This is a genomic window from Pseudomonas brassicacearum (genome assembly GCF_918698105.1).
GTDB lineage: Bacteria > Pseudomonadota > Gammaproteobacteria > Pseudomonadales > Pseudomonadaceae > Aquipseudomonas > Aquipseudomonas brassicacearum_F.
The window spans coordinates 1-57,671 of record NZ_CAKKMI010000009.1 but is presented as its reverse complement, the minus strand read 5'-3'; the positions used below and the strand labels follow the sequence as shown (position 1 = coordinate 57,671).

The 57,671-nt window shown below is 60.4% G+C and carries 47 protein-coding genes and 4 pseudogenes (1 of these 51 running past the window's edge); 31 read left to right on the top strand and 20 right to left on the bottom strand.

What is annotated here, in order from left to right:
- Together LQ215_RS29710 and LQ215_RS29705 are read right to left on the bottom strand one after the other, a co-directional pair.
- Positions 1–447, bottom strand: partial view of a methyl-accepting chemotaxis protein gene (locus tag LQ215_RS29710; RefSeq protein WP_436839559.1) — the 5' portion only. The gene continues 258 nt to the left of window position 1, outside the view; only the first 447 of its 705 coding nucleotides appear in the window; it begins with the start codon at positions 445–447; its stop codon lies off the left edge, out of view.
- 201 nt (positions 448–648) lie between these two features.
- A pseudogene (locus tag LQ215_RS29705) lies at positions 649–1,530 on the bottom strand (methyl-accepting chemotaxis protein); the annotation flags it as partial.
- 814 nt (positions 1,531–2,344) lie between these two features.
- Between LQ215_RS29705 and LQ215_RS05870 the strand changes: the two are divergent.
- The 13 genes from LQ215_RS05870 (at position 2,345) to nuoN (ending at position 17,289) form a co-directional block, all read left to right on the top strand.
- Positions 2,345–2,758: an NADH-quinone oxidoreductase subunit A gene (locus tag LQ215_RS05870; protein ID WP_030141323.1), complete on the top strand. Its 414-nt coding sequence runs from the start codon at positions 2,345–2,347 to the stop codon at positions 2,756–2,758.
- 10 nt (positions 2,759–2,768) lie between these two features.
- Complete coding sequence (locus LQ215_RS05865) at positions 2,769–3,443, top strand: NuoB/complex I 20 kDa subunit family protein (protein ID WP_013693708.1); 675 nt, start codon at positions 2,769–2,771, stop codon at positions 3,441–3,443.
- A 72-nt stretch (positions 3,444–3,515) separates the two neighbouring features.
- Positions 3,516–5,300: an NADH-quinone oxidoreductase subunit C/D gene (gene nuoC / locus LQ215_RS05860; protein ID WP_057450016.1), complete on the top strand. Its 1,785-nt coding sequence runs from the start codon at positions 3,516–3,518 to the stop codon at positions 5,298–5,300.
- A gap of 2 nt (positions 5,301–5,302) precedes the next feature.
- Entirely contained in the window at positions 5,303–5,800 is a 498-nt protein-coding gene (gene nuoE / locus LQ215_RS05855; RefSeq protein WP_214912768.1) for an NADH-quinone oxidoreductase subunit NuoE, read from the top strand.
- The gene (gene nuoF / locus LQ215_RS05850; RefSeq protein ID WP_230147884.1) at positions 5,797–7,155 is read left to right on the top strand and encodes an NADH-quinone oxidoreductase subunit NuoF; all 1,359 of its coding nucleotides are present in this window, start codon (positions 5,797–5,799) and stop codon (positions 7,153–7,155) included. The genes nuoE and nuoF overlap by 4 nt, the downstream gene beginning before the upstream one ends.
- A gap of 139 nt (positions 7,156–7,294) precedes the next feature.
- Positions 7,295–10,009 carry an NADH-quinone oxidoreductase subunit NuoG gene (nuoG, locus tag LQ215_RS05845; RefSeq protein ID WP_230147881.1) on the top strand — a complete coding sequence of 905 codons (2,715 nt, stop codon included), beginning with the start codon at positions 7,295–7,297 and terminating at the stop codon, positions 10,007–10,009.
- Complete coding sequence (gene nuoH / locus LQ215_RS05840; protein ID WP_230147880.1) at positions 10,006–11,013, top strand: NADH-quinone oxidoreductase subunit NuoH; 1,008 nt, start codon at positions 10,006–10,008, stop codon at positions 11,011–11,013. Before nuoG ends, nuoH begins: the two co-directional genes overlap by 4 nt.
- Positions 11,014–11,024: 11 nt before the next feature.
- Entirely contained in the window at positions 11,025–11,573 is a 549-nt protein-coding gene (gene nuoI, locus LQ215_RS05835) for an NADH-quinone oxidoreductase subunit NuoI (RefSeq protein ID WP_003180051.1), read from the top strand.
- A 9-nt stretch (positions 11,574–11,582) separates the two neighbouring features.
- Positions 11,583–12,083: an NADH-quinone oxidoreductase subunit J gene (nuoJ, locus tag LQ215_RS05830; protein WP_003203382.1), complete on the top strand. Its 501-nt coding sequence runs from the start codon at positions 11,583–11,585 to the stop codon at positions 12,081–12,083.
- Between the two features lie 4 nt (positions 12,084–12,087).
- Positions 12,088–12,396, top strand: coding sequence for an NADH-quinone oxidoreductase subunit NuoK (gene nuoK / locus LQ215_RS05825; protein ID WP_003180046.1), 309 nt, complete (start codon positions 12,088–12,090; stop codon positions 12,394–12,396).
- Entirely contained in the window at positions 12,393–14,246 is a 1,854-nt protein-coding gene (nuoL, locus tag LQ215_RS05820; RefSeq protein ID WP_230147878.1) for an NADH-quinone oxidoreductase subunit L, read from the top strand. The genes nuoK and nuoL overlap by 4 nt, the downstream gene beginning before the upstream one ends.
- A gap of 39 nt (positions 14,247–14,285) precedes the next feature.
- Positions 14,286–15,818 (top strand): NADH-quinone oxidoreductase subunit M, encoded by a 1,533-nt coding sequence (nuoM, locus tag LQ215_RS05815; protein ID WP_014337671.1) that lies wholly within the window; start codon positions 14,286–14,288, stop codon positions 15,816–15,818.
- Between the two features lie 7 nt (positions 15,819–15,825).
- Positions 15,826–17,289, top strand: a complete 1,464-nt coding sequence (gene nuoN / locus LQ215_RS05810; RefSeq protein WP_003203388.1) for an NADH-quinone oxidoreductase subunit NuoN — start codon at positions 15,826–15,828, stop codon at positions 17,287–17,289.
- Positions 17,290–17,410: 121 nt separating this feature from the next.
- Here the strand turns inward: nuoN and LQ215_RS05805 are convergent, their stop codons facing one another.
- Positions 17,411–17,965, bottom strand: coding sequence for a TetR/AcrR family transcriptional regulator (locus LQ215_RS05805; protein ID WP_230147876.1), 555 nt, complete (start codon positions 17,963–17,965; stop codon positions 17,411–17,413).
- Between the two features lie 126 nt (positions 17,966–18,091).
- Between LQ215_RS05805 and LQ215_RS05800 the strand changes: the two genes are divergently transcribed.
- The 4 genes from LQ215_RS05800 to LQ215_RS05785 all read left to right on the top strand — a co-directional run bounded on the left by LQ215_RS05800 (position 18,092) and on the right by LQ215_RS05785 (position 21,168).
- Complete coding sequence (locus LQ215_RS05800; RefSeq protein ID WP_230147874.1) at positions 18,092–18,736, top strand: DJ-1/PfpI family protein; 645 nt, start codon at positions 18,092–18,094, stop codon at positions 18,734–18,736.
- A gap of 23 nt (positions 18,737–18,759) precedes the next feature.
- On the top strand, positions 18,760–19,290 hold the full coding sequence (locus LQ215_RS05795; protein WP_230147872.1) for a DUF2867 domain-containing protein: 531 nt from the start codon (positions 18,760–18,762) through the stop codon (positions 19,288–19,290).
- A 93-nt stretch (positions 19,291–19,383) separates the two neighbouring features.
- Positions 19,384–20,493: an NAD(P)/FAD-dependent oxidoreductase gene (locus tag LQ215_RS05790; RefSeq protein ID WP_230147870.1), complete on the top strand. Its 1,110-nt coding sequence runs from the start codon at positions 19,384–19,386 to the stop codon at positions 20,491–20,493.
- Positions 20,494–20,691: 198 nt separating this feature from the next.
- Positions 20,692–21,168: a hemerythrin domain-containing protein gene (locus LQ215_RS05785; RefSeq protein WP_230147868.1), complete on the top strand. Its 477-nt coding sequence runs from the start codon at positions 20,692–20,694 to the stop codon at positions 21,166–21,168.
- 56 nt (positions 21,169–21,224) lie between these two features.
- Here LQ215_RS05785 and LQ215_RS05780 read toward each other — a convergent pair whose 3' ends face one another.
- From LQ215_RS05780 to LQ215_RS05750, 7 genes are all read right to left on the bottom strand, one after another.
- Positions 21,225–22,103 (bottom strand): LysR family transcriptional regulator, encoded by an 879-nt coding sequence (locus tag LQ215_RS05780; RefSeq protein WP_230147866.1) that lies wholly within the window; start codon positions 22,101–22,103, stop codon positions 21,225–21,227.
- Between the two features lie 240 nt (positions 22,104–22,343).
- Positions 22,344–22,973, bottom strand: a complete 630-nt coding sequence (gene ycaC / locus LQ215_RS05775) for an isochorismate family cysteine hydrolase YcaC (protein WP_014337664.1) — start codon at positions 22,971–22,973, stop codon at positions 22,344–22,346.
- 147 nt (positions 22,974–23,120) lie between these two features.
- The gene (locus LQ215_RS05770; protein WP_230147864.1) at positions 23,121–24,959 is read right to left on the bottom strand and encodes an amidohydrolase; all 1,839 of its coding nucleotides are present in this window, start codon (positions 24,957–24,959) and stop codon (positions 23,121–23,123) included.
- Between the two features lie 158 nt (positions 24,960–25,117).
- Positions 25,118–25,744 carry an antibiotic biosynthesis monooxygenase gene (locus LQ215_RS05765; protein WP_230147855.1) on the bottom strand — a complete coding sequence of 209 codons (627 nt, stop codon included), beginning with the start codon at positions 25,742–25,744 and terminating at the stop codon, positions 25,118–25,120.
- Positions 25,737–26,150, bottom strand: coding sequence for a DoxX family protein (locus LQ215_RS05760; protein ID WP_230147853.1), 414 nt, complete (start codon positions 26,148–26,150; stop codon positions 25,737–25,739). The genes LQ215_RS05765 and LQ215_RS05760 overlap by 8 nt, the downstream gene beginning before the upstream one ends.
- Positions 26,147–27,094 (bottom strand): LysR family transcriptional regulator, encoded by a 948-nt coding sequence (locus LQ215_RS05755; protein ID WP_230147851.1) that lies wholly within the window; start codon positions 27,092–27,094, stop codon positions 26,147–26,149. Before LQ215_RS05755 ends, LQ215_RS05760 begins: the two co-directional genes overlap by 4 nt.
- A gap of 130 nt (positions 27,095–27,224) precedes the next feature.
- Positions 27,225–28,046 carry an alpha/beta fold hydrolase gene (locus LQ215_RS05750; RefSeq protein WP_003203408.1) on the bottom strand — a complete coding sequence of 274 codons (822 nt, stop codon included), beginning with the start codon at positions 28,044–28,046 and terminating at the stop codon, positions 27,225–27,227.
- Between the two features lie 357 nt (positions 28,047–28,403).
- Here LQ215_RS05750 and LQ215_RS05745 point away from each other — a divergent pair, with 357 nt between their 5' ends.
- The gene (locus LQ215_RS05745) at positions 28,404–31,193 is read left to right on the top strand and encodes an ATP-binding protein (RefSeq protein WP_230147850.1); all 2,790 of its coding nucleotides are present in this window, start codon (positions 28,404–28,406) and stop codon (positions 31,191–31,193) included.
- Here LQ215_RS05745 and LQ215_RS05740 read toward each other — a convergent pair.
- Together LQ215_RS05740 and LQ215_RS05735 are read right to left on the bottom strand one after the other, a co-directional pair.
- On the bottom strand, positions 31,155–32,645 hold the full coding sequence (locus tag LQ215_RS05740; RefSeq protein ID WP_230147849.1) for an ATP-binding protein: 1,491 nt from the start codon (positions 32,643–32,645) through the stop codon (positions 31,155–31,157). The genes LQ215_RS05745 and LQ215_RS05740 overlap by 39 nt on opposite strands.
- A 183-nt stretch (positions 32,646–32,828) precedes the next feature.
- Positions 32,829–33,779: a GlxA family transcriptional regulator gene (locus tag LQ215_RS05735; protein ID WP_230147847.1), complete on the bottom strand. Its 951-nt coding sequence runs from the start codon at positions 33,777–33,779 to the stop codon at positions 32,829–32,831.
- 306 nt (positions 33,780–34,085) lie between these two features.
- On the opposite strand from LQ215_RS05735, the gene LQ215_RS05730 reads away from it, so the two are divergent.
- Both LQ215_RS05730 and LQ215_RS05725 read left to right on the top strand, forming a co-directional pair.
- Positions 34,086–34,808, top strand: a complete 723-nt coding sequence (locus LQ215_RS05730; RefSeq protein WP_230147845.1) for a pirin family protein — start codon at positions 34,086–34,088, stop codon at positions 34,806–34,808.
- A gap of 347 nt (positions 34,809–35,155) precedes the next feature.
- Positions 35,156–35,569, top strand: a complete 414-nt coding sequence (locus tag LQ215_RS05725) for a hypothetical protein (protein ID WP_230147843.1) — start codon at positions 35,156–35,158, stop codon at positions 35,567–35,569.
- A gap of 119 nt (positions 35,570–35,688) precedes the next feature.
- Here LQ215_RS05725 and LQ215_RS05720 read toward each other — a convergent pair whose 3' ends face one another.
- Complete coding sequence (locus LQ215_RS05720; RefSeq protein WP_230147841.1) at positions 35,689–36,732, bottom strand: GlxA family transcriptional regulator; 1,044 nt, start codon at positions 36,730–36,732, stop codon at positions 35,689–35,691.
- A 293-nt stretch (positions 36,733–37,025) separates the two neighbouring features.
- On the opposite strand from LQ215_RS05720, the pseudogene LQ215_RS29700 reads away from it, so the two are divergent.
- A pseudogene (locus LQ215_RS29700) lies at positions 37,026–38,108 on the top strand (HAMP domain-containing protein); the annotation flags it as partial.
- Between the two features lie 351 nt (positions 38,109–38,459).
- Positions 38,460–38,969, top strand: a pseudogene (locus LQ215_RS29695) (methyl-accepting chemotaxis protein); the annotation flags it as partial.
- A gap of 189 nt (positions 38,970–39,158) precedes the next feature.
- Here the strand turns inward: LQ215_RS29695 and LQ215_RS05710 are convergent.
- From LQ215_RS05710 to LQ215_RS05690, 5 genes are all read right to left on the bottom strand, one after another.
- Positions 39,159–40,046, bottom strand: coding sequence for a DMT family transporter (locus LQ215_RS05710; RefSeq protein ID WP_230147838.1), 888 nt, complete (start codon positions 40,044–40,046; stop codon positions 39,159–39,161).
- 42 nt (positions 40,047–40,088) lie between these two features.
- A complete protein-coding gene (locus LQ215_RS05705; protein WP_230147836.1) occupies positions 40,089–41,414 on the bottom strand; it encodes an NAD(P)/FAD-dependent oxidoreductase in 1,326 nt (441 codons plus the stop codon).
- A 20-nt stretch (positions 41,415–41,434) separates the two neighbouring features.
- Positions 41,435–42,328 carry a dihydrodipicolinate synthase family protein gene (locus LQ215_RS05700; protein ID WP_230147834.1) on the bottom strand — a complete coding sequence of 298 codons (894 nt, stop codon included), beginning with the start codon at positions 42,326–42,328 and terminating at the stop codon, positions 41,435–41,437.
- 13 nt (positions 42,329–42,341) lie between these two features.
- On the bottom strand, positions 42,342–43,829 hold the full coding sequence (locus LQ215_RS05695) for an aldehyde dehydrogenase (RefSeq protein ID WP_230147832.1): 1,488 nt from the start codon (positions 43,827–43,829) through the stop codon (positions 42,342–42,344).
- 340 nt (positions 43,830–44,169) lie between these two features.
- A complete protein-coding gene (locus tag LQ215_RS05690) occupies positions 44,170–45,159 on the bottom strand; it encodes a LysR family transcriptional regulator (RefSeq protein ID WP_230147830.1) in 990 nt (329 codons plus the stop codon).
- Between the two features lie 228 nt (positions 45,160–45,387).
- Here LQ215_RS05690 and LQ215_RS05685 point away from each other — a divergent pair, with 228 nt between their 5' ends.
- The 9 genes and pseudogenes from LQ215_RS05685 to LQ215_RS05645 all read left to right on the top strand — a co-directional run.
- Positions 45,388–46,617, top strand: coding sequence for an aromatic ring-hydroxylating oxygenase subunit alpha (locus LQ215_RS05685; protein WP_230147974.1), 1,230 nt, complete (start codon positions 45,388–45,390; stop codon positions 46,615–46,617).
- A gap of 281 nt (positions 46,618–46,898) precedes the next feature.
- The gene (locus tag LQ215_RS05680) at positions 46,899–48,071 is read left to right on the top strand and encodes a quaternary amine ABC transporter ATP-binding protein (protein ID WP_230147828.1); all 1,173 of its coding nucleotides are present in this window, start codon (positions 46,899–46,901) and stop codon (positions 48,069–48,071) included.
- A 30-nt stretch (positions 48,072–48,101) separates the two neighbouring features.
- On the top strand, positions 48,102–49,055 hold the full coding sequence (proW, locus tag LQ215_RS05675) for a glycine betaine/L-proline ABC transporter permease ProW (protein WP_230147826.1): 954 nt from the start codon (positions 48,102–48,104) through the stop codon (positions 49,053–49,055).
- A 54-nt stretch (positions 49,056–49,109) separates the two neighbouring features.
- Positions 49,110–50,135, top strand: coding sequence for a glycine betaine/L-proline ABC transporter substrate-binding protein ProX (proX, locus tag LQ215_RS05670; RefSeq protein ID WP_230147824.1), 1,026 nt, complete (start codon positions 49,110–49,112; stop codon positions 50,133–50,135).
- A gap of 239 nt (positions 50,136–50,374) precedes the next feature.
- On the top strand, positions 50,375–51,736 hold the full coding sequence (dddP, locus tag LQ215_RS05665; protein WP_230147822.1) for a dimethylsulfonioproprionate lyase DddP: 1,362 nt from the start codon (positions 50,375–50,377) through the stop codon (positions 51,734–51,736).
- Complete coding sequence (locus tag LQ215_RS05660; protein WP_230147820.1) at positions 51,733–52,689, top strand: GlxA family transcriptional regulator; 957 nt, start codon at positions 51,733–51,735, stop codon at positions 52,687–52,689. The genes dddP and LQ215_RS05660 overlap by 4 nt, the downstream gene beginning before the upstream one ends.
- A 222-nt stretch (positions 52,690–52,911) precedes the next feature.
- A complete protein-coding gene (gene dapA / locus LQ215_RS05655; protein WP_290369092.1) occupies positions 52,912–53,802 on the top strand; it encodes a 4-hydroxy-tetrahydrodipicolinate synthase in 891 nt (296 codons plus the stop codon).
- Positions 53,803–53,825: 23 nt separating this feature from the next.
- The gene (locus tag LQ215_RS05650) at positions 53,826–55,154 is read left to right on the top strand and encodes an NAD(P)/FAD-dependent oxidoreductase (protein WP_230147815.1); all 1,329 of its coding nucleotides are present in this window, start codon (positions 53,826–53,828) and stop codon (positions 55,152–55,154) included.
- Positions 55,135–56,163 (top strand): annotated as a pseudogene (locus LQ215_RS05645) (GlxA family transcriptional regulator); the annotation flags it as partial. The gene LQ215_RS05650 and the pseudogene LQ215_RS05645, both read left to right, overlap by 20 nt.
- Before the next feature lie 76 nt (positions 56,164–56,239).
- Here LQ215_RS05645 and LQ215_RS05640 read toward each other — a convergent pair.
- Both LQ215_RS05640 and LQ215_RS05635 read right to left on the bottom strand, forming a co-directional pair.
- Positions 56,240–57,229, bottom strand: coding sequence for an isopenicillin N synthase family dioxygenase (locus LQ215_RS05640; protein WP_230147814.1), 990 nt, complete (start codon positions 57,227–57,229; stop codon positions 56,240–56,242).
- A gap of 62 nt (positions 57,230–57,291) precedes the next feature.
- A complete protein-coding gene (locus tag LQ215_RS05635) occupies positions 57,292–57,540 on the bottom strand; it encodes a transcriptional regulator (RefSeq protein WP_230147812.1) in 249 nt (82 codons plus the stop codon).
- Positions 57,541–57,671: the final 131 nt, after the last annotated feature.

Genomic DNA, 57,671 nt, shown 5'->3' with positions numbered 1-57,671 from the left:
CACGCTGCTGTCGGTCAGTTCGCGGCTGTTTCGCATGATGCTCGATACCTGGCGCGTGCCGTTCTGCAAGCCCGCCACCAGGCTTTCAATCTCTTCGGTGGAATGCTGGGTACGCTGGGCCAACCCTCGCACTTCATCGGCGACCACGGCAAAACCACGCCCGGCATCACCCGCGCGAGCGGCCTCGATGGCGGCGTTAAGGGCCAGCAAGTTGGTCTGCTCAGCCACCGCCCTGATCACGTCCATGATTTTGCCGATGCGTCCGCTTTCCTGTTCCAGCTCGTTCATGGCTTCGACTGAGCGCCCGACCTCACCGGCCAAGCGCTCAATCTGAACGATGGCTTGCGCAACCACTTGATCACCCATACGGGCTTGCGCATCGGCCTCTGATGCGGCTGCCCGAGCTTGTTCGGCATTACGCGCGACCTCATGCACGGTGACCGACATTTCGTGCATGGCGGTAGCTACCTGATCGGTCTCGGTCTTCTGGCTATTGACCCCGGCACTGGTCTGCTCGGTGACAGCCGATAGCTCTTCGGCGGCACTGGCGATTTGGGTGACGCCGTCGCGGATGCCACCGATCAGATCGCGCAAGGTGATGCCCATGCGCTGAATGCCCTGTTGCAAGGCACCCAACTCATCACGGCGGGTCACTGTTACGTGTTGCGTAAGGTCGCCCGCTGCAATTCGATCGACCACAGCCAATGTTTCCCGCAACGGCCGTGTAATCTGGCGGGTGATGATCAAGGCGGCAAAAATCCCCAACAACATCGCCAAGGCAGTACAACTCAGTTGCAGGATGCGAGCCTGGGCGCTGTCTTCGTCCCGGGAGACCAACTGGCTGGCATACATTTCGTCAGACAGGCGAGTGATGGTTTCACCCAAATCGACAGTGTCCTGCACGGCCTTGCCAATGGCCTGATTGCTGGCAGTGAAGTCCTGCACCGAACGGCGGTAAGCAATCACCGCAGTTTCCAGTTGCTTGATGGTGTCGGCATAGGTCGGGCCGAAGGCGCTGTTGAGGGCCTCGATGCTCTTGAGCGCATTTTCCAACTGGCGGGCGGCGGCTTGTTCGGTGGCGCTGTTGGGGTTGCCGGTATAGCCGCGCACTTCATAACGCACCAGCGCCAAGTCCTCCTTGGCCTTGAGGATGATCCTATACAGGTCAAAGCGGCGTTCATCCGAGGCGGGCATTGCCTCTACATCACTGATGACCTTGGCAATCAGCGCGGCGCCTTTGACCGCATTGACGCCCATCTCCTTGCGCATCGCTGCGTCGTTGCGATAAGCCTCGCGCATCGTATTCAGCGCCACTTGATACTGCGTGCTGGCCTGCTCGATCAGCGCTAGTTTTTTCTGGTTTTCAGCTTTTCTCAACTCGTTTGCGAGGCTTTTTTGCTGGGCGACAAACTGGTCCAGCGACGCCTGGATCAATGCCCCCTTTTGTTCGTCCCCCCTGTCCAACTGGTATTGCAAACGAGCCCTGCGCAGGTGATCAAGACGGTTGCCGAGCTCAGTAATGCTGGACATGCGATCAGTACGCTCGATCATTTTTCCCAGGCTGAACCAGCCGGTCGCGGCGAGGATGGCGGTCAGCAGCAGCACAACGGCAAAGCCCAAAGCCAGCTTGAGCATAACGCTCATATTCGCGATCCAAGAGTTCATGACATTCCTTATGGTAATCAGCCACGAACAATGAAAACGGACGTAGCTATCTAAGAAGGGGCGCTAGCCTAATCAAATATTGGTATAGATGATTAGATGAATGAACCGCAAAGATAGCCATTTGCCATCATTTCTTCAAGGGAAGTCGACGATGTATAGATTGGGCGGGAGGCTAGCGAGCAAAAATCGGCACGAGACCGCCTGAAGCATCAACGTGGCGTGCCCATGCAGCACCACCCTCACCGAGCCCTCACAAAACTTCGGGGCGCACGGGTAGAAAAATTGATCGAACGCAGTATTGGGCAGTCTGAAAAGGAGTAAAACGTTCGGCGCTGACAATTGCAGTAGCGGCGATGTAAGACAGTCTCTTGGGCACAACACTAAGTGCACCGTAGAAAGGTCGCCACAGATAATAATAATTATCATTTGGAAGCCATTATCATTGTTACATTCCGCACGAAATATTATTGCTGAACAAACGGTCAACGCCCGCCCGGCCTGGGCCGCGGGGTCATGGAGGCGCGCTATGTCCTTATTCCAATAAATAATTTCGCTATAGGAATTTTACTTGCCCGGTGTTTAGCCATAAAATCACCGCGATTGATTGCTGCGACATATCGTCACTGCGTTATTTCTTTTCAAGCTCAGAGACCTTTGCTCTCTGTTAAGGATTTCCAGCATGCCCGAAGCGACAGGACTCATGGCCCACAACTGGGGCTTTGCCATTTTCCTTCTGGGTGTTGTCGGCCTGTGTGCCTTCATGCTCGGGGTATCGAGCCTGCTCGGGTCAAAAGCCTGGGGCCGCAGCAAAAACGAACCGTTCGAGTCCGGCATGCTACCTACCGGTGGCGCCCGCTTGCGGCTCTCAGCCAAATTCTATCTGGTCGCGATGCTCTTCGTGATCTTCGATATCGAAGCCCTCTTTCTCTTTGCATGGTCTGTGTCCGTCCGCGAAAGCGGCTGGACCGGATTCGTCGAAGCTCTCGTTTTCATAGCAATTCTGTTGGCAGGTCTTGTCTACCTTTACCGAGTGGGGGCGCTTGATTGGGCTCCGGAAGCTCGGCGCAAGCGGCAAGCGAAGCTGAAACAATGAGGCTTTGGCAATGCAATACAATCTCACCAGGATCGACCCCGATGCTCCTAACGAGCAGTATCCGATTGGCGAACGGGAAACCGTCGCCGATCCGTTAGAAGATCAAGTCCACAAAAACATCTTCATGGGCAAGCTCGAAGACGTGCTGAACAGCACGGTCAACTGGGGTCGCAAGAACTCCCTGTGGCCGTACAACTTCGGCCTTTCGTGCTGCTACGTGGAAATGACCACCGCCTTCACGGCGCCCCACGACATCGCGCGCTTTGGCGCCGAGGTGATCCGGGCATCGCCACGCCAGGCGGATTTCATGGTTATCGCCGGTACCTGCTTCATCAAGATGGCGCCGATCATCCAGCGTCTCTACGAGCAAATGCTCGAGCCCAAGTGGGTCATCTCCATGGGTTCGTGCGCCAACTCCGGTGGCATGTACGACATCTACTCCGTCGTTCAAGGGGTGGACAAGTTCCTGCCCGTGGACGTCTACGTGCCCGGCTGCCCGCCTCGCCCTGAAGCTTTCCTGCAAGGCCTGATGCTGTTGCAGGAGTCGATTGGCCAGGAGCGTCGCCCACTGTCCTGGGTCGTTGGCGATCAAGGCGTCTATCGCGCCGACATGCCATCGCAAAAGGAACAGCGCCGCGAACAGCGTATCGCAGTCACCAACCTGCGCAGCCCCGACGAAGTCTGATCCAGCTCTGCTCTGCATAAGAAACGAGAACCTGGCTTCATTCTTTACGTTGACCGAAAGCGATAAATAACCATGACTACAGGCAGTGCTCTGTACATCCCGCCTTACAAGGCAGACGACCAGGATGTGGTCGTCGAACTGAACAACCGTTTTGGCCCCGAGGCGTTCACCGCCCAGCCGACCCGCACCGGCATGCCGGTGCTGTGGGTTGCCCGCGCCAAACTCGTCGAAGTCCTGACTTTCCTGCGCAACCTGCCCAAGCCGTACGTCATGCTCTATGACCTGCACGGCGTGGACGAGCGCCTGCGCACCAAGCGTCAAGGGCTGCCCGACGGCGTCGACTTCACCGTGTTCTATCACCTGATGTCGATCGAGCGTAATAGTGACGTAATGATCAAGGTCGCCTTGTCCGAGAGCGACCTTAGCGTGCCGACCGTGACCGGCATCTGGCCGAACGCCAACTGGTACGAGCGTGAAGTGTGGGACATGTACGGGATCGACTTCCCCGGCCACCCGCACCTGACCCGCATCATGATGCCGCCGACCTGGGAAGGTCACCCGCTGCGCAAGGACTTCCCGGCCCGTGCCACCGAGTTCGACCCGTTCAGCCTGTCCCTGGCCAAGCAACAGCTCGAGGAAGAAGCCGCGCGCTTCAAGCCTGAAGACTGGGGCATGAAGCGTTCGGGCGCCAACGAGGACTACATGTTCCTCAACCTCGGCCCGAACCACCCTTCGGCCCACGGTGCATTCCGCATCATCCTGCAGTTGGACGGCGAAGAGATCGTCGACTGCGTGCCTGACATCGGCTACCACCACCGTGGTGCCGAGAAAATGGCCGAGCGCCAGTCCTGGCACAGCTTCATCCCGTACACCGACCGCATCGACTACCTCGGCGGCGTGATGAACAACCTGCCGTACGTGCTTTCGGTCGAGAAACTGGCCGGGATCAAGGTACCGGAGAAGGTCGACGTCATCCGCATCATGATGGCCGAGTTCTTCCGTATCACCAGCCACTTGCTGTTCCTGGGGACCTATATCCAGGACGTGGGGGCCATGACCCCGGTGTTCTTCACCTTCACCGACCGCCAGAAGGCCTACACGGTGATCGAAGCCATCACCGGTTTCCGCCTGCACCCGGCCTGGTACCGCATCGGTGGCGTGGCTCACGACCTGCCGCGCGGCTGGGAAAAGCTGGTCAAGGACTTCGTCGAGTGGATGCCCAAGCGCCTGGACGAATACACCAAGGCCGCCCTGCAGAACAGCATCCTCAAGGGTCGGACCATCGGGGTCGCCGCCTACAACACCAAAGAGGCCCTGGAATGGGGCGTCACCGGTGCCGGCCTGCGTTCCACCGGTTGCGACTTCGACCTGCGCAAGGCGCGTCCCTACTCCGGCTACGAAAACTTCGAATTCGAAGTACCGCTGGCGGCCAATGGCGATGCCTACGACCGCTGCATGGTTCGCGTCGAGGAAATGCGCCAGAGCATCAAGATCATCGACCAATGCATGCGCAACATGCCGGAAGGCCCGTACAAGGCGGATCACCCGCTGACCACGCCGCCGCCCAAAGAGCGCACCCTGCAACACATCGAGACCCTGATCACGCACTTCCTGCAGGTTTCGTGGGGCCCGGTCATGCCGGCCAACGAGTCCTTCCAGATGATCGAAGCGACCAAGGGCATCAACAGTTATTACCTGACGAGCGACGGCGGCACCATGAGCTACCGCACCCGGATTCGCACCCCAAGCTACCCGCACCTGCAGCAGATCCCTTCCGTGATCAAAGGCAGCATGGTCGCGGACTTGATCGCGTACCTGGGTAGTATCGATTTCGTTATGGCCGACGTGGACCGCTAAGCATGAATAGCACGCTTATCCAGACAGACCGTTTCGCCCTGAGCGAAACCGAGCGCTCGGCCATCGAGCACGAGCTGCATCACTACGAAGACCCGCGCGCGGCGTCGATCGAAGCCCTGAAGATCGTCCAGAAGGAACGTGGCTGGGTGCCTGACGGCGCGCTCTACGCCATCGGCGAGATCCTCGGCATCCCGGCCAGCGACGTCGAAGGCGTGGCCACCTTCTATAGCCAGATTTTCCGCCAGCCAGTGGGCCGCCACATCATTCGTGTCTGCGACAGCATGGTCTGCTACATCGGTGGCCACGAATCGGTGGTCGGCGAGCTCCAGAACAAGCTGGGCATCGGCCTGGGCCAGACCACCGCCGACGGTCGCTTCACCCTGCTGCCGGTGTGCTGCCTGGGTAACTGCGACAAGGCGCCAGCGCTGATGATCGACGACGACACCTTCGGTGACGTCCAGCCTGACGGCGTCGCCAAACTGCTGGAGGGCTACGTATGACCCTTACTTCCTTCGGGCCCGCCAACCGCATCCAGCGTTCGGCCGAAACCCATCCCCTGACCTGGCGTCTGCGTGACGACGGCGAAGCGGTATGGCTGGACGAGTACCAGGCCAAGAACGGCTACGCCGCCGCGCGCAAGGCGTTCGCCGACATGGCCGGCGACGACATCGTCCAGACCGTGAAAGACTCCGGCCTCAAGGGCCGCGGCGGCGCGGGTTTCCCCACGGGTGTGAAGTGGGGCCTGATGCCCAAGGACGAATCCATCAACATCCGCTACCTGCTGTGCAACGCGGATGAAATGGAGCCCAACACCTGGAAGGACCGCATGCTGATGGAGCAACTGCCCCATCTGCTGATCGAAGGCATGCTGATCAGCGCCCGCGCGCTGAAAACCTACCGTGGCTATATCTTCCTGCGTGGCGAATACACCACCGCCGCCAAGCACTTGAACCGTGCCGTGGAAGAAGCCAAGGCCGCAGGCCTGCTGGGCAAGAACATCCTGGGCAGCGGCTTCGATTTCGAGCTGTTCGTCCACACCGGTGCCGGGCGCTATATCTGCGGTGAAGAAACCGCGCTGATCAACTCCCTGGAAGGTCGTCGCGCCAACCCACGTTCCAAGCCGCCCTTCCCTGCCGCTGTCGGCGTGTGGGGCAAGCCGACCTGCGTGAACAACGTCGAGACCCTGTGCAACGTGCCGGCGATCATCGCCGACGGCGTGGACTGGTACAAATCCCTAGCCCGCGCCGGCAGCGAAGACATGGGCACCAAGCTCATGGGCTTCTCCGGCAAGGTCAAGAACCCTGGCCTGTGGGAACTGCCGTTCGGCGTCACCGGCCGCGAGCTGTTCGAAGACTATGCCGGCGGCATGCGCGACGGCTACACGCTCAAGTGCTGGCAGCCTGGCGGCGCCGGTACCGGGTTCCTGTTGCCGGAACACCTGGACGCCCAAATGTACGCCGGCGGCATCGCCAAGGTCGGCACCCGCATGGGCACCGGCCTGGCCATGGCGGTGGACGACAGCGTCAACATGGTCTCGCTGCTGCGCAACATGGAAGAGTTCTTCTCCCGTGAGTCGTGCGGTTTCTGCACCCCTTGCCGCGATGGCCTGCCCTGGAGCGTCAAGCTGCTGCGGGCCCTTGAAAACGGCGAAGGCCAGGCCGGCGACATCGAGACCCTGCTGGGTCTGGTGGGTTTCCTCGGCCCAGGCAAGACCTTCTGTGCTCACGCACCGGGTGCCGTGGAGCCGTTGGGCAGCGCGATCAAATACTTCCGCCCTGAGTTCGAGGCCGGCATCGCGCCAACCCGCGCGGGCGACCTCAATCAGGTGGTCACGCCGACCATGGTCGGCGCGTAACGACGCTTTGAAAGGCGCAGGGTCCGTGCCCTGCGCCTTCGTCCGATGACGCCTTTTACCAGGCTGTTTGGATTCGGACGAATAACAAGATTCCATTAGCCACGCCCGCTGACACCGGGCCAACGAAGAACTTTGAACCATGGCCACTATCCACGTAGACGGCAAAGAGCTCGAAGTCGATGGCGCAGACAACCTGTTACAGGCATGTCTGTCGCTGGGCCTCGACATTCCTTATTTCTGCTGGCACCCCGCCCTTGGCAGCGTTGGCGCTTGTCGCCAGTGCGCGGTCAAGCAGTACACCGACGAAAACGACAAGCGTGGTCGGATCGTCATGTCCTGCATGACCCCTGCCACCGACGGCAGCTGGATCTCCATCGACGACGAAGAAGCGAAAGTGTTTCGCGCCAGCGTCGTCGAATGGCTGATGACCAACCACCCTCACGACTGCCCGGTCTGTGAGGAAGGCGGCCACTGCCACCTGCAAGACATGACGGTGATGACCGGCCACAACGAGCGCCGCTATCGCTTCACCAAGCGCACCCACCAGAACCAGGACCTCGGCCCGTTCATTTCCCACGAGATGAACCGCTGCATCGCCTGCTACCGCTGCGTGCGCTTCTACAAGGACTACGCCGGCGGCACCGACCTGGGCGTATTCGGTGCCCACGACAACGTTTACTTCGGTCGCGTTGAAGACGGCACCCTGGAAAGCGAGTTCTCCGGCAACCTCACCGAGGTCTGCCCGACCGGTGTGTTCACCGACAAGACTCACTCCGAGCGTTACAACCGCAAATGGGACATGCAGTTCTCGCCGAGCATCTGCCATGGCTGCTCCAGCGGTTGCAACATCTCCCCGGGCGAGCGCTACGGTGAACTGCGTCGCATCGAAAACCGCTTCAACGGTTCGGTGAACCAGTACTTCCTGTGTGACCGTGGCCGTTTCGGCTATGGCTACGTCAACCGCACGGATCGCCCACGCCAGCCGCTGCTGGCAAACGGTGCCAAGCTGAGCCTGGACCAAGCCCTGGACAAGGCCGCCGAGCTGCTGCGCGGTCGCAACATCGTCGGCATCGGTTCGCCACGGGCCAGCCTGGAAAGCAACTACGCGCTGCGTGAACTGGTCGGCGCCGAGCACTTCTACAGTGGCATCGAGGCCGGTGAGCTGGAACGTATCCGCCTGGTGCTGCAAGTGCTCAAGGACAGCCCGCTGCCCGTGCCGAACATGCGCGACATCGAAGACCACGACGCAGTGTTCGTCCTCGGTGAAGACCTGACCCAGACTGCCGCCCGCATGGCCCTGGCCCTGCGCCAGTCGGTCAAGGGCAAGGCCGAGGACATGGCCGACGCCATGCGCGTCCAGCCATGGCTCGACGCCGCCGTGAAGAACATCGGCCAGCACGCGCTGAACCCACTGTTCATCGCCAGCCTTGCTGAAACCAAGCTCGACGACGTGGCCGAGGAATGCGTCCACGCCGCCCCGGACGACCTGGCCCGCATCGGTTTCGCCGTGGCCCACGCCCTGGACGCCAGCGCCCCGGCCGTAGAAGGCCTGGACAGCGAAGCGGCCGCCCTGGCCCAACGCATCGCCGACGCCCTGCTGGCGGCCAAGCGTCCACTGATCATCGCCGGCACCTCGTTGGGTTCCAAGGCGCTGATCGAAGCCGCGGCCAACATCGCCAAGGCCTTGAAGCTGCGCGAGAAGAACGGTTCCATCAGCCTGATCGTGCCGGAAGCCAACAGCCTTGGCCTGGCCATGCTCGGTGGCGAATCGGTGGATGCGGCCCTGCAAGCGGTGATCGACGGCAGCGCCGACGCCATCGTGGTGCTGGAAAACGACCTCTACACCCGCACCGACAAGGCCAAGGTCGATGCCGCGCTGAACGCCGCGAAAGTGCTGATCGTCGCCGACCATCAGAAAACCGCCACCACCGACCGCGCCCACCTGGTGCTGCCGGCGGCGAGCTTCGCCGAAGGCGACGGTACGCTGGTCAGCCAGGAAGGTCGCGCCCAGCGCTTCTTCCAGGTCTTCGACCCGCAATACCTGGACGCCAGCATCCTGGTTCATGAAGGCTGGCGCTGGCTGCATGCCCTGCGCTCGACCCTGCTGGACCAGCCGATCGACTGGACGCAACTGGACCACGTTACCGCCGCTGTCGCTTCGAGCAGCCCGCAACTGGCCCGCATCGTCGACGCCGCACCGTCCGCCTCGTTCCGCATCAAAGGCCTGAAGCTGGCGCGCGAACCGCTGCGCTACTCCGGTCGCACCGCCATGCGCGCCGACATCAGCGTCCACGAACCGCGCACCTCCCAGGACAACGACACCGCGTTCTCGTTCTCCATGGAAGGCTACTCGGGCTCGACCGAACCACGTTCCCAGGTGCCATTCGCCTGGTCGCCGGGCTGGAACTCGCCGCAAGCCTGGAACAAGTTCCAGGACGAAGTCGGTGGTCACCTGCGTGCCGGTGACCCGGGCACCCGCCTGATCGAAAGCCAGGGCGATCGCCTGAGCTGGTTCGCCAGCGTGCCGCGCGCCTTCAACCCGGCACCGGGCACCTGGCAGGTCGTGCCGTTCCATCACCTGTTCGGCAGCGAAGAGAACTCTTCCAAGGCCGCACCGGTGCAGGAACGCATCCCGGCCGCCTACGTGTCGCTGGCCAAGTCCGAAGCCGACCGCCTGGGCGTTAACGACGGTGCCCTGCTGAGCCTGAACGTGGCCGGCCAGACCTTGCGTCTGCCACTGCGCATCAATGAAGAACTGGGCGCCGGCCTGGTGGCCCTGCCGGCCGGCCTGGCAGGCATCCCGCCAGCGATTTTCGGCAAAACCGTCGACGGTCTGCAGGAGGCAGCGCAATGAGCTGGTTCACCCCTGAAGTGATCGCTGTGATCCTGACGGTCCTCAAGGCCATCGTGATCCTGCTGGCCGTGGTGGTCGCAGGCGCACTGTTGAGCTTCGTCGAACGTCGCCTGCTGGGCTGGTGGCAGGACCGCTACGGTCCGAACCGCGTCGGCCCATTCGGCATGTTCCAGATCGCCGCTGACATGATCAAGATGTTCTTCAAGGAAGACTGGACGCCGCCGTTTGCCGACAAGGTGATCTTCACCCTGGCACCGGTGGTGGCCATGAGCGCCTTGCTGATCGCCTTCGCGATCATCCCGATCACCCCGACCTGGGGCGTGGCGGACCTGAACATCGGCCTGCTGTTCTTCTTCGCCATGGCTGGCCTGTCGGTGTATGCGGTGCTGTTCGCCGGCTGGTCGAGCAACAACAAGTTCGCCCTGCTGGGCAGCCTGCGGGCCTCGGCCCAGACCGTGTCCTACGAAGTGTTCATGGGCCTGTCGCTCATGGGCATCGTGATCCAGGCCGGCTCGTTCAACATGCGCGACATCGTCGAGTACCAGGCACAGAACCTGTGGTTCATCATTCCGCAGTTCTTCGGTTTCTGTACCTTCTTCATCGCGGGCGTAGCCGTGACTCACCGTCACCCCTTCGACCAGCCGGAAGCGGAGCAGGAACTGGCCGACGGTTACCACATTGAATATGCCGGCATGAAATGGGGCATGTTCTTCGTCGGTGAATACATCGGCATCATCCTGATCTCGGCGCTGCTGGTAACGCTGTTCTTCGGTGGCTGGCACGGTCCGTTCGGCATCCTGCCGCAACTGTCCTTCGTCTGGTTCGCCCTGAAGACCGCGTTCTTCATCATGCTGTTCGTCCTGCTGCGCGCCTCGATCCCGCGCCCACGCTACGACCAGGTGATGGACTTCAGCTGGAAATTCTGCCTGCCGCTGACCCTGATCAACATGCTGGTGACCGCTGCGATCGTTTTGATGAACGCGCCTGCGGCCGCGGTTCAGTGAGGATTTGACCCATGTTCAAATATATTGGCGACATCGTTAAGGGTACCGGTACCCAACTGCGAAGCCTGGTCATGATCTTCGGCCATGGCTTTCGCAAGCGTGACACCCTGCAATACCCGGAAGAGCCGGTCTACCTGGCTCCACGCTATCGTGGCCGCATCGTCCTGACCCGCGACCCCGACGGCGAAGAGCGCTGCGTGGCCTGCAACCTGTGCGCCGTGGCGTGCCCGGTGGGTTGCATCTCGTTGCAGAAAGCTGAAACCGAAGACGGTCGCTGGTACCCGGACTTCTTCCGTATCAACTTCTCGCGCTGCATTTTCTGCGGCCTCTGCGAGGAAGCCTGCCCGACCACCGCGATCCAGCTCACGCCGGATTTCGAAATGGCCGAGTTCAAACGTCAGGACCTGGTGTACGAGAAAGAAGATCTGCTGATTTCCGGTCCCGGTAAAAACCCTGATTACAACTTCTATCGTGTTGCAGGTATGGCCATTGCCGGTAAGCCAAAAGGCGCCGCGCAGAACGAAGCCGAACCGATCAACGTGAAGAGCTTGCTGCCTTAAGGAAGAAAGATGGAATTCGCTTTCTATTTCGCATCGGGTATCGCGGTGGTGTCCACGCTTCGTGTGGTCACCAACACCAACCCCGTGCACGCCCTGCTCTACCTGATCATTTCGCTGATCGCCGTGGCCATGACTTTCTTTGCCCTCGGCGCGCCGTTCGCCGGTGCCCTGGAAGTGATCGCCTACGCCGGCGCCATCATGGTGCTGTTCGTGTTCGTGGTAATGATGCTCAACCTCGGCCCGGCCGCGGTCCAGCAGGAGCGCTCCTGGCTCAAGCCCGGCATCTGGGCGGGACCGGTGATCCTGTCCGCCCTGCTGCTGGGTGAACTGCTGTATGTGCTGTTCGCTCACCAGAGCGGCCAGGCCATCGGCCACACCACCGTAGACGCCAAGGCCGTGGGCATCAGCCTGTTCGGTCCGTACCTGCTGGTGGTCGAACTCGCCTCGATGCTGCTGCTTGCCGCAGCCGTCACGGCGTTCCATTTGGGCCGTAACGAGGCGAAGGAGTAATCACATGCCTGCTATCCCTCTCGAGCATGGTCTGGCGGTTGCCGGCATCCTGTTCTGCCTCGGTCTGGTTGGCCTGATGGTCCGCCGCAACATTCTGTTCGTGCTGATGAGCCTGGAGGTCATGATGAATGCCTCCGCCCTGGCTTTCATCGTCGCGGGCGCTCGCTGGGCGCAGCCGGATGGACAGATCATGTTCATCCTGGTGATCAGCCTGGCAGCCGCCGAGGCCAGTATCGGCCTGGCGATCCTGTTGCAGCTGTATCGCCGCTTCCACACCCTCGACATTGACGCTGCCAGCGAGATGCGCGGATGAACCTTCTCTTCCTGACTTTCGTATTCCCCCTCATCGGTTTCCTGCTGCTGTCGTTCTCCCGTGGACGCTGGTCGGAAAACCTGTCGGCGCTGGTTGGCGTGGGTTCCATCGGCCTGTCTGCCATCGTCACGGCCTACGTGATCTGGCAATTCAACGTCGCCCCACCGGAAGGTGGCAGGTACGTGCAGGTGCTGTGGCAGTGGATGGCCGTTGAAGGCTTCACGCCGAACTTCGCCCTCTACCTGGACGGCCTGTCGGTGACCATGCTCGGCGTGGTGGTCGGCGTGGGTTTCCTGATCCACTTGTTCGCCTCCTGGTACATGCGCGGTGAAGCCGGTTACTCGCGCTTCTTCGCCTACACCAACCTGTTCATCGCCAGCATGCTGTTCCTGGTGCTCGGCGATAACCTGTTGTTCCTGTACTTCGGCTGGGAAGGCGTGGGCCTGTGCTCGTACCTGTTGATCGGTTTCTACTACAGCAACCGCAACAACGGGAATGCTGCACTCAAGGCGTTCATCGTCACCCGGATCGGCGACGTGTTCATGGCCATCGGCCTGTTCATCCTGTTCCAGCAACTGGGCACGCTGAATATCCAGGAACTGCTGGTCAAGGCACCCGAGCACTTCAAGGTCGGTGACTTCTGGATCGTCCTGGCGACCCTGATGCTGCTGGGCGGCGCCGTCGGTAAATCCGCGCAACTGCCGCTGCAGACCTGGTTGGCGGACGCGATGGCCGGCCCTACCCCGGTCTCGGCACTGATCCACGCCGCGACCATGGTGACCGCCGGTGTCTACCTGATCGCCCGCACCCACGGCCTGTTCGCCCTGGCGCCGGACATCCTGCACCTGGTCGGCATCGTCGGCGGCGTGACCCTGGTACTGGCCGGTTTTGCCGCTCTGGTACAGACCGACATCAAGCGCATCCTCGCCTACTCGACCATGAGCCAGATCGGCTACATGTTCCTGGCCCTGGGCGTTGGTGCCTGGGAAGGCGCGATCTTCCACCTGATGACCCACGCCTTCTTCAAGGCGCTGCTGTTCCTTGCTTCCGGTGCGGTGATCGTTGCCTGCCACCACGAGCAGAACATCTTCAAGATGGGCGGCCTGTGGAAGAAACTGCCGTTGGCCTATGCCAGCTTCATCGTTGGCGGCGCGGCCCTCGCGGCCCTGCCCCTGGTCACCGCCGGCTTCTACTCCAAGGACGAGATCCTCTGGGAAGCGTTCGCCAGCGGTAACCAGGCACTGCTTTATGCCGGCCTGGTGGGTGCGTTCATGACCTCGCTGTACACCTTCCGCCTGATCTTCATCGCCTTCCACGGTGAAGCCAAGACCCAAGCCCATGCCGGCCATGGCATTGCCCACTGGCTGCCACTGTCGGTGCTGATCGTGCTGTCGACCTTCGTCGGCGCCATGATCACCCCACCGCTGGCCGATGTGCTGCCGCAAAGCGTCGGCCATGCCGGCGGCGAAGCCAAGCACAGCCTGGAAATCGCCTCGGGTGCCATCGCCCTGGCGGGTATCCTGCTGGCCGCCCTGCTGTTCCTGGGCAAGCGTCGTTTCGTCACGGCGATCGCCAACAGCGGCATCGGGCGATTCCTTTCGGCCTGGTGGTTCGCCGCCTGGGGCTTCGACTGGATCTACGACAAACTGTTCGTCAAGCCATACCTTGCGATCAGCCACATTCTGCGCAAAGACCCGCTCGACCAGACCATTGGCCTGATCCCGCGCATGGCCAAGGGCGGCCACACTGCCCTGAGCCGTACCGAGACCGGTCAACTGCGTTGGTATGCGGCTTCCATGGCGGCTGGCGCCGTGCTGGTTATCGGCGCCATCGTGCTGGTAGCGGTCTGATATGAACCTTGCGAACTTGCGAAAGGAAACGAGCCCGTCATGATTCTGCCCTGGCTAATCCTGATCCCCTTCATCGGCGGCCTGCTGTGCTGGATCGCGGAGCGCTCCAGCTCCACGCTCCCGCGCTGGATTGCGCTGCTGACCATGTCCCTGGAACTCGCGCTCGGCCTCTGGCTGTGGGCGACCGGCGACTATTCATTTGCTCCGGCACCTGGCGCCGATCCAACCTGGGCGCTTGAATTCAAGCACGTCTGGATCGCGCGCTTCGGCATCAGCGTGCACCTGGCCCTCGACGGCCTGTCGCTGCTGATGATCCTGCTGACCGGCCTGCTGGGTATCCTCTCGGTACTCTGCTCCTGGAAAGAGATCCAGCGTCACGTGGGCTTCTTCCACTTGAACCTGATGTGGATCCTGGGCGGCGTCATCGGCGTGTTCCTGGCGCTGGACCTGTTCATGTTCTTCTTCTTCTGGGAAATGATGCTGGTGCCGATGTACTTCCTCATCGCGCTCTGGGGTCACAGTTCTTCGGACGGCAAGAAAACCCGGATCTACGCGGCGACCAAGTTCTTCATCTTCACCCAGGCTTCCGGCCTGATCATGTTGGTGGCGATCCTTGGCCTGGTGCTGGTCAACTTCAACAACACCGGCGTGATTACCTTCAACTACGCCGACCTGTTGAAAGTGCAGATGTCCAAGACCACCGAGTACGTGCTGATGCTCGGCTTCTTCATCGCCTTCGCGGTGAAGCTGCCGGTGGTGCCGTTCCACTCCTGGCTGCCGGATGCGCACGCCCAGGCGCCGACCGCAGGTTCCGTGGACCTGGCCGGTATCTTGCTCAAGACCGCGGCCTACGGCCTGCTGCGCTTTGCCCTGCCGCTGTTCCCCAATGCGTCGGCCGAGTTCGCGCCGATCGCCATGACCCTGGGCCTGATCGGGATTTTCTACGGTGCGTTCCTGGCGTTCGCCCAGACCGACATCAAGCGCCTGATCGCGTTCTCCAGCGTTTCGCACATGGGCTTCGTGCTGATCGGGATCTACTCCGGCAGCCAGCTCGCCCTGCAAGGCGCGGTGATCCAGATGTTGGCTCACGGCCTGTCGGCGGCGGCGCTGTTTATCCTCAGCGGCCAGTTGTACGAGCGCCTGCACACCCGGGACATGCGTGAGATGGGCGGCATCTGGTCGCGCATTGCCTACCTGCCGGCCATCAGCCTGTTCTTCGCAGCCGCTTCCCTGGGCCTGCCAGGCACTGGCAACTTCGTCGGCGAGTTCCTGATCCTGATCGGCACGTTCGCCAGCGCTCCGTGGATCACCGCCATCGCCACTTCCGGCCTGGTGTTCGGTTCGGTCTACTCGCTGATCATGATCCACCGTGCCTACTTCGGCCCGACCAAGTCGGACGAAGTGCTGCGTGGCATGGACGGTCGCGAACTGATCATGGTGCTCGGCCTTGCGGTGCTGCTGGTTTACCTCGGCGTTTTCCCGCAACCGTTCCTCGACACCTCTGCCGCCACGATGCATGGCGTGCAGCAGTGGCTCGGCACCGCCTTCTCTCAACTCGCTTCGGCCCGGTAAGAGCGCTATGGAATTCACGATTCAACACTTTATCGCGCTTGCGCCGCTGTTGATCACCAGCGCCACGATCATCGTGGTGATGCTGGCGATCGCCTGGCGGCGCAATCACTCACAGACCTTCCTGCTGTCGGTGGCGGGGCTGAACCTGGCCCTGCTGTCGATCTTGCCGGCCCTGAAAGTCGCGCCACTGGCGGTCACCCCGCTGATCCAGATCGACAGCTTCGCCTGCCTGTACATGGCGCTGATCCTGGTCGCCACCCTGGCCTGCGTCACCCTCGCCCACGCCTACCTCGGCGATGGCGGTTCGGGTTACCCGGGCAACCGCGAAGAACTGTACCTGCTGATCCTGATGGCCGCCGCCGGTGGCCTGGTCCTGGTCAGCGCGCAGCACCTGGCCAGCCTGTTCATCGGCCTGGAACTGCTGTCGGTACCGGTCTACGGCCTGGTGGCCTACGCCTTCTTCAACAAGCGCTCCCTGGAAGCCGGCATCAAGTACATGGTGCTGTCGGCGGCCGGTTCCGCGTTCCTGTTGTTCGGTATGGCCCTGCTCTACGCCGAAGCCGGCACCCTGAGCTTCGTCGGCATCGGCCAGGCCCTGGCGGCCACCGGCCTGCCTAGCCCGATCGCGCAACTGGGCCTGGGGATGATGCTGATCGGCCTGGCGTTCAAGCTGTCGCTGGTACCGTTCCACCTCTGGACCCCGGACGTCTACGAAGGCGCCCCGGCGCCAGTGGCGGCGTTCCTGGCCACCGCGTCGAAAGTGGCGGTGTTCGCGGTCATGGTGCGCCTGTTCCAGATATCGCCAGTGGCCAGCAGCGGTGTGCTGAGCAACGTACTGACCATCATCGCCATCGCGTCGATCCTGTTCGGTAACCTGCTGGCGCTGACCCAGAGCAACCTCAAGCGTCTGCTGGGTTACTCATCCATCGCCCACTTCGGCTACCTGCTGATCGCCCTGATCGCCAGCAAAGGCCTGGCCGTGGAAGCCATCGGCGTGTACCTGGTCACCTACGTGATCACCAGCCTCGGCGCCTTCGGTGTGATCACCCTGATGTCCTCGCCGTACAACGGCCGCGACGCCGACGCCCTGTACGAATACCGCGGCCTGTTCTGGCGCCGTCCGTACCTGACCGCCGTGCTGACCGTGATGATGCTGTCCCTGGCCGGCATCCCGCTGACCGCCGGCTTCATCGGCAAGTTCTACATCATCGCCACCGGCGTCGAGGCTCACCAATGGTGGCTGGTCGGCTCCCTGGTGCTGGGCAGTGCCATCGGCGTGTTCTACTACCTGCGCGTCATGGTCACCTTGTACCTGATGGAACCGAACCTGCGTCGCCACGACGCCGAGTTGCACTGGGAACAGAAGGCAGGCGGTGTGATGCTGCTGGCCATCGCCGTACTGGCGTTCTTCCTCGGTGTATACCCGCAGCCGTTGCTGACCCTGGTTCAGCAGGCTGGCTTGACGGGCTGATCGTGTAGCGGTAGATCGTAGAAAACAGAAACGGCACCTTTGGGTGCCGTTTTTTTTGGCCAGTGCCATGGACGGTAGCCCTGGAACACTATTTATTCAGTTACCCGATTTAGCTTATGACTCAGCTCCGCCACGGTGGCAGCGCCCCTTCGAAAAGTGAAAAGGCTCGATGCAGGAAACGGTTGAAGCGAACGGCATCACGCCGCAACCCTGCCTGCTGACCACCAATCAGGCACAGATGGGCCATTTGACCCATCACTTCTGCTTGCCCTGGCATATGGGCCACGCGGCGGCAGGTCCGTATCGCGAAGTCCAGTCGTCTTGTGTCGACACGCTGTTGAAACTCGCCTACCAACGGATCGTGCAGCGACCAGGCTCGGATGGAAACTTCCCGCCCAGGTTGTTTCTCAGCGGCAATACTCAAATAGCGTTTCAGGATTTCGCCCGCGCTACTGCCCTGCCCCGCATAAGCGAGCATGCGCTCGGTGTAGTCTTCTTCCCAAGCGGCCAGCAAAGTGCGGACAAAATCTTCGCGATTGCGGAAATGGTGATAGAACGATCCGCGGGTCACATTCAATCGGCGCGATAGACTCTCGGCCGAAACGCCGGTATGCCCTGTTTGGTCGAGGGCCTCAAAACCCGCCGCGATCCAATGGTTACGCGTTAATTTTTTCACCGGTCATTTCGCTCCCTATTTGGCGCCATACAGACTGTGTATGGTGCGTAACCGATCGGTACGCTGCGAACACCAGCAAAGATGGCCGTTGCGTTTTGCACGCCAGCACTTTTCATGGAGTTCGCCTTGAAGAAAATCGTTCTGGTTGCTTTCGACCAATTCACTGATATCGACCTGTTCCTGATGTGGGACATCTTAGGCCGCAACACTGAGGACTGGCACGTCCGAATATTGGGTTCCAGCGCTATCGTGCGATCGGCGCACGGCCTGCCTGTTTCGGTACACGGTCCGCTTTGCGAGGCCAACAGTGCCGATGCGGTATTGTTCGTCAGCGGCAAGGAAGGGATACCCGCTGCACTGGCCGCCCCGGATTTCCTGCCGTCGTTCGAACTTGACGCCCGGCGCCAGCGAATCGGCTCCATATGCGCCGGAGCTTTCATTCTCGAACGGCTTGGGCTGCTCAGCGGCCGAGCCACCACCCACCCGGATGCACGATCGAGCTTGCAAGCGCTGGGACTTGAGTCCATGGACCAACCTCTTGTATGCCAGGGAAACGTTGCAACCGCTGGCGGATGCCTTTCGGCGCTCTATCTGGTGGGGTGGTTGGTTGAATCCTGGTTCGATGCCGACAAGCGCCGTGCGACGTTGCTCCCTGTTCTACCGGCTGGGCAGCAAGCGCTCTATGATGCCTTGATCGGGCTCAGTATCCGACAAGGAGAAGTGGGCGCCGCCCAACAAGAAACGCGACATGGCATGTCGTCTAATTGGTAGTTAGGACTCAGGAGAGCCCCCCGATGCCCCGCGAATTTGAGATTATTATGGCCGTGCCAGTCCCCTCGAGGTCCGGCATCACCCACCTTTACCAGTCGATGAACCTGGCGGACGCTTTTGCGATTCGGCTTCCTGCGGGCACATCCAGCAATCCAGATTTGCTGGCTCGATTCATCTTTTCCCACCAGCCATCCTGGATCGGATGGCTCCTGAAAGTCCGAGACACTGTCGTTGCCTGTTTTGGTCTCAAGACCGCCAAGCATTTGGCAACCCTGGCTAATCGGGTAGGTGTCTTCAAGGTCTACAACACGAACCCGACTGAAATCGTGTTGGGAGAGGACGACAAGCACCTCGACTTCCGGATATCGATCCTGTGTTCTGGAGAGGCAGAGCCAGAAGGCAATCGCCAACTGGTTCTTTCAACCGTGGTCCACTGCCACAACCGTCTAGGCCGGGCCTACATCTTCGTTATTGCCCCATTCCACCGCTTGGTTGTCAAAGCCAGCCTCCTGCGTGCAGCACGCGTCGGTTGGCCTCTGGCTACCAGCCCCTGAGGCTGAGAGCGCTGTATGGCCCACGCTACATCCACTTCCCAAGCAGGGCTATCCTCAACCCGTCAACCTGCAAGCCCTGAAGGAGGAACAACGTTGAGCGTCGATATCGAATGCGTCGTCGTGGGCGCGGGGGTCGTCGGCCTTGCCGTGGCACGGGAAATGGCTCAGGCCGGTCATGAAGTGCTGGTGATCGAAGCCGCCGAAGCCATCGGCATGGGCATCAGCTCGCGCAACTCCGAAGTCATCCATGCGGGCATCTATTATCCGCCAGGCAGTCTCAAGGCGCAGTTGTGCGTCGAAGGTCGACACCGGTTGTACACCTTTTGTGAAAGCCACGGCGTCGCCACCCGCCGGCTCGGCAAGTTGATCGTTGCCACGGATCAAGCGCAGGTGGCCGGACTCGAAACATTGCTTGAGCGGGGCTTGATGAACGGCGTGGATGACCTGCGCCTGCTCGATCAACAACAGGCGTTGGCATTGGAACCGGCCCTGGCCTGTGTCGCCGCGCTGTATTCACCTTCCACCGGTATCGTCGATTCCCACGCTCTGATGCTGGCCTTGCTCGGTGACGCCGAAGCGGCCGGGGCGAACATTGCCTTCCACACGCCTTTGCTGGGCGCTCGCGTCATCACTGGGGGGTTCATGCTGGAATTGGGCGGCACGGCGCAGATGACCTTGTCCTGTCGCCTGCTGATCAACGCCGCCGGCCTCCAGGCACCGGCCCTCGCCCGCCGCATCGAAGGCCTGGAGATGCAATCGGTGCCCGAGGACTTTTTGTGCAAGGGCAACTACTTCAGCCTTGCCGGGCGAGCACCGTTCCGGCACTTGGTCTACCCCGCCCCGGAAGCCGCCGGCCTGGGCATCCACATGACGCTGGACCTGGCCGGCCAGGCGCGTTTCGGCCCGGACACCGAATGGGTCGAGTGCGAGGACTACCGAGTCGACCCGGCCCGGGCCGAAGCGTTTTACCCGGCGATCCGCAATTATTGGCCGGGCCTGCCGGACCAGAGCCTGCAACCGGCCTACAGCGGCATCCGCCCGAAGATCTCCGCCCCCGGCAAAGCGGCCCGCGACTTTGTCATCAGCGGCGATGCCGAACACCAGGTGCCAGGGTTGATCAACCTGCTCGGGATCGAGTCGCCCGGGCTGACGTCCTGCCTGGCAATCGCCAGCCGGGTCCGGCAACGGATCGAAAACGCCTAGCCACCAGCGCAAAGTGCAACGCGTTTTGCCCCCCGCTCATGCAGCTTGCACGACGCCGGAAATTATTAGCGTTTCAACTCATTGTTTTTAAAGTGTTTTAAATCGATCGTCGACTGGCACAACTGATGCAATTGAGCTCTTACGCGGCGCAGGCGTTTCCAAGCCCGTCCGCATCCGTGTATTGCCGAGGAGCTACCCATGAATGCCATCGATCTGTTGAAAGCCGACCACGAACGCGTCAAAGCCATCCTGACTCAACTGAGCGAGTCGACCGAACGCGCCGTGAAAAAACGCACCGACCTGTTGGCGAAACTGGAAATGGAAATTTCCATCCACACCCGCCTGGAAGAAGAAATTCTTTATCCGGCTTTCAAGCAGGCCGGTGGCAAGGACGAGGCCGAAATGTATTACGAGGCCAAGGAAGAACACCGTACCGTCGACTCGCTGGTGCTGCCAGACCTGAAAACCACTGATCCGACCCAGCCGGAATTCGCTGGCCGGGTGAAAGTGGTCAAGGAACTGCTTGAGCACCACATCGAGGAAGAAGAAAAGGAAATGTTCCCCCAGGCGAAAAAACTGCTGGGCAAGGCAAAGCTCGATGCCTTGGGTGCAGACATGGAAACCATGAAAGCGCAGTATAAAAAAGAACTGAGCAGCGCTAATCTCGCCGCCTGATCAAAGCGCCGTGGATGCTTCAGCCGTCATGTGACGGCTGAATGCGTTGCGGCGCTTTATTGCATTTGTTCACGCAAGAATTCCACCAACGCCTGCACCGGGCGCGCACTTTGCCGATGCTGGGGATACACCGCCGACAGCGCCAGCGGTTCGGTTTCGAAGCCTTCCAGGACCTTGATCAGCCGCCCATCCTTCAAGGCATCGCCGAGGATGAAAGCGGGCAGATAGGTGATGCCCATGCCGGCGATGGCTGCGTCCCTGAGCAAATCGCCGTTATTGGCGCGCATGCGTCCCGTGACCTCCAGGGTCAACGGTTTGCCGGCGCCCACGAAACGCCACTGCACTTGACGACTGTGACCATAGGGCAAGCAGTCGTGATTGCGCAGGTCTTCGGGCCGCGCGGGCGTGCCTTTTTGCGCCAGGTAGGCGGGGCTGGCGCAGTACACCCGCTCGATGGTCGCGATGCGCCGGGCAATCAGCGTCGAATCCTCCAGCACGCCGATGCGCAGCGCCAGGTCATAGCCCTCCCCCAACAGATCCACCGAGCGGTCGCTCAGGTCCACCTCGACGCTGACGCCCGGATAGCGCTGCAGAAACAGCGGCAGCAGGCTGCCCAGGTGCGCCACGGCGAAGGACAGCGGTGCGCTGAGGCGAATGGTGCCGCGGGGCTCGCTGGTCTGGCCGCTGATGCCCTGCTCCACCTGTTCGACTTCATTGAGCAGGCGCAGCGCCGCTTCGTAATAGCGCTGGCCCAGGGGCGTGACGTCCAGCCGCCGGGTCGAGCGATTGAGCAGGCGCACGCCCAGGCGTTGTTCCAGTTCCATCAGCTTGCGGCTGACGAACTGCTTGGACAGCCCCAGTTTTTCCGCTGCTGCGGTGAAACTGCCCGACTCCATGACCTGGGCAAAGATGCGCATTTCTTCGAAGGGGTTCATTGTCATTCCTGGGGTGGACAGTCATGGGGATTGGCTGGGCATTGTGGTCTTGGTAAGTCAGATTGACTAGCTGTTGAATGTGCCACCGTCATCGCGAGCAAGCTTTGCTCCCACAGTGGATCTGTGGGAAAACCTGTGGGAGCAAAGCTTGCTCGCGATAGCGGTGGCACTGCTTGAGAGGTGTTAACGCCAGACACAAAAACACCCGCACAAGGCGGGCGTCGTTCAGCATGACCCCGCTTACTTGGCCGTCAGCGCCGAGTAGCTGTTCATCAGGTTGCGGTAGTTTGGAATGCGCTGGGACAGCAGGTTGCCCAGGCCTTCGATGTCGTTGCGCCAGTCGCGGTGCAGCTCACAGGCCACCGAGAACCAGTTCATCATCTGCGCGCCGGCAGCGGTCATGCGTACCCAGGCGGCCTGTTGCACGGTTTCGTTGAACGTCCCCGAGGCGTCGGTCACCACGAACACGTCAAAACCTTCAGCCAGCGCCGACAAGGTCGGGAACGCCACGCAGACATCGGTGACCACGCCAGCGATGATCAATTGCTTGCGGCCCGTGGCCTTGATCGCCTTGACGAAATCTTCGTTGTCCCAGGCATTGATCTGGCCTGGACGCGGGATGTACGGCGCATCCGGGAACATTTCCTTGAGCTCCGGCACGATCGGGCCGTTGGGGCCTTGTTCGAAGCTGGTGGTCAGGATGGTCGGCAATTCGAAGAACTTCGCCAAGTCGGCCAAGGCCAGCACGTTGTTCTTGAACTCGTTGGGCGAGAAATCCTGGACCAGGGAAATCAGGCCGGTCTGGTGATCGACCAGCAGGACGACCGCGTCGTCTTTGTTCAGACGGTTGTAGGCGGGAACGTTGCTCATGGGATGACTCCTTTGGGATGGGTGTTACAAAACCTTGTGGGAGCGAGCTTGCTCGCGATAGCGGGGTGTCAGCTTGCGGCGATGTCGGGTGTGCCGACGTCTTTGCGAGCAAGCTCGCTCCCACAGGGGATAGATGTTTGTACTCAGTTAGAAGGCAAAGCAGGAACAGCCAAACGCGCCCCAGAAGCCTTGGAAATCGCTGACCGGGACGTTCGACAACCGCGCCCGTTCATGGCTGTGGGAATGCACCGTGCACGGACCGCTGCATTGGTGGACCTGGGCCTGCAATGGCGACGTCGGGCGCCAGTGCCCTGGGACCTTGACCACCGGCGACCAGTCGGGCAGCACCGGGACGCTGGCCGGCCCGAGTTTTTCGAAGTCGCCGGCGGCGTACACCACCTTGCCGTCGACCACGGTCAGCACCGACTCGATCCACTTGATGGCTTCTTCCTCGACGCTGAAGAAGTCCGCGCTGAGGGCCGCCAGGTCCGCCAGTTGGCCAACCTTGATCTGGCCTTTCTTGCCCTGCTCCGATGAGAACCAAGCGCTACCGTGGGTGAACAGCTCCAACGCGGTCAGGCGCGGCAGGCCCTCTTCGTGCAACGAAAGGCCACCGACCGTGCGCCCGCTGACCATCCAGTACAACGAGGTCCACGGGTTGTAGCTGGAGACGCGGGTGGCGTCGGTGCCGGCGCCCACCGGCACGCCTTCGGCGAGCATGCGCTTGATCGGCGGCGTGGCTTCGGCGGCCTTGGCGCCGTAGCGGTCGACGAAGTATTCACCCTGGAAGGCCATGCGATCCTGGATCGCGATGCCACCGCCCAGCGCTCGCACACGCTCGATGTTCTTCGGCGTGATGGTCTCGGCGTGGTCGAAGAACCAGGGCAGGCCGTTGAACGGAATGTCGCGGTTCACTTTTTCGAACACATCGAGCATGCGGCTGATGGATTCGTCATAGGTGGCGTGCAGGCGGAACGGCCAGCGCTGCTCCACCAAGTGCCGGACCACCGGCTCCAGGTCTTGCTCCATGCCCGGCGGCAGGTCCGGGCGCGGCTCGAGGAAGTCCTCGAAATCCGCCGCCGAGAACACCAGCATTTCCCCGGCGCCGTTGTGCCGCAGGAAGTCATCGCCCTGGTGCAACGTGACGCTGCTGGTCCAGTTCTTGAAGTCGCTGAGTTCTTCCTTGGGCTTCTGGGTGAACAGGTTGTAGGCGATGCGCACCGTCAACTGCTGCTCGCGGGCCAACTGCTCGATCACCGCGTAGTCGTCCGGGTAGTTCTGGAAACCACCACCGGCGTCGATGGCGCTGGTCAGGCCCAGGCGATTGAGTTCACGCATGAACTGGCGCGTGGAGTTGACCTGGTACTCCAACGGCAGCTTCGGCCCCTTGGCCAAGGTCGAGTAAAGGATCATCGCGTTGGGCCGCGCCACCAGCATGCCGGTGGGTTCACCCTTGCTGTCACGCACGATCTCGCCACCCGGCGGGTTCGGCGTGTCGCGGGTGTAGCCGGCCACCCGCAGCGCAGCGCGGTTGAGCAAGGCGCGGTCATACAGGTGCAACACGAACACTGGCGTGTCGGGAGCGGCCTGATTGAGTTCTTCCAGGGTCGGCATGCGCTTTTCGGCGAACTGGAATTCGTTCCAGCCGCCCACCACGCGTACCCATTGCGGTGTCGGCGTGCGGTCGGCCTGGTCCTTGAGCATGCGCAAGGCGTCGGCCAGGGACGGTACGCCCTCCCAGCGCAGCTCCAGGTTGTAGTTCAGGCCGCCGCGGATCAGGTGCAAGTGTGAGTCGTTGAGCCCGGGAATGACGGTGCGGCCCTTGAGGTCGATGACTTGGGTAGCGCTGCCGCGCAGGGCCATGGCCTCGGCGTCGGTGCCGACCGCGACGAAGCGCCCCTGGCTGATGGCAACCGCGCTGGCGCGGGGTTTTTCACGGTCGACGGTATGGAACTGGCCATTGAACAGAATCAGATCGGCGTTCATCGGTTTTTCCTTCAACAATGGATGTGCGGACAAATCCGTGGCGAGGGAGCTTGCTCCCGCTGGGCTGCGAAGCGGCCCCAAAAAGAGCGGACGCTACGCGTCCAGCGGGAGCAAGCTCCCTCGCCACAACAGTGCTAGTCACAAAAGTTCGGCGCTGCCTAGGGCTCCAGGTGCTCGTGAGCTTTCGAGTCCTCAAGCCACGGCGCGAACAGACGGGTCGCCAGCGGCATGCACACGTACACCACCGAGAGCACGATGGTCAGGGTGATCAGGAACGTGGCCACCACGTAGTTGGAAAGAAAGCTATTGAGTTGCAGTAAAGGCCCCCAGATCAGCGGCACCAGCAAGGTGTGCGGCAGGATCACCAGCAGCGTCACCACGGCCTGCTTCCAGCGCGGCGGCGGTGTGGCCGCATCGGCCAGCGGGGTGAACCAGAACTCCTTGTGCGCCCCGACTTCGGTCTGGTCACCGTCGGCCAGCAACGGCATGGCCTCCTCCACCAGTTCGCGGCGCTCGGGCGAGTCCAGCCAGCGTTGCATGGCTTCGGTGGAACAGAAACGCAGCACACAAGTGAACAGCGCCAGCCCGTCCTGCTTGCCCCTTACCACATCCACCCCCAGGTGCCCTGGCCATTGACCGGCCACGCGCACGATGCGGCGCAACCAGGCCTCATACGCCGCGTCCTGGCCGGCCTTGATCCGGTGCTTGACCACCAGGGTCACGATTTCATCGAAGCCGGGTTTGGCCGGGCTCGCGGTGGATTCCACGGTTTGAGACTCAGACATGGCGAAGCACTCCAACAAAACGCGTATTGATTGCCAGGCGTCCCGGCCCGGCGATCAACACACTGGTAAATACGATCAGCAGCAGCCAGCCGAACTGGCCTTCTTCCAGGCTCCACTGCGGGTGCACCACCAACAGCGCCACGGCCAGCAGAAACAGGATCGGCAAGCACGCCAGGCGCACCAGCACACCGGCCATGATCAGCAACGGACACAGCACCTCGGCGAAAATCGCCAGGATCAGCGTCGGCGCCGCGCCAAGGTGAAACGGGTCCTCGATGCGGGTCAGCTCGACGCTGTAGTGCAACAGCTTCGGCAGCCCATGGACCCACAGCAAAAACAGTCCGCCGCTCAGGCGCAGGAACAACAAGCCCAGATCCTGCAGCGGGCGTTCATCAGTCATGTTCATCGGTGGGCTCCATCCGCGGCGACCGAGGCCGCCGCTGGCAGCGGTTGGGACATGTGGCTGGCAATGCGTGAACGCAGCCAGCGCTCGGCCGGGTCGTTGTCATGCACGCCGCTCCAGACCATCGACAGTTCAGCGGCATTGATCTCGAACGGCGGGTCCTCGGCGCGCAGCGCGCAGCCTTCCACCAGCGCGCAGGCGGCATAGTCGGGCACGGTGGCGATCAGCTCGGTGCCGGCCAGCAAGGCCCGCAGACCGCTGAACTGCGGCACCGCCAGCACCACTTTGCGGCGGCGGCCGATGCGGGCCAGGTCCAGGTCGATGTTGCCGCTCAGGTCGCCCGAAAACGAGACCATGGCGTGGGGCCGCGAGCAGTACTCGTCCAGGGTCAAGGGCCCCGGGCGCTTGTCGCCACGCAAGACCTTGCAAGGGATGTCCCGCAGTTTCTTGCGCTTGGCATTGGCCGGCAGATCGGTGGTGTAGCTGACACCGACGCTGATTTCACCGCTGGCCAGCAGCGACGACATCAGCAGGAAATTGGCCCGGCGCACCACCACGATGATCCCCGGCGCTTCTTCGCGCAGTTGGCTCAGCAACGGTGGAAACAGGCCGAATTCGGCATCGTCGGACAGACCGATGCGAAACACGTCGCAACTGGTGGACGGATCGAACGCCTTGGCGCGGCTGACCGCGCCAGAAATGGTGTCCATGGCCGGTTGCAGCTCTTGCAGGATCGCCAGGGCCCGCGGCGTCGGCTCCATGCCGCGACCGTGGCGGATCAGCAACGGATCATCGAACAGATCCCGCAGCCGCCCCAGCGCCGCGCTCACCGCTGGCTGACCCATGAACAGCTTTTCGGCAACGCGGGTCAGGTTTTTCTCGAACATCAGCGCCTCGAAGATCACCAGCAGGTTCATGTCGAGACGGCGTAGATCGTTGCGGTTCATTGAAGTGAGGTCCTGTTTTAACTGTGGGAGCGAGTCTGCTCGCGAAAGCGTTGGGCCAGCAGGCACTTATGTCGAATGAGCCACCGCCTTCGCGAGCAGGCTCGCTCCCACAGGTCTTAGCGTGCTTGCGTCAACCCTGGATGAACGCCAGCAGGTCCGCGTTCAGGCGGTCCTTGTGAGTGTCGGTCAGGCCGTGGGGCGCGCCGGGGTAGATCAGCAGCTGCGAGTTCTTGAGCAACTTGGCGGCGGCGATGCCGGCCGTTTCGATGGGGACCACCTGATCGTCATCGCCATGGACCACCAGGGTCGGCACGTCGATGTTGCGCAGGTCTTCGGAAAGATCGGTCTCCGAGAACGCCTTGATGCAGTCATAGGTGTTCTTGTGGCCGGCGAGCATGCCCTGCATCCAGAACCAGTCGATCATGCCTTGGGAGACTTTGGCGCCCGGACGGTTGGCACCGAAAAACGCGCTGGCCACATCTTTGTATAGCTGAGAACGGTCGGCCAGCGAGGCCTGGCGGAAACCGTCGAACACTTCCACAGGCAGGCCGCCGGGGTTGGCCGGGGTCTTGAGCATCAGCGGCGTCACCGCCGAGATCAGGCCAAGCTTGGCGACACGGGCGGCGCCATGACGGCCGATGTAGCGCGCAACTTCGCCACCGCCGGTGGAGAAGCCGAGCAACACCGCGTCCTTCAAATCCAGGCGCTCGATCAGTTCGGCCAGGTCATCGGCGTAGGTGTCCATGTCGTTGCCGTCCCAAGGCTGGCTGGAGCGCCCGTGCCCACGGCGGTCATGGGCGATCACCCGGTAGCCATTGGACGCCAGGAACATCATCTGCGCCTCCCAACTGTCCGAGTTCAACGGCCAGCCGTGGCTGAAGACCACCGGTTGACCACTGCCCCAATCCTTGTAGTAAATCTCGGTGCCGTCGCGGGTGATGAAGGTGCTCATGACATGACTCCTTGAGGTGGGTGGATCGCTTTATGGTCCGGCCATGGAGGGCACCTGCGTGAGTTAAACGTTGTTAATTTTTTCGGGACCGGCGTGTTAAAAGCCCGCTTCCGTGGCGAGGGAGCTTGCTCCCGCTGGGCTGCGCAGCAGCCCCAGGACTGTCACCTCGGTGTGCCAGAGTGATTAGGAATGGGGCCTTTGGGGCCGCTGCGCGGCCCAGCGGGAGCAAGCTCCCTCGCCACAGGGTCCGGCGGCTGGAAGGCAGGGAGTAGAGCCTGCGCCGTTGCGCTTGAAGCCAAACCTGAGGAATATGCTCGGGTAAAGCCCAGGCACCGGGACCAGAACATTGAGAGCAACATGAGCCAATACCTCAGCCTGCCCGTCGAACAGACGGTGCATTTCGGCCCTTACCGGGTCCATCCTCGCCAACGCCTGGTGCTCGAGGGTGGGCAACCGTTGCGCCTGGGACGGCGGGCCGTGGAGATTCTGCTGGTGCTGCTCGAGCACGCTGGCGAGGTGGTGAGCAAGCAGCAACTGATCGCCCGGGTCTGGCCCAGGAGCGTGGTGGAAGACACCAACCTGCGCGTGCACGTCGCGGCGCTGCGCAAGGCCCTCGGCGATGGCCAGGCCGGGCAGCGCTACATCGTCACCGTGGCGCAGCGCGGCTACAGTTTTGTCGCGCCGCTGTCATTCGAGCCGTTCGACCAATGGGCGCATATTCCTCATCCATCTTTGACGCGCAACCTGCCGCTGCAACGCACGCGCCTGATCGGACGCCAGGCCCTGGTGGAAAACCTGGTGGCCCAGCTACCGCGAAAACGCTTCATTACCCTGGTCGGGACCGGCGGCATCGGCAAGACCACCGTTGCCCTGCGGGTCGCCGAACGGCTGATCGGCCAGTACCGTGACGGCACGCATCTGCTGGACCTGGCATCGCTCAACGACGCGGCCATGATCGCTCCCAACCTGTGCGCGTTGCTCGACCTGCCATCGCAGGACGGTGATCCGCTGGACGCCATCGCCCGGCAGCTCAGGGAGCGGCATCTGCTGCTGGTGATCGACAACTGCGAGCACCTGATCGACGCCATCGCCCAGCTCAGCGAAACCCTGCTGCGCGGCGCCCCCCACCTGCACATCCTGGCCACCAGCCGCGAAGGCCTGCGCGCCGAAGGTGAACACGTGCAGCGCCTGGACGCCCTGGCATTCCCGCCCCGGGAAATGCCCATCGAGGGCTACCCCGCGCTGGAATACCCGGCGCTGCAACTGTTTGCCGAACGCGCGCTGGCCAGCCGTGACGACTTCGAACTGACCGACCGCGAGGTGCCGTTGGTGGTCGACATCTGCCAGCGGCTGGACGGCATTCCCCTGGCCATCGAGCTGGCTGCCGCGCAAATCGGCCGATTCACCCTGGAGGCGCTTCACCGACAACTGCAAGACAGCGTCGCCCTGCTTCACAACGACACCGACGCCGCACCACGCCAGCAGACCCTGCGCGCCACGCTGGACTGGAGCTTCAAGTTACTCACGGCCTGCGAGCAGACCTGCCTGCGGCGGCTGGCGGTGTTCATGGGCAGTTTCAACCTGGCCTCGGCCGCCGCGGTGATCGTCGGCCAGCACGTCGCGCCCGAGCAGGTGCTGGTGTCGGTCAGCCAGTTGGTCGCCAAATCGTTGCTCAATGTCGAGATCGGCGATGAGGAGGTGCGCTATCGCCTGCTGGACACCACCCGCCGCTATGCCTTGGAAAAACTGGCCGAAGCCGGGGAATTGGCGGCCAGCCAGGAACGCCACGCCGAGCGCTGCCTGGCGCTCATGGGGCAAGCGGAAAACGATTGGGAAAACACCCCTACCCGACTGTGGATCGCCCGCTACGCCGACTATCGCGACGACATCCGCGCGGCACTCGACCGCGGCTTGGGCCCACAGGGTTCACACGCCGTCGCGATCCGCCTGACCGCCCGTACCCTGCCCCTCTGGCAGGAGTTGTCGCTGCTCAAGGAACACGGTCTCTACGTCAACAAAGCGCTGCAATTGTTGCGAGCCAGCCCCGCGCCCTGTCCTCGCCTGACCCTGGCCCTGGAACTGGCCCACGCCAGTTTCAGCTACCACACCGAGGGTGGCACGCCGGCCACCGTCCGCGCCTTTGCCACGGCCCGGCAACTGGCCCGGCAATGCCAGGACCTGGCCGGCGAGCTGCGGGCCGTGTCGGGGCAAATGACCGTCGACCTCAGTTGCGGCAACTACCACCAGGCCCTGGCACACAGCCTGGATTTCGACCGGTTGGGCTTGCAGGGTGATCCGATCCTGTCCTTGAGCGCTCAACGCCTGCGGGTGCTGGCGCTGCATTTCACCGGCGACCAGGGCGCGGCGCGGCGCGAAGCCGAGCAGGTGATCCAGCGCCTGGCCCAGAGTGGTCACCGCAGCCGTTTCACCCACGGCTTCGGCGTGCAATACGATCAAAGCGTAGCCGCGCTGACGATTCTGGCGCGCATCCTCTGGCTGCAAGGTTTCGCCGAGAAAGCTCGGCGCACCGCCGACCTGGCGTTGCAGATCGCCGTGCAGATCAACCACGGTATTTCGATCTGCTATACCCTGGCGCTGGCCGGTTGCGTGATCGCCCACTACAACGGCGATTATCCGAGCGCCCGGGAAAGGCTCGAGTTGCTGAAGCAGCAGGCCAAGAAACATTCGATGATGCTGTTCCATGACTGGGCGTGCCATTACGAGCGCGCATTCGATGACCAGCCCCTGACAACGCGCCCGCCAGACGGGTTGATCCAGGACATCGCCGTCACCCTGCGCAGCGACTTCGTCAGCCCGGCGCAAATCGAACGGGCCCGCAGTGGTGCCGCGCACTGGTGTTCGGCGCAGATCCTGCGGGCCGCTGCCGAGACCTTGCTGGCCCGGAACGACCCCTCCCTAGAGGAAGCCGCCGAAGCGCAACTGCTGGCTGCCCTGGGCATCGCCCGTCGTCACCAGGCCCTGGCCTGGGAACTGCGCAGCGCCACGTCCCTGGCTCGTCTGTGGCAGCGCCAAGGGCAAGTGCATGCCGCGCAGGCTCTGCTCGGGCCTGTCTATCGACGCTTTACCGAGGGTTTCGAGACCCCCGACCTATTGGAAGCCGGCGCGCTGCTCCAGGCGCTGGCTTGACGGTTGGGGCCTTGAACGCCGGGCGCCCCAAGCACCTTGCAGCACGTAACGCCGATGAAACACAGGCCACTGACCACTGCGCCGCAGTTTGTCCATGGCATAGGCGCGAGTGGTATGGAGCAGATGGAAGCGCCCCCCTTCGGCAAGCGGCTCGACCATCAGCAGTGACACGCTCACCAGCCGCGACAGCAGCCAAGGTAATTGCCCGATACTCAGTTCAGCGCAACTGATTACGGCCAGCGCCGCCTTGAGCGTAAACGGCCCCTCGAACACCGCCAGGCGCTGGAATGCGGTTTGTTCGTCGGCGCTCAGACGCTCGAAACTCGAGTCCAGCACCGCGTCCAGGCTGCGGTGCCGGGCCACCGCCGTACGCCGCCCGTGGCTCAAGAGTGATAAACCGTGATCCAGTTGTTCCAGGACCCCAGCCACTCCCAAGGCATCGACCTGGGCCGCCGCCAGTTCCAACGCCAGCGGCAATCCGTCCAGACGCTGGCAGATCCGGGCAAGCGTCGGCCAGTCGCGACCGCCCGGTGTGAAGCCCTGCTGCCGGGCGCCAACCCGCTCGATCAGCAACTGCACCGCCGGGCATGCCTCGATCTGGTGCGCAGGTTCCAGGGGCGACGCCACAGCCAGGCCCGGCAGTGACACAATCCTTTCATCCGGCAAGTCCAAGGGCTCACGACTGCTGAGCAGCAGCGACACCCCGGGCGCCGCCGCAGCCACTGCCTGGACCAGTTCCCGACAGGCCTCAAGCAGGTGCTCGCAACCGTCGAGCACCAGCAACATCCGAGAGTGTTCGAGGCGGCGGGCCAAAGCGCCCTGCTCCACGCCCAGCACGCCGGCCACATGCGCCGCCACTTGTGAGGCATCGCTGACGGTCGCCAGGTCAACGAACCAGGCACCGTGTTCAAAGTGTTCGAGCAGCAGCTCCGCCACCCGCAACAACACGGTGGTCTTGCCGACCCCACCGGGGCCGGTCACGGTGGTCACGGCTTGACGGGGCACTTGCGCCAGCAACCGCCCCAGGACTTTGTCGCGACCCACCACCGGGCTCAAGCGTGCGGGCAGATTGTGCCGCTCGGCTTGGGGACTGACAGGCGACTCAACGCGCTCTTGCACCATCAGCGGCACTGCAAGGCAATAACCTTGCCGAGGATGATTGAGGATGTAGCGAGCGCCGCCCCGCCCATCACCGAAGGCCCGCCGCAGCGCCGCGATGTGCACCCGCAGGTTGATGGCCTCCACGATGCTGTCAGGCCAGACGTGGGCGATGAGTGTTTGCGTGCTGACGTAGTGGCCGGCGTGCTCCACCAGCACCTGCAGGACGTCCAGGGCACGGCCGCCCAGCGCGAGGGGCTGGCCATCACGGGTGACCAGCCGCTGCTGCCGGTAGAAGGCGAACGGACCGAAGCCCACCGCCGGCTCGCTATCGGGTTTGACGAAACTGTTCATGGGCGATCCAGCGCCGGATAACCGGTGCGGGCGTCAGTGTGCGGATCACCGAACACGTCTGCCCTGGCTCCTGCGCATCCTTTCCAAAGGGTTCGCCGTTATCTTGGCAGGCGCGGGCCTCAGGACAATGCTGGCACAGGGAGCGCCACGGACATCACAGTGCCCTGGACGGACACCGATGGCTCAACTGAACTGCTGGCGATACTGCACCGGGGTCAGGCCGAGCTTTTCACCGAACAAAAAGCGCATGTGCCGCACACTGCCGAAGCCACTGCGAAATGCCACGGTCTTGAGCGGCAGGTCGGTGGTTTCCAGCAGATGACGCGCCCGGTCGATGCGCGCGCCTTGCAGGAACTCCATGGGCGTCATCTTCACTTCACGGGCGAAGACCCGAGCGAAATGCCGCGCGCTCATGGCGGCCAACGCGGCCATGCGCTCGATGGTAAAGGGTTCCTCCAGACGTTCCATCACATGATTCTGCACTCGGGTGATGGCCGATTCCTGCGTCGACACCGCCGCCACCGAGGGGCTGAACTGCGCCTGTCCACCCTGGCGTTTCATCACCACCAGCAACACCTTGGCCACGTCCAACGCAACTTTGCGGCCGTGGTCCTGGGCCACGATGGACAGGGCCAGGTCGATCCCGGCGGTGACGCCGCCGGAAGTGATCAAGCGCCGGTCCTGCAGGAAGATCTTGTCGGTTTCCACCAGCGCCTTGGGAAAACGCTGGATCAGGCGTTCGGTGTAATGCCAGTGGGTGGTGACCCGGTAACCGTCGAGCAAGCCCGCCTCACCGAGCACAAAGGCGCCGGTGCAGATGGAACCGTAGCGCGTAGCCCGTTGCGCCGCGGCCCGCAGCCAGGTATGCAGCCCCGGATGCTGGTCGTTATAGGCCCCCGGCCCGCCCGGCACCAACAACACGTCATAGGCCGCCCAGGCCTGGTCGATATGGATATCGGCCTGCACCGTCACGCCGTTGGACGCCCGCAATGGCCCGCGCTCGGTGCCCAGGGTCAGCAACTGATAACGCAGGTCCCCTGCGAGGTAACGATTGGCGATGGAAAACACCTCCAGGGGCCCGGCCATGTCGAGCAGCAAAAAATCCGGGAACAGCACCATTGCAATGGTTTTCATCGGGAAGACGCCAAAAATCCAGAAACTGTGAGACCTCTTGTGGGAGCGAGCTTGCTCGCGATAGCGGCGGAGCAGTTGGAATTGATGTGACTGACACACCGCTATCGCGAGCAAGCTCGCTCCCACAGGGTTTATCGTCAGCATTATGTCGAAGCGAAGCATTGGCCGGTAGGGTTCTGTATTGTCCACCCAAAGCGGACAGTCTTTCGTTTTTCAACTGCTTATTGAACATATGGATAACCATTAACCTTCTTCTGTACCCGGCGAACGGCCCAGCCGCCGCCCATAGACATCAGGAGAATCATCATGCTGACCCTTCGCAAAGCTTCGGATCGCGGCATTGCCCGCCACGGCTGGCTGACCTCGTTCCACACCTTCTCGTTCGCCAACTACCGCGACCTCAACCAACAGGGCTTCTCCGACCTGCTGGTCATCAACGATGACCGGGTCGCCGCCGCCAAGGGTTTCGGCCAACATCCCCACCGGGACATGGAGATCTTTTCCTATGTGCTCGAAGGGGCGCTGGAACACAAGGACACCCTGGGCACAGGCTCGGTCATTCGCCCGGGTGACGTGCAGTTGATGAGCGCCGGCAGCGGCGTGGCCCACAGCGAGTTCAACCATAGCGCGGACGAGCCGGTGCACTTCCTGCAGATCTGGATCGTGCCTAACGTCAGTGGTGCCAAACCACGCTACCAACAGGAGCATTTCAGCAGCGAGCAGAAACGCGGCCGCCTGCAATTGATCATCTCTCCCGACGGTGCCGACGGCTCGCTCCACGTGCGCCAGGATGCGCGGGTCTACGCCGGGTTGTTCGATGGCCAGCAAAGCGCCACCTTGACCTTGGCGCCGGATCGCTATGCCTACGTACACGTGGCACGAGGCGCTGCCGAGCTCAACGGCATACCGTTACAGGAAGGTGATGGCGTGCGGGTGCGCGAGGAGCAAGTCCTGACCTTCAGTAACGGCCAGGATGCCGAAGTGCTGGTGTTCGATCTGCGGGCGCAGGAACTGCCACAGATGCCGTGACACAACCGTGAACCCTTGTGGGAGCGAGCCTGCTCCCACATTGCTTATCTCCCCGCAATGAGTGAAAAACACTCGAAAGTCCTGAAACCATGATCAATGACGAATTTCAGGCGAAAAACATCTAAAAAAAGTCAGGCAACCTGACAAATCCAGGCTTTGATAAATGGAGAGCGGCGCACTGGGAACGATTCACTGGCCGCCGCAATACGCTCGTCTGTTGCCACGTGCCGGGTCGACCTATAAAGTTCTCGAAACAACCTCGTTTCTGAGCAATGGTCGTTGGGTGCTACCGAAGGCAAAATGAATTGCCACTGACTCTCCTGACTCGTTTATTCACGGAAGAAAGCATGAAAAACGTTATATCCCTCACGTTACTTTCTCTTGCGTGCAATGCAGCCGCGGACGATCTGAACATCAATTATTTCTACGATGATTCGGACGCCGTGTACTCCATCGTCTCGTTTATCGACAGCGGTTCAGCCATCCAGGCCACCATACAAAGATCGGGCAGTTACTTCACCAACTACACAAAGATTGAACTCGACTGCGCCAACCGCAATGTTCGGCACATGGGGATGTACAGCAGTCTTTCAGGAGTGGAAGAAGCCCAATTCGACCCGATGGAAGGGCGAATCGTCGACGGTTCGATAGCCGACGAAGTTGGAAAACTGCTGTGCAAGGACACCACCTTGACCGCTTTGAAAACCGCGCCAAAAACAGAAGACCTGCCCACCGAAACACAAACAGACGATAACACCTGATTTATGTCCGTAGCGCGGGGAGCTGTGGGGGGACAAGGCTTACTCTCACACAGCTCGCGCTACGGCGCGGCAGCGCCCTCTCCTCACTCTGAAAACTCATCTCTGATCTGCCAGCATCTTCATCGCATGGTTTGTTTGCGCTCCGATTTCGAGCGATAGCTACCCGGCGGCACACCAAAAAAATCCCGGAAACGACGCTGGAAGTGCGGGGAGCTGACGAAGCCCGTCGCCACGGCGATTTCGGTCACGGATCGATTGGTTTGCTGGATGAGCTGGCGGGCACGCGTCAAGCGCAGTTCCAGGTAATAGCGTGTGGGAGTCGCACCGAGAAAACTGCAGAACCGCCGCTCCAACTGCCGCTTGGAAATCTTGACGCACGCCGCCAGCTCATCGATGGTCAACGGCTCTTCTACGTTTTGCCACATCAGTTCCAGAGCAAGCTTGAGGCTTTCCGGCAGTGTCGGGTCGGTTTCGACGAAAACCGGCGGCAAGTCCGTCGCATCATCGCCGGACTCATCACAGCGAAGAATTTCCTCGATGGCGCCCACCAGCGCCGCCCCGCCCGTCTGGCGAATCAATTGGAGCATCATGCGCAGCGAACTGTTGGCGCCCGCGCAGCTGACCCGCTCCCGATCAACCACATAGGCCCGGCTGGACACCTTCACATGGGGAAATACCTCCGCCATCATGGCGCGGCTTTCCGGGTGGACAGCGCATTCGAAACCATCCAGCAGATTGGCATCGGCCACGAAGAAGGCACCGTTCCACAGCCCGCCCAGTATCGCCCCGCACGCCCCATGGGCGCGCAGCTTGCGCCGCAGCAAGGCATGGCCTTGCAACTTCACGCGAAAGCCCCCGGCGACAATCAGCACGTCCTGGTTTTCTGGCATCTGCGCCAGTTCCATGTCGGTCGAGATGACGATGCCCAGGTCGCTCGTCACTTGCCCACCTGAAACCCCCACCGTCAGCACTTCATAGAGGGGCATGTCGCTCATCAGATTGGCGGTCACCAGCGCGTCCACCGCGCCGGTGAAGGACATCATCGAGAAGTTGTCCATCAATACGAACGCGACGCGGATCGGCGCCTGGCTGGCTGGCGCTGATCCGAGCGGTCGATAAGCCATGTTCTTGTTTTTGAGTACGCTCTCGAATGCGCTTGGCATAGGGCCTCGTTAATACATTAAAGACGATGAGGATTTGCTGCACGAGCGTGCCTTGAACCCCAGGGCGAAGGCGCAGGGCAAACCACGTTATCTTCCAGGCTAGTGAAGCCGGCTGCAATCGCGCCTGCGCCGTCTACCGATCATCCCGCGCCAAAATGGCAAGCCTCAAGTGCCTACGACTTTGGTCGATACACTGGCAGTAGGCATGGGTGCTTTTCCCTTCAAGAGACTCGCAACGCCAACCACAGCTGTTTCCGCCATTCCAACACTTAAAACATTTCGCGGGAGAAGTCATGAATATCAAACAGAAGCTGACATGGGCGTTCGCGACCATCGCCTGCCTTCCGGTTATCCTGGTGGCGGTGCTTGTCGTGCTGAACCTGCGCGATGCCGCAAAGGCCAATTTCCTGGACAGCAGCGGCCGAGAAATCCGTCAGATCGACAACGGCATGAAGCAGTTCTTCGATGGCATCATGCAAAACGTCGAATTCTTCGCCAAAGATCCGCGGATCGTCGCAGCCAAGGACCTGAAAAACTATTCCGGTGCCGACGCCGCACAAATTCCTCTCCCCGAAAACAACAAACAGCTTTTGGATATCTTTGACAGATTCGCCAAGAGCCACCCGACCACAGCCTATCTTTCCCTGGGCCTGGAGGACGGTGGCTACGCCAGTTGGCCGGATGATCCGAAGATTTCCAACTACGATCCACGCGTGCGCCCCTGGTACAAGGCGGCCGTCGCCAATCCTGGCACCACCGTGAAGACCGATGCCTATTACTGGGCACCGGATGATGTGTCATTGATCGGCATCGTACATACGGTTTCAGACGCCGCTGGCAAGGTGGTGGGCGTGGTCGGCCTCGACGTATCGCTCAAGCAACTGACCGAACTGGTCAAGAACATCAAGCTGGGCGAGAGCGGCTACCTGATGCTGGTCGAAGCCAACGGCAACGTCCTGGTGGACCCTGCCGATGCCAAGCACAACTTCAAGCCCCTGGCCGACTTGGGCCCCAACTATGCCGAGCTGGCCAAAAGCAGCGATGGTGTGACCCAGATTGAAATCGACGGCATGCCCTACATGGCCAACGTAGTCACTTCCAAAGGCTTGGGCTGGCGCTTCATCGGCCTGATCAAACGCGATGAAGTGATGGCCGAGGCCTCGAGCCTGACTTGGTTGATCGCCGCCATCGCCGCAGCGCTGGCCGTGGTCTTCGCCGTGGTGGGCGCCAGTTTCGCCAGCGTCATCGTGCGGCCGATCCGCGGTGTTGCCAACGGCCTGCAGGAAATCGCCGAAGGTGAAGGCGACCTCACCCGCAAGCTCTCGGTACAGGGCAAGGACGAAACGGCCACCCTGGCGGGCTGGTTCAACCAGTTCCTGGGCATGATCGCGCAACTGATGCAACGCATCGGCAGCGCCTCTTCCGACCTGCAAACCGCCGCAGCCGATACCAGCCAGGTGGCCCAGAACATGAACGACGCTGCCGGGCGCCAGCGCCAGGCCGTGGAGCTGGTGAGCACCGCGTTCAACGAAATGGTCGCCACCGCCAACGAAGTGGCCCGTTCGTGCAGCCAGGCGGCCTCCAGTGCGGACGAAGGCTATCGCGATGTTCACGATGGCCAGCACCACATCGGCGAAGCCACCGGCAGCGTGCTGAAACTGAGCGACGACCTGCAAAAGTCGACCCAGACCATGCAGGCGCTGGAACAGGACAGCAAGAACATCAACACCATCCTCGACACCATTCGCTCCATCGCCGAACAGACCAACCTGTTGGCCCTGAACGCCGCCATCGAAGCTGCACGGGCCGGCGATCAAGGTCGCGGGTTCGCCGTGGTGGCCGACGAAGTCCGGGCGCTGGCACGGCGTACCGCCGACTCCACCGGCGAGATCGACAGCCTGCTGGGCAACCTCGCACGGCGCACCCAGGAAGTGACCCAACAGATGCAAAGCAGCCTGCAGGTGTCGCAAACCAGCGTGGAACGCATCCAGCAGGCCCGCGACAGCTTCGACAAGATCCGTCACTCGGTGGACTCGATTCGCGACCAGAATACGCAGATCGCCACGGCGGCAGAGGAGCAGCACCAGGTGGCCGAAGACATCAACCGGCACATTGCGCAGATCCATGCCGATGCCCAGTTGGTCGAGGAATTCGCCCACTCGGCGCAAACCGGCTCGGGGCGTCTGACCGATATTTCCGGGCAGCTCAAGGGACTGGTTGGGCGCTTCAAGTTCTAAACTGAGGCCAGCGCAAGTTCACATGTGGGAGCGAGCTTGCTCGCGATGGCGGTCTCACAGTCGACAGGTAGGTTGACTGTGCCGGCCTCTTCGCGAGCAAGCTCGCTCCCACATGAATATGCGTTCGATGGGAAACAGGCCGCGTTGGGCAGGAACCAGTAGCCAGTTCGCTGGGTATCCGCCAGACCGCTACCCTTTCGCCTTGATCGCATACATGCCACCGGCAATCACCAGACACGCCCCCACCACCGTCCAGGTGTCTGGCAGCTCACCGAATACCAGCAGGCCAATCAGCGTGGCAAACACCAGCAGCGTGTAGTTGAACGGCTGGAGTGTGGCCGCCGTTGCATACTTCAGCGCCTGGAGAAATAACAGCTGGGCCACCACGCCTGTCGTGGAAAGCACCGCAATCAGGCCCCATTGCATCGGGCTCGGCGCCATCCATCCGGGAAGGCCCAACAAGGTGCTGGTGATCGCGCCGAAGAAGCCCATGTAAAGCATGTTCGTGGCGAACGAATCATGTTGGCTGATCCGACGGGTCAGCACGCTGAAGACAGCGAACCCCAAGGCAGACAAAAGCGGGATCAGTGCTACAAGCTCGAAAACACCGGTGCCAGGCCGAAGGATGACCAGCGTCCCCGTGAAGCCTATGGCCGCGGCAACCCATCGACGCACACCGATGAACTCCCCCAGAAATACCCCGGCCAACGCCAGTGTCATCAACGGGAACACCGCATACAGTGCATGCATTTGCGCCAACCCCAGATAGCGCAACCCCAATCCAAACAAGACAATTTCGCCCACCCCAATCAGGGCACGGATGACCTGCTGATAAGGGTGGCGGCTTCGACAGGCCGTGCGCAGGCTTCCCTGGTAGACGCTATAGCCGACAGCAAAAGCCAGGAATACCCAATATCGCACCATCACCAACTGCGCGATTGGGAGGTCTTTGACCAGCACCTTGGTGATCCCATCCTGGCTTGCAAACACCAGCATTGAGAGGAGACACAAGAGAATGCCGAACTGGGGCCTGGGAACATTGTAAGCACGTACCACGGTGTCCAATTGATCGCTCATGGCTCATTCCATTTCGATGGGACTTGCGGCTTCGTGACAACGTCATTCGCGCCCGGCACGCCATTCGCGTAATCGTAAGTCAGCTTTCGCGCCGATGCTCAGGAACGGCTGCGGGGGAAGATTTTTCGGCGATTCATAGTTCGAGAACACTTCAACCAGAGGCGATTTCAGCCCCACTACTGCCTCAGCGGCTGCAATCCCGGCCGCCGTGGATTTCGATGCGCCCAAGCCATTGCAAGCACAGGCAGCAAACAGCCCTGGTTCGATCTCTCCGAAAATCGGTACGCTGTTCCAGGTCAGCGCCATCGGACCACCCCATCGATACTGCATCTTCACGCCGGTGAGGTTGGGGAATCGATCAGCGAATTTTCCATCGTGAACGCGCCCTGCACTTCGCACGTGCCCCTCATTGATTTCCAGCCCGGCGTGATAGGAATAACGCGAACGGATCAGGATGCGATCACCATCAGCGCCACTGACCCGGCGCACGGTGGTGCCCATGGGCAGCGCCGGCGTGGCAGCCCAGTCGCGTTTACCGTTCAGGCGTCGTGGGTCGAAAGGCTCCGACATCGACGCATAGGTGAAGACATGCAGCAGTTGCCCAGGAAACAGGCCAAAGCTCTGTGCATGACCGTTGTTGGCCAAAATGATGCGTTTGGCCGTTACGGTGCCCTTGGATGTTTTAACTGACCAGCCTCCTGGCTGCCTGTCGAAAGACCGGACCGCAGAGTTTTCATACAGCGTTACCGGATTGCGCAGACTGTCTGCAACCGCTCGTATGTAGGCCGCTGGCTGCACCATCACCGTACCGGGCATGTAGAGTCCGGAGGTATAGAGTTGGCTGCCCGTCACCTCATGAATGCCTTTGGCATCCAGGATTTCATGGGACTCATTGAGCCCCTGCAGTTGTCGGGCATAAGCCTTGATGTGAGCATCGCCCTTCTCGCTGATAGCCACACTGTAGCGACCGCATGGGTCAATGATATCGCGCCCCCAGCCGTACTCCTGCGCCATGTCCGTGGCCAAGCCGATCGCCGTCCGGTAGAGCGTGATATCCCGTCGAGCTCGGTCGGTTGACGAGCCGCCGAAATCTTCCGAGCTGACCTCATGGGGCAAATCAATGATGAAGCCTGAATTGCGCCCGGTGGCCCCCTCTGCGACAGCACCGGCTTCCAGTATTGCAACCCGCAATGTTGGATCGAGCTGGGATAACCGCCGTGCGGCAGAGAGGCCGGCAAAGCCCGCGCCGATGATCGCCACGTCAGCGGTCACTGCGCCCTCCAGCGGTGCGCTTGGCATACGCGCTGCAAGCATGGCGACCCAAGCGCAAACACTGCTGTTTTTTGGAAACTTGTTGGCCACGTACATGACTGTTGCTCCCAATGTCGTCAGGCAAGGTCAGACTCGAGAGCGATCAACGGCTCAAGGGCAACCTTGAGCACATCGGTTTTATCGGCGGACAAACGCGCCAGTGGCCGACGCGGATTCCCCGCCCCATAACCGCTGATCTCAGCGCCGGCATAGACCGACTGCACATAGTCACCCTGCCAGATCAACGACATCGCCGGCTCGATCGACCGCCAGATCTCCCGGACACGTGTCCAGTCCTGTTTCATGGCGGCATCCACCACGGCAACGCACGATCGCGGCGCCATGTTCGCCCCGCCCCAGATCAGGCCCGCGGCACCGGCAAAGAGCGCGTAGGGCACCAGCGGGTCGGCGCCATTCATCGTAGGCAGCCCAGTGCGAATCAACGAGGCGTGGGCGGCAAGGTCGCCACTGCTGTCCTTGACCGACACGAAGTTCGGAATCTCGCTCAACTGGCGAAACAGCGACGGGGTCACTTCTACGCCCACGGCCTGAGGCACGTTGTAGCCAATGATTGGCAGCCCGGCTTCCGATACCGTGGAGTAGAAGTCAACGATGCCCTGGTCGTCGGTTGGGCCTTCGAAAAACGGTGGGAGCACCATGACGCCATCGGCTCCACATTCGGCAGCATGGCGGGTGCGCTCCACCACCTCGTCGGCCAATAACGCAGAGGTCTGCACGATGACGCGAGCACGCCCATTGATGACTTTGGCGCCGAAGGCAACCAATTGCCTGGATTCCTCCTTGCTCAGGTACACATGCATGCCGGTCCCGGAACTCAGGACAAAACCCTGTACGCCGGCAGCCAGGTAGCGCTCAAGCAATGTCTCGAAACGCGGATAGTCGATCTTGCCTTGGGCATCGAAAGGCGTCGTAACGGCCAGGTTGATACCGGAAAAAGCGAATGCGGACATTGAATCTTGCCCCTTATTCCTCGCTGGACAGGTCCAGCCAGATGGTTTTCAACTGGGTGTACTGATCGTGGGCATGCAGCGAGTTGTCGCGGCCACCGAAACCTGATTGTTTGTAACCGCCAAAGGGTGTGGTGATATCACCTTCTCCAAACGAGTTGACGGTCACTGTCCCGGCCTTGAGGGCGCGGGCGACACGCATGGCTCGCTTGCCGTTGTCCGTGAACACCGAGGCGGCGAGTCCGTAGTCCGTGTCGTTGGCCACAGTCACCGCTTCTTGCAGGCTGCTGACGGTGATGACCGTGAGGATCGGGCCGAAGATTTCTTCGCGCGCAGGTCTCGCGTCATTGCTTGAGGCCTCGATGATGGTCGGGTGTACATACCGCCCCTGGCTGGTCTGCCCGCCGAAGAGCACCGGCTCACCCTGGCCCAGGTAGGAGCTGACCTTGCTGAAATGTTCGGTGGACACCAACGGGCCAACGCGGTTGGCCGGATCGAGTGGATCACCCACATGCCAGTCGTTGGCGAAGTGCTTGATGCGCTCGACCAGGGCATGCTTGATGTCCTCATGCACGATCAATCGAGAGATGGCGGAACAGTTCTCCCCCATGTTCCAGAACGCACCATTGACGATGTGCGAGGCAACACTGTCCAGATCAGTGACATCGTCCAGGACGATGCAAGGGTTCTTTCCACCCATCTCCAGCACCACTTCCTTGAGATTGGTCTCGGCGGAATATTTCAGGAAGCGACGCCCGGTATCGGTCGAGCCCGTGAAAGAGATGACATCGATATCAGGGTGACGGCCAATGGGCTCACCGACCTCAGCCCCGCCGCCGGTCACGACGTTGAACACCCCGGCGGGGATGCCGGCGTCCAAGGCCAACTGGGCAACGCGCAGGGTCGTCAACGAGGTTTCTTCCGCCGGCTTGACCACCAAGGAGCAACCCGCGGCCAGCGACGGGCCGATTTTCCAGGCCAGCATCAACAGCGGGAAGTTCCAAGGCAAGACCAGGCCAACCACGCCGATAGCCTCACGCACCACCAACGCGAGATGACCGTCGCAAGCTGGTGACACCTGGTCATAGATCTTGTCGATGGCTTCGGCGTGCCAGCGCAGGCAGTTAATGGTTTCCGGCACATCGACGGTCTGGCAGTCGAAAATGGTCTTGCCGCTGTCCAGGCTTTCCATCACCGCGAGTTCCAGCGCATTTTCTTCGATCAACGCAGCCAGGCGCAGGATCGCCTGCTTACGCGCACTGGGATGAAGCTTTGACCAACGACCATCATTGAACGCGGCCCGCGCGGCGGTGACGGCCACGTCCACATCGGCTGACGAACAAGCGGCCACATCGGCGAGGTGCTCGCCATTGGCGGGATTGACGGTACTGAAGGTTGCGCCGGAAAGTGCCGAGCGTATTTCACCATCGATCACAGCCTTACTTGGCAAGGACAGTTGCCGAGCAATCGACTGGTATTCTTCTGTTGTTTTCAACTGAGTCATTATGGTCTTCCCCGCATTCTTTTTTTGAGCGACAGATACCGACAACGTGACCGCTACAACGGTTACCGGATCGGCACTGATGGGCAACTGATTACTTATTCGAATGCTGGTGATATTCGACGCTGAATAATCAACGCCAGCGGAAACTGAATTTCCGGGAAGGCGAATACGACACGAACCGCGCCGATATCAACCAGCACTCGTATTTGTTCGTTCAGGAAAGAGTGGTCATTCCTTCACCTTGAGACACGCGTTGGTTCTTGGCTCTCAAGGTGAAAGAATAAAGACAGGCGGGAACAGCACACAGCGACTTTTATGTGGAGCAACTGATGATCTGCGGTTATGCAAGGGCTACGTCCGGCTCCTCCAACCCCTCCGTATCGAACTGCGCCAAGAGCCAGTCGCGCAGCTTGCAGCAGCTTGCATCGCGCGCTTTGTCTTCATTGAAATTCAAATAGTGAAGGGTTTCCTTGTGCACCAGCTTTTCCTCGACCGGACGCACCAGCAGCCCCTTCTCAATCAGCGGCGCTACCAGATGATGCCAGCCCAACGCGACCCCCTGACTGCCCAGCACGAGCTGGATCAAGAGGCTGTAGTCGTTGGCGTTGAAAAAGTGAGACGCCGTGCTGGATCGCGCCTTGAGGTCGATATCGTAGTGAGCGAGCCATCCATACCAGTCCAGATGCTCGGCCACTTGCGAGCGCCCGAAGGGGCTGAGGTTCAGTAACGCGCTGTCGCGAAGGCCATGTATGGATTGCAGCTCCGGATGCTGCTCCAGATAGAGCGGTGTGCACACGGGGTAGATGACGTCGCACATCAGAGGCTCGCTGTGATAGCCGTCGTGACTCTTCATCATCTTGCAGATGATGATATCCGGATGCACCCCCGTATCCATGGACAGGAAGTTCTGGGTCACCACCAGGTTGAGATCAATCTCAGGGTAGGCTTCGAAAAAAGCCGGCAGTCGCGGCCCGAGCCAAAAGTTGGTAAAGGCCGGCGAACAGCACAGCGTGACCACATGCTTGGAGACAGCGTTATTGCGCATGCGCTCAGCGGCCTGAGCGATGCTGCTGAATGACAACTGCACCACATCATAGAAGTTGGAGCCGGCGTTGGTCAGCTTGACGGCACGCCCTGCCCGATCGAAAAGCTCGGTCCCGAGATGCTCTTCCAAATCCCGTATATGGCGACTGATGGCGGCCTGCGTCACGCAGAGCGCTTCAGCGGCCCGGGTAAAATTCTGATACCTGGCCGCAGCCAGGAAGGCCTTGACCGCGCGCAGCGAGGGCATCTTGATCAGTGCCTGATCGGGTTCGGTCTGCTTAACCATGACAGTAGATCATCATTACCCCATAAAAAATGTCGATTCTTCAGGCCTATGGCCTCGTCCTAGACTGTTTGCAAGCAGTAGCGACCGCAATCCGGCGCATCCATGCCGTAAGGCTAGCTCAATTGGACACAGCGTTGAAACAAGTTCGCAGCGTTGCCAAGTCAGCGATTTATCTGGGCGACCAGAAACGCTGCACTAAGCCCCGATAATAAGGAGTGCATGAAAGAAATGCCTAAGTACACCGATGTATTAGACCTGATCAAGCAGCGTAAACCGCAGCATGGTCTTCCTGGCGCCGCTTATTCTGATGCCGATCTGTATCGCCAGGATCTGGAGCAGATTTGGCATCGGGAGTGGATTTTTGCGGGGCACACGTTTGAACTGGAGAAGCCAGGCCAGTACCTGACCTTGCAGATCGGTGATTACCCGGTAGTCGTAGTACGAGGAAAAGACGGTGACGTCCGCGCGTTCCACAACGCTTGTCGCCATCGTGGCTCGAAAGTCTGTACCGAGGAAAAAGGCAAGGTGGCGAAACTGGTCTGCCCCTACCACAAGTGGACGTTCGAACTCGATGGCAAGCTTCTCTACGCCGGCAACATGGGCCCGGACTTCAACGCGGCCGACCATGGGCTTATACCGGCGCATTGTGAAGTGGTGCACAGCTACATTTATGTCTGCGTCGCCAAGGCGGCACCGGATTTCGAGAAGTTCCGCAGCGCTGTTTCGCCGTTCATTGGCCCTCACCATCTGGAAGACTGCAAAGTTGCCTTCGAAGCGCACCTGGTCGAGAAAGGTAACTGGAAACTCGTCTTCGAGAATAATCGCGAGTGCTATCACTGTGACGGGACCCACCCAGAACTGCTGAAGTCGTTTGTAGAAAACGTATCCGTCCAGGGCATCGGCGGTGACGAAGATCCCGAGCTTGCCGCCCACTGGAGCACTTGCGAGGCAGCAGGGTTGGCCAGCCGGATCAACATGGATCCCGAAGGTCAATATCGGATGACCCGGATTCCCCTCAGTGATGGTGCCAGCAGCTACACCATGGACGGCAAGCCTGCCGTCACCGGACGCCTGGATCGCAGTGGCGTCGATAATATCGGTGCGCTGCTGTACTTCAACTATCCATCGACCTGGAATCACTTTCTTGGCGACCACGCACTGAGCTTCCGAGTGTTGCCTCGTGGCCCGGGCGAGACCGTCGTCACCACCCGCTGGTTAGTGCACAAGGATGCGCAGGAAGGGGTGGACTACGATATCGAGCGCCTGACCAAGGTCTGGATGGCGACCAATGACCAGGATCGACGCCTGGTAGAAGGCGCCCAGGTCGGCGTCACGTCACCCGCTTATCAACCGGGCCCGTACTCACCGCTGGTAGAGAACGGCGTAAACCAGTTCGTTGACTGGTACTGCGAGGTCATGACCCGGCGCCTGACGGAAGCGGCTTCAAGCGTTCTATAAGCAGCGCAAACCGAGACGGGCCGGACATAAATCGTCCATTTGATTTAACAGTTTCCATACATAAATAAGAACATGGCATTGGACGCCTCATGAAGGTGACTAACGCCATAACGGGTGCGCATGAGCCACGGGATGACTCAACAGTTCAAGGCAGAACTATGGCGCACCGCAATGACTCACGTTCGGTATTCGAACGGACTGCCAATATGCGCTTGCCCTCCAGCTGTAATAGCGACTGAGACAAGTTAAATATTTGGTCATAAAGATAAGAAGAGGGTCGTATGAGCCATGACGATGAAATTCTTTCGGTAAAAAACATTTTTAAGGTCTTTGGTTCTAATCCAGACATCGCCATGAAAATGCTGCGCAATGGCGCCGACAAGAACGAGATTTTTGATAAAACCGGCCACGTGGTCGGTGTATTTGATGCAAGTTTCTCGGTCAAGCGAGGCGAAATTTTCGTGATCATGGGACTGTCAGGTTCTGGCAAATCAACCATGGTGCGCCTGTTCAATCGCTTGATCGAACCCACCTCGGGAAGCATTCACCTCAACGGCCGCGAAATTACCGGGCTTTCGGATAAAGCCTTGCTCGACGTGCGGCGCAAGGAAATGGGCATGGTGTTTCAGTCCTTCGCCCTGATGCCCCACATGAGTGTGCTGGAGAACACCGCTTTTGGCCTGGAAATCGCCGGCGAGCCGGAGAAAGAACGCCATCTGCGCGCTCGGGAAGCCTTGAGCCAGGTTGGCCTGGCGGGCCAGGAGCACAGCTACCCTCATCAACTGTCGGGCGGCATGCAACAACGTGTGGGACTGGCCAGGGCATTGGCCAACGATCCGACGATCCTGCTGATGGACGAGGCATTTTCGGCCCTCGACCCACTGATCCGCAGCGAGATGCAGGGCGAGCTGATCCGCCTGCAGGCTGAACAACAGCGCACCATCATCTTCATCTCCCACGACATCGAAGAAGCCATTCGTATCGGCCACCGCATCGCGATCATGGAGGGTGGCCGGGTCGTCCAGATCGGTACTCCGCAGGAACTGATCAACCAGCCGGCGACGGACTATGTGCGCAACTTCTTCAAGGGGTTCGACAGTTCGAGAGTGCTGACTGCCGGAGATGTGGCTCAACTGGATCCGCAAATGATCTGCCGGGTGAATGGTAAAGCCCCCAGTTTCAAGGCAGGCACCCCCTATGGCTATCTGATCGACGAGCAAGATCAATTGCTGGGTGTCGTTGATACCGATGGCAACGGTGGCGTAGCGCCGGACGTGGCGGGTCAACGCTACAGCCTGCACGAACAACGCCCCGTCTACCTCGATACACCGCTGCATGACGTGCTGGATATCGCCGCGACGCTTCCTTATCCAGTGCCGGTGCTTGACCGCGCAGGCGCCCTCAAGGGGACGCTTTCCAAGAGTCAGCTACTTCAAACCCTGAGTCGCCATTAAGCGTCGGTGAAAACAAAAGAGGTAGCCACCATGTCAGATTTCAGCTTTTTAGACCCCTTCCAGTCGGCGATCATCCCGTTGGGTGAATGGGTGCAAAACGCCCTCAACTATCTCGTCCACAACTTCCGGGACGTGTTCAGGGCGGTCCGCTGGCCGATCGACCAAGTTCTCAACAGCGTTGAGTACGTCCTGCAAAGTATCCCCCCGACTATCGGGATCCTGCTGTCGTCGCTGTTGGGTTGGCAACTGGCTGGCAAGCGCATGGCGCTGCTGTGCCTGGTGACCTTGACCTTGCTCGGTTCGATCGGCGTGTGGTCCGAATCCATGACCACGCTGTCCCTCGTCCTGACCTCAGTGTTCTTCTGTGCGTTGTTCGGGGTACCCCTGGGAATTATCAGCGCCCGGAACGACCACCTGGAACGGGCCATAAGACCCGCGCTGGATGCCATGCAGACGCTGCCGGCCTTCGTCTATCTGGTACCGGTGGTGATGTTATTCGGCATCGGTAACGTCCCCGGCGTTCTGGTGACCATCGTCTTTGCCCTTCCGCCACTGGTGCGCCTGACCAATTTAGGTATCCGCCAAGTGCCGGAGGACAAGATCGAGGCTGCCCGCGCTTTCGGCTGCACGCCGCGGCAGATGCTCATGCGCGTGCAATTGCCATTGGCCACGTCAACCATCATGGCGGGCCTCAACCAAACCCTGATGCTCTCCCTGTCGATGGTGGTCATCGCTTCGATGATCTCTGTCGGTGGGCTGGGGCAGATGGTCCTGCGTGGTATCGGCCGCTTGGACATGGGCTTGGCCACCGTAGGGGGAGTCGGGCTGGTGTTACTCGCAATCTTCCTTGATCGCCTCACACAGGCCATGGGGGAACGCAGCAAAGCCGACCCAAGTTTACGCTGGTACCACACCGGTCCGGTCGGGCTTGTCATGCGCCTCTTTGGCTCACGCCAGCCTCCAGCGCAGCGCAAGACTGCTTGAAACTTCGATTAGAACTGCCGCACTTCAATAAAAAAACAGCGAAAGGTATGTGAAATGTGCGAATTGAAAGTCTCCCGCAACATCCGGCGGTGCATCTCGGCTGTCGCCCTGACCGTCTTGTCATTCCATGCTATCGCCTCGGCGGATAAGCCAGGCGATGGTGTATCGGTAACGCCGATCTTTCCTTCCATCGCCGAAGAGCGCTTTCGTGGTGAGATCGCCATGGAGGGTCTGCGTGAGCTGGGGTACAAGGTCAAGGAGCCGAAGGAAACCGAGTACTCCGTCATGCTGGTGGCCTTGGGCAGCGGCGACGCGGATTTCACTGTGCACGTGTGGGACAAGCTCCACGACTCCTTCTACCAGAAAGCGGGCGGTGACGAGGACATGGTCAAGGCAGGCGATGTCATGCCTGGGGTACTGCAGGGCTATCTGATCGATAAAAAGACGGCTGACGCCTACAACATCAAGTACCTGACTGACCTCAAGAAGCCAGAGATCGCGAAGCTGTTCGACGTCGACGGCGATGGTAAAGCGGACCTGACCGGCTGCAACCCAGGTTGGGGCTGTGAGCTCACCATTGACCATCACCTCAAGGCCTATGGTCTTGAGAAAACGGTCAACCACAATCGCGGCTCCTATTTCGCGTTGATGGCAGATACCATCACCCGCTACAAACAGGGCCAGCCGATCCTCTATTACACCTGGGTACCTCAGTGGATCGCCGGCGTGTTGGTCGAAGGTAAAGACGTGGTGTGGCTCGAAGTGCCGTACACCGACCTGCCAGGCGGCAACAACAAAGTCGACACCTCGTACAAAGGCAAGAATCTCGGTTTCGCCGTAGACAAGGTAGAGGCGGTACTCAACAGGGACTTCGCCAACAAGAATCCAGCAGCCCTGAAGTTTCTTTCGCAAATGCAGATCAGTACTGACGACGAAAGTGCGCAGAACCTGAGAATGCAAAAGGGTGAGAACAAGCCAGCAGATATCACCCGGCATGCCAAGGAGTGGATCGCTGCTCACCGTCAGCAATTCGACGCCTGGCTCCAAGCTTCCCGGGCGGCGACCCAAGCCAGCAAGTAACGGCCCTCCCCCTTCGCCAGGCGCACTTGTCGCCTGGCCACCCAGCCTGGCCTTGAATGACTGACGTGCTGTGTCCGATGGTTATCCAGTCATCGGCACAGTTGTCCTCAAGGCTGGGTGAAGTGGCGATGTATCCCGGTACGTTGATTGCGGTATTCATGCTGGTTTTTTCTTTGCGCCGCTGCTCGACTATCACTCGCTTGAGCAGCCCCTTCTGTAATGAAATCAGGATGGGATTCATGACGACTTCACCTTTTTCAGTTCCGGCCGGCGCTCGCCGTATCGACCCAGCCAGGCAGCGCGCAGCTGCGCTGAAAGCCGACGGCTCCATCGACGACAACAATCGCGTCGAGATAGGACCTACACCACTGGCTTTCGCGGAGTGGGCCCAATTGGGCCTGCAAGCGCCTCATCTACCGACCATGCGCCAATATCGACTGCAGCGGATAGTCGACCAACTGGTAGCCCGTGACCTGGGCGGCATCCTACTGTTTGACCCGCTGAATATCCGCTACGCCACCGACACCACGAACATGCAATTGTGGACAACTCATAATCCCGCGCGAGCGTGTTTCGTGGCTGCCAGCGGCCACGTCGTATTGTGGGATTTCCATGGCTGTGATCACCTCTCTGCCCACTTGCCATTGGTTACCGAGTTACGCAGCGGCGCGTCTTTCTTCTTTTTCGAGACCGGTGAGCACACCGATCGCCATGCCCGGCATTTCGCAGGTCAAATCGACGAGCTGCTGCGTCAACACGCCGGAACCAATCGGCGCCTGGCGGTAGACCGGATCGAGGTCGCAGGCGTACGCGCACTGGATGCACTCGCGGTGGAGATTTGCAGCGGCCAGGAAGTAACCGAGTTTGCGCGGATGATCAAAGGCCCCGACGAAATCAAGGCAATGCGCTGCGCAGTGGCTTCATGCGAAGCCTCCATCGCCGAAATGCATCAGGCCTTGCGGGCAGGAGCGACGGAAAACGATATCTGGGCCGCCCTGCACTCCGGCAACATCCGCCGGGGCGGAGAGTGGATCGAAACGCGAATACTCAGCTCCGGCCCACGCACCAATCCGTGGTTCCAGGAGTCGGGCCCACGGGTATTGAACGATGGCGACTTATTGTCGTTCGACACGGACCTGATTGGCACCTACGGCATGTGCGTGGACATGTCCCGCAGTTGGATCTGTGGGGGACTCGAGCCAACAGCCGAACAAAAGCGCCTCTATCGAATTGCCCATGACCACATCATCCACAACACCGAGTTGATAAAGCCAGGCGTACGCTTTACCGAGCTGACCGCCCAGGCGCACCGCCTGCCCGAGCCCTACCGGGCGCAACGATACGGCGTGCTTTACCACGGTGTAGGCCTGTGTGACGAGTACCCAAGCATTCGCTACCCGGAAGACTTGGAATCCTACGGATACGAAGGTGAGCTACAGCCAGGCATGGCCCTTTGTGTCGAGGCGTATGTGGGTGAAGTGGGTGGGCAGGATGGCATCAAATTGGAGAACCAACTGCTGGTCACGCAAACCGGTTATGAACTGCTCACCCACTACCCTTTCGACGACAGTTTCCTGCTGGATACGAAGCCCAAGTCATGAGTCAATCGATTGAGGCCAGCAAAGCATCGAGCGTAGGGTTTCTCCTGCTCGATAACTTCTCCCTGACGTGCTTCGCTCAGTGCCTGGACGTGCTGATGACTGCAAACCTCATCCAGCCCGGGTCGATAAAAGTCCATACATTCAGTCGCAACGATTGCGAGGTCATCAGCGACCTGGCAATACCCATCAGACCCGACACGCCCCTGACCGATATCAGGATCGCGGCCCTGGATCTGATGGTTGTCTGCGGCGGGCTACGCACGCCCAGAGTCGTCCCGGAAGGGCTGACAAAGCTTCTGAACAAACTCGCCAGCATGCCCATTGTGCTCGGTGGGTTGTGGAATGGTGCCTGGTACCTGGGCAAGGCAGGACTGCTGGATGGCTACCGATGCGCCATCCATGCAGAGCAACGCATCGCCTTGTCGGAGTTTTCACCTAACACGACCGTAACCTTGGACACAGGTGTATTTGATCGTGACCGACTCACGGCGTCCAACCCCGCTGGCGCCTTTCAAATCATGATGAAATGGCTTTACGCAGCCCTCGATCCTAAAGTCGCAGACGCTGTGTTTGATCTATTGGATTATCACCAGTCTCGGCTCCGGACCTCGGCCAAGGTTCAAGGTCGTAACGTGACTGCGCCGCTGCAAGAAATAATCAAGCTGATGGAGTGCAATGTGGAAGAGCCGTTGGGCCTGGATCTGCTCGCAGAATGCGTTCGACTTTCCAAGCGTCAGATCCAACGCCTGTTTCGAGAACAAATCAACACGTCCCCTCAACGCTACTACCTGGAGCTACGACTTAGAGAAGCGCGTCGCTTGATACAAAACTCCAAACTGTCAGTCACTGACGTCGCCATTGCCTGCGGTTTCGTCTCGACCCCTCATTTCAGCAAATGCTATAGCACCTTCTTCGACTGTCCCCCCTCGAAGGAAAATCGCTACGAAATATAGCGTTTACTGACAGATTGCACGGCCGTGGCCCAGGCTGCCTGCCTGCACTTTGATCATGAGTGGTGTGAGTCACGAGTCCAGCAGCGATCCCTATTGGCCCGGCGACAACTTATAACGCAGGGTCATGTATTGACGTTAATAAATGTTACTTTTGCGCCAGCGTTGCCCCCCGTAATCTGCATACAAACCAAAACCGCAACTATTTTAATAACAGGGCACTGTATGAACTTTGATGGCGTGTGGACTCCCGTTGTAACTCCCTTTAATACGTCGGGCTCCGTGGACTTCAGGTCGCTGGAAAACATCATTGACTCACTTATCGAACAAGGTGTGCATGGCCTGATCGTCGGTGGTACGACGGGCGAATACTATGCCTTGTCCCACGATGAACGGCTGGCGCTTTTCGATTTCATCGCCGACTACACCAAATCGCGTATTCCCTTGATGGCGGGTATCAACGCCACCACCACCCAGGAAAGCCTCACGCTGGGCCTTCATGCAAAAAAAGTGGGCTTCAATGCCATTCTTCTTGCCGCGCCCTACTACTGCCAACCGACACAACAAGAACTGCTGGTCCATGCCTTGAGCGTCGATAACGCGCTCGACATGCCCATCATGCTCTACAACTTTCCGGCCCGGACCGGAACTGAAATGTCCTGGGCGTTCATCAACGGGCTCAAGGGTCGTCCCAACTTCCAGGCCATCAAGGAAAGCACCGGCTCGATTGAACGCATGCACGGCCTGCTCAACGAACACACCGATCAGTTGCAAGTGAGCTGCGGCATGGATGACCAGGTGCTGGAATTTTTCACTTGGGGCGCCCGTAGCTGGGTCGCCGGCGCGTCCAACTTCCTTGCGCCAGAACATGTCGCGCTGTACCAGGCGTGCGTCGTGGAAAAGGACATGATCAAAGGTCGTGAACTGGCTACCCGGCTGCTGCCGATGCTCAACCTGCTCGAACAAGGCGGCAAGTTCTGCCAGTACATCAAGCACGGCTGCGAATTGGCCGGCCAGCCGGTGGGTGTGACCCGCCTGCCTTTGCAACCGCTCAGCGATGCAGAGAAAAGCGCATTCAAGATTGTTTATGAACAGCTGACGGCTCATCGCGCCTGACATATACGGCGGAGGCGTTTGCCATGCAGCTTCAATGTAATTTCCTACCTCAAAACGATGGTCAACCCGGTTGGTACGAAACGCTGTCACCCCCCGCGCCCAGCAACCCGCTCAAAGGCGCCGTCAGGGCCGACTGGGCGGTGCTCGGCGCAGGCCTGGCGGGTTTGGCTGCCGCCCGGAGACTGGCCGAACTTCTACCCGAGGCGTCGATTGCGTTGATCGACGCCAAGCGGGTCGGTTTCGGTGCGGCCGGACGCAACTCCGGCTTCATGGTGGACTTGCCCCATGACCTGACGTCCCACAGCTACACCTCCGACCGGACCGCCGACCAGCGAATCATCCGGTTGAGCCGTGGCGGCATCGATTTCATGCGCCAGATCGTCCAGCGCGAAGGCATCGAGTGTGATTGGCGCGAGCAGGGCAAGTTGCATGGTGCCGTCAATCCACAAGGCATCGCCGCTCTTGAGTCCTTTGCCAAAGGGCTGAGCGGATTGGGGGAGCCCTACACGATGCTCGATGCCGCGCGGATGAAAGCGATCACCGGTACCGACTTCTACAAATCGGGGCTGCATGCCCCCGGTTGCGTACTCGTTCAACCTGCCGCGTTATGCAGGGGCCTGGCGCAATCGTTGCCGGCGAACGTCACGTTGTATGAAGACAGCCCGGTATTGAACATTGAGCTTGGCAAACCTCATGCGCTGACGACCGCCCAAGGCGTGCTTTGCGCGCCACGCATGGTCATGGCCAACAATGCCTACGCGGCACCGTTCGGCCAGCTTGGACTCAAGGGTCGGTTGCTGCCCGTCTACACCTACGCCAGCCTGACCCGAGAGCTGACCGCCGAGGAGCAGGCTCGCCTGGGCGGCGAGCAAAGCTGGGGGCTCATTCCCGCCGACCCGCTGGGCACCACCGTGCGCAGGCTCGCCAATGGCCGGATTTGCATCCGCAATTCCTTCACTTACAACCCTCGCCTGGCAGCGAGTCCCCGTACGCTTGAGCGTGTACGTCGCGCTCACCGCCATTCCTTCGAGGCACGTTTTCCGATGTTGCCGGGCGTGCAGTTCGAATACACCTGGGGCGGCGCGCTGTGCATTTCGCGCAACTCCGGATCGGTCTTCGGCGAGATCGCCCCGGACGTGTTCAGCGCCGTGTGCTGCAACGGCTTGGGCCTGACCCGCAGCACCGTGGCAGGCAAACTGATCGCCGAATACGCCGTGGGAATGGACAGTGAGCTGCTGGACATCATGCTCGATCAACCCGACCCCAGCTGGAATCCACCGGAACCCTTCCTGGGCCTGGGGCTGCGCTCTTCCATTGCCTGGAAGGAGTGGCATGCAGGTGCGGAACTCTGATTGCCTGAACGCTTGGATATGCCCCCAAGAGGAGCACAATACCGTGTCCACTTCGCAGGGCCCTGCCCCACGATCCATCGGATTCCTTTTGTTGGATGATTTCACGTTCATCTCGCTGGCATCGGCCATAGAACCCTTGCGCATGGCCAATCAGCTCTCCGGCAGAGAGTTGTATCGATGGCTAACCCTGGGCAAGGACGCAAAACCTGTGCGTGCCAGTGCCGGCTTGCAAATAACGCCCGACGCGAAAATGGAAGATGCCTCGGCGTTAAGTACCGTGATCGTGTGCGGTGGGATGGGTATTCAGAACAGCGTAAGCCCTGAACAGGTGCTTTGGTTGCAGCACCAGGCCCACCTGGGCGTCCGACTGGGGGCCATCTGCACAGGAAGCTGGGCCTTGGCCAAGGCCGGACTGCTGGAGGGACACAGGTGCAGTGTTCATTGGCAATGCCTGGCGGCGATGCGCGAAGACTTTCCTGGAGCACAGACCACTTCGCACCTGTTCTCCATCGATAGAAATCACTTGACCTCTGCCGGTGGCACGGCGCCGATGGACATGATGTTGCACTTGATCAGGAGCGAACACGGTCGTGAATTGGCAGCCGCAATCTCCGATATGTTCATGTACGAACGCATGCGAGATGATCAGGATCACCAACGGATACCGCTCAAGCACACACTTGGCGAAAATCAACCCAGGCTACAAGCGGCCATCCTGTTGATGGAGGCCAATCTGGATGCGCCCCTCGAACTCAATGCGCTGGCGTTCAAGGTCGGTGTTTCACGTCGCCAGCTGGAGAGACTGTTTCATAAGTATTTGGACCTTTCTCCGGCGCGCTATTACCTCAAGCTGCGTTTAGTCCGGGCACAACAGTTGTTGAAGCAGACCTCATCGCCCGTCCTGAAAATTGGCACGCTGTGCGGCTTTGGTTCAGCTGCACAGTTCACCAGAAGCTATCGTGGGTATTTTGGTGTGGCACCTCGTGACGAACGTACTTCGTCGAATACCTATGGGTAACCCCAACGCCTCCCGGGACAATCACCGTCTCTAGGCAGACGGTGACCGGGTCCACCCATGGTTGGCGTCAGACGGCCTCGACAGCCTGCAGGTGGGTGTAGCTGGCGACAAAGCGACTGTATTTGTGTTGTCCGCAAGTGTAGGGCGTGTATTTGGCCGGGTTGCTGACGCTGATGCACGTCGCCACGGTCTCGACAGTCGCATCGAAGTCCAAGTCGATGAAGAATGGAATGGAATACCGTTCGACACCGCTGGTATTGATGACGCGGTGCATCGTCGACGTGTAGCGATCATTCGTCAGGGTTTGCACCAGGTCACCGATGTTGACAATGAACGTATCTTCCACCGGTGGGGCGCTTACCCATTCACCCGCGCGATTGCGTACTTGCAAGCCGCCGACCTTGTCCTGGAAAAGGATCGTCAGAAAACCATAGTCCGTGTGCGCTCCGATCCCGATCTCCTTTTGTGAGATTTCGCCACTCTGCGAGGGGTAGTGCAACAAGCGCTGGATGGTGATCGTTTGGCGTTGCAGTTTTTCGAAGTAGTCCGCTGGCAGATCAAGGCTCAGTGCAATGGCACTGATGAGCTGGCGCGCCAGGTCAAGCATCGCATCATGGTAGGCGTCGCAGACATCCGAGAATTTCGGAAGCTCGGTCGGCATCAAGTTCGCCCCGAAGAAAGGCGACACTTCGTCGTAGTGGGCGCCGTAGTCGAAGCATTCCTTGAAATCGCGGGTATTTTCCGGATCGACGTTTTCCGCGTACATGGGAATGTAGCCGCGAAGCGTGGGACCTGAATTGACCACGTTCAACTTATTCTTTTTATCAAAAGGCATGGCAAAGAAGCCTTTCGTCTGAGCATACATCGCGTCGATCAATGCGCGAGAAACGCCATGATTCTTAATATAGAAAAAACCAACTTTCTCACACGTTTCGCCAATCTGTCGCGCCACTTTTCGCGGATCGCTCCCGTCGAGTAACGGCGCGATATCAATAAATGGAATTTCTTCGAACGTGGTCTGCTTGCTTACAAGCCGGGTATCGTTCACCTGAATCATCGGTCGATCCTCAACAAAAAGTTGTATTTTAATTATCCTGAAGCAAGTTTTAGCTTTTGCGGTCAGGTCAATTCATCAGTGCTGCAATTTTTGCGAAGCCGTCGTGCGATGCTGTGGCGCCTCGTATCTTTTTCCAGAAGTTCATCCGCTATAAACGCTTCGATACCAGCCCCGCCTTCAACTCTTTCAATAAAATTCAGGATTGCCTTTTTCATGAACCAATGGGAGGTGCGATCCAACTTAGCCGACGCCGACTTCAGCCTGGCCCGCGTTTCTTCGTCCAACTTGATGCCCTGCGTGGTCACCGCCATATCTCATCCCTCAATCATTATCCGAGCTCATTTGCTCTTATAACGAGGCACTAATGCATCAAGCCCCACAGTGCCAGTAGTGGGACATCCGTTGACCTCATTGCATGAACACAGGACGGAGGGTTGAAAAC

Coding starts and splice junctions, on each gene's coding strand:
- LQ215_RS05660 (WP_230147820.1), top strand. CDS start 51,733: ATGAGTCAATCGATTGAGGCCAGCAAAGCATCGAGCGTAGGGTTTCTC.
- LQ215_RS05765 (WP_230147855.1), bottom strand. CDS start 25,744: ATGTCTGAGTCTCAAACCGTGGAATCCACCGCGAGCCCGGCCAAACCC.
- nuoJ (WP_003203382.1), top strand. CDS start 11,583: ATGGAATTCGCTTTCTATTTCGCATCGGGTATCGCGGTGGTGTCCACG.
- LQ215_RS05785 (WP_230147868.1), top strand. CDS start 20,692: ATGAATGCCATCGATCTGTTGAAAGCCGACCACGAACGCGTCAAAGCC.
- proW (WP_230147826.1), top strand. CDS start 48,102: ATGTCAGATTTCAGCTTTTTAGACCCCTTCCAGTCGGCGATCATCCCG.
- LQ215_RS05710 (WP_230147838.1), bottom strand. CDS start 40,046: ATGAGCGATCAATTGGACACCGTGGTACGTGCTTACAATGTTCCCAGG.
- nuoH (WP_230147880.1), top strand. CDS start 10,006: ATGAGCTGGTTCACCCCTGAAGTGATCGCTGTGATCCTGACGGTCCTC.
- LQ215_RS05750 (WP_003203408.1), bottom strand. CDS start 28,046: ATGAGCACCTTCATCACCCGCGACGGCACCGAGATTTACTACAAGGAT.
- LQ215_RS05695 (WP_230147832.1), bottom strand. CDS start 43,829: ATGACTCAGTTGAAAACAACAGAAGAATACCAGTCGATTGCTCGGCAA.
- LQ215_RS05870 (WP_030141323.1), top strand. CDS start 2,345: ATGCCCGAAGCGACAGGACTCATGGCCCACAACTGGGGCTTTGCCATT.
- LQ215_RS05865 (WP_013693708.1), top strand. CDS start 2,769: ATGCAATACAATCTCACCAGGATCGACCCCGATGCTCCTAACGAGCAG.
- LQ215_RS05650 (WP_230147815.1), top strand. CDS start 53,826: ATGCAGCTTCAATGTAATTTCCTACCTCAAAACGATGGTCAACCCGGT.
- LQ215_RS05705 (WP_230147836.1), bottom strand. CDS start 41,414: ATGTACGTGGCCAACAAGTTTCCAAAAAACAGCAGTGTTTGCGCTTGG.
- nuoG (WP_230147881.1), top strand. CDS start 7,295: ATGGCCACTATCCACGTAGACGGCAAAGAGCTCGAAGTCGATGGCGCA.
- dddP (WP_230147822.1), top strand. CDS start 50,375: ATGACGACTTCACCTTTTTCAGTTCCGGCCGGCGCTCGCCGTATCGAC.
- LQ215_RS05690 (WP_230147830.1), bottom strand. CDS start 45,159: ATGGTTAAGCAGACCGAACCCGATCAGGCACTGATCAAGATGCCCTCG.
- proX (WP_230147824.1), top strand. CDS start 49,110: ATGTGCGAATTGAAAGTCTCCCGCAACATCCGGCGGTGCATCTCGGCT.
- nuoI (WP_003180051.1), top strand. CDS start 11,025: ATGTTCAAATATATTGGCGACATCGTTAAGGGTACCGGTACCCAACTG.
- LQ215_RS05685 (WP_230147974.1), top strand. CDS start 45,388: ATGCCTAAGTACACCGATGTATTAGACCTGATCAAGCAGCGTAAACCG.
- LQ215_RS05700 (WP_230147834.1), bottom strand. CDS start 42,328: ATGTCCGCATTCGCTTTTTCCGGTATCAACCTGGCCGTTACGACGCCT.
- LQ215_RS05770 (WP_230147864.1), bottom strand. CDS start 24,959: ATGAACGCCGATCTGATTCTGTTCAATGGCCAGTTCCATACCGTCGAC.
- nuoC (WP_057450016.1), top strand. CDS start 3,516: ATGACTACAGGCAGTGCTCTGTACATCCCGCCTTACAAGGCAGACGAC.
- LQ215_RS05680 (WP_230147828.1), top strand. CDS start 46,899: ATGAGCCATGACGATGAAATTCTTTCGGTAAAAAACATTTTTAAGGTC.
- LQ215_RS05760 (WP_230147853.1), bottom strand. CDS start 26,150: ATGAACATGACTGATGAACGCCCGCTGCAGGATCTGGGCTTGTTGTTC.
- dapA (WP_290369092.1), top strand. CDS start 52,912: ATGAACTTTGATGGCGTGTGGACTCCCGTTGTAACTCCCTTTAATACG.
- LQ215_RS05635 (WP_230147812.1), bottom strand. CDS start 57,540: ATGGCGGTGACCACGCAGGGCATCAAGTTGGACGAAGAAACGCGGGCC.
- LQ215_RS05755 (WP_230147851.1), bottom strand. CDS start 27,094: ATGAACCGCAACGATCTACGCCGTCTCGACATGAACCTGCTGGTGATC.
- nuoL (WP_230147878.1), top strand. CDS start 12,393: ATGAACCTTCTCTTCCTGACTTTCGTATTCCCCCTCATCGGTTTCCTG.
- LQ215_RS05735 (WP_230147847.1), bottom strand. CDS start 33,779: ATGAAAACCATTGCAATGGTGCTGTTCCCGGATTTTTTGCTGCTCGAC.
- LQ215_RS05795 (WP_230147872.1), top strand. CDS start 18,760: ATGCCCCGCGAATTTGAGATTATTATGGCCGTGCCAGTCCCCTCGAGG.
- nuoK (WP_003180046.1), top strand. CDS start 12,088: ATGCCTGCTATCCCTCTCGAGCATGGTCTGGCGGTTGCCGGCATCCTG.
- nuoN (WP_003203388.1), top strand. CDS start 15,826: ATGGAATTCACGATTCAACACTTTATCGCGCTTGCGCCGCTGTTGATC.
- LQ215_RS05730 (WP_230147845.1), top strand. CDS start 34,086: ATGCTGACCCTTCGCAAAGCTTCGGATCGCGGCATTGCCCGCCACGGC.
- LQ215_RS05745 (WP_230147850.1), top strand. CDS start 28,404: ATGAGCCAATACCTCAGCCTGCCCGTCGAACAGACGGTGCATTTCGGC.
- nuoF (WP_230147884.1), top strand. CDS start 5,797: ATGACCCTTACTTCCTTCGGGCCCGCCAACCGCATCCAGCGTTCGGCC.
- LQ215_RS05725 (WP_230147843.1), top strand. CDS start 35,156: ATGAAAAACGTTATATCCCTCACGTTACTTTCTCTTGCGTGCAATGCA.
- LQ215_RS05780 (WP_230147866.1), bottom strand. CDS start 22,103: ATGAACCCCTTCGAAGAAATGCGCATCTTTGCCCAGGTCATGGAGTCG.
- ycaC (WP_014337664.1), bottom strand. CDS start 22,973: ATGAGCAACGTTCCCGCCTACAACCGTCTGAACAAAGACGACGCGGTC.
- LQ215_RS05740 (WP_230147849.1), bottom strand. CDS start 32,645: ATGAACAGTTTCGTCAAACCCGATAGCGAGCCGGCGGTGGGCTTCGGT.
- LQ215_RS05640 (WP_230147814.1), bottom strand. CDS start 57,229: ATGATTCAGGTGAACGATACCCGGCTTGTAAGCAAGCAGACCACGTTC.
- nuoM (WP_014337671.1), top strand. CDS start 14,286: ATGATTCTGCCCTGGCTAATCCTGATCCCCTTCATCGGCGGCCTGCTG.
- nuoE (WP_214912768.1), top strand. CDS start 5,303: ATGAATAGCACGCTTATCCAGACAGACCGTTTCGCCCTGAGCGAAACC.
- LQ215_RS05720 (WP_230147841.1), bottom strand. CDS start 36,732: ATGCCAAGCGCATTCGAGAGCGTACTCAAAAACAAGAACATGGCTTAT.